The sequence below is a fragment of the Nocardioides szechwanensis genome (assembly GCF_900103935.1).
In the GTDB taxonomy this organism is placed as follows: Bacteria; Actinomycetota; Actinomycetes; order Propionibacteriales; family Nocardioidaceae; genus Nocardioides; species Nocardioides szechwanensis.
Window position 1 is genome coordinate 1 of record NZ_FNIC01000005.1, and the last position, 56,080, is coordinate 56,080.

Sequence of the window (56,080 nt, forward strand, 5' to 3'; positions counted from 1 at the left end):
GCGCCCGCGCACCCGCCCGGTTGCGGTGCTCGGCGACAAGGCCTACTCCTCCCGCGCGATCCGCACTGAACTGCGATCACGACGAGTCCGAGCGGTTATCCCGCAGCCCTCGGACCAGATCGCCCACCGCAAGCGTCGCGGATCGGCCGGCGGCCGACCGCCAGCATTCGACGCCGCGACCTACAAAGGGCGCAACGTGATCGAGCGATCCTTCAACGACCACAAGCAGTGGCGCGGTCTGGCTACCCGCTACGACAAACTCGCCGTGGTCTACCGCGGAGGCGTAGTCCTACGCGCCATCACCATCTGGCTTCGCGAATAGGGAGACACGCCCTAGCTGCCGACGACCAGGGCGGTCGCGATGGCGGCGATGCCCTCGCCGCGGCCGGTGAGGCCCAGCCCGTCGGTGGTGGTCGCGGAGACGGACACCGGCGCGCCCACGGCGGCTCCCAGGGCGGCCTCGGCCTCGGCGCGGCGGGGGCCCAGCCGGGGCCGGTTGCCGATCACCTGGACCGCGACGTTGCCGATCTCGAACCCCGCGTCGCGCACGCGCCGGGCGGTCTCGGCCAGCAGCGCCGCACCGGAGGCGCCGGCCCAGGCCGGGTCCGACGTACCGAAGTTGGAGCCGAGGTCGCCGAGCCCCGCCGCGGACAGCAGCGCGTCGCACGCGGCGTGCGCGGCGACGTCGGCGTCGGAGTGTCCCTCGAGCCCCTCCGGCTCGTCGGGCCAGGCGAGGCCGGCGAGGTGGAGGGGGACTCCGGGGACGAGGCGGTGGACGTCCGTGCCGATGCCGATCCGGGTGTGTTGCACATGTTGATGATGCCTGAGACACAATCGACGGTGTGAAGACGACTCGCGGGGCCTGGGCCCTCGCCGGCGTGCTGGCCGGCGCGGCGGGTCTGGCGACGAGCTACGTCACCGCCAACGTGCTCTCGATCCGACAGTCGCCGGTCGTCGCGATCGCCGAGGACATCATCCGGCTCACGCCGGGCGATGTGGCGGAGACGGCGATCGACGTCCTCGGCCACGCGGACAAGCCCGTCCTGATCGCCGGGATCATGGTCTTCCTGGTGCTGATGTTCGCAGTGGTCGGGCTGCTCGCCCGGCGCACCTGGTGGGCACCGACGCTGGTCTTCCTCGCGCTGGCGCTGGTCGGCGGCCTGGCCGTGCTGCTGCCGAAGGGGAGCGGCAACGCCACCGACGCACTTCCGGTCGCGGTCGGGTTCGTGACCTGGCTCATCGGCCTGTCCGTCCTGGTGGCGCCGCTGCGCAAGGCGGAGGACGCCGGGGCCGCGTCCGACGACCCGGCGTACGACGGTGACGACGCGACGCGGCGTGGGTTCCTGATCGGCGCGGGTGTCATGGCCGGCTCGATCGGCGTCCTGACGGTGGTGGGCCGGTTGGTCGGTGCCGGCCGCCGCGAGGTCGAGCGCCTGCGCAACTTGCTGCGGCTCACGGGCGTGACCCAGCCGGAGCTGCCCCCGGGCGCGCTGGTGGGCGTCGACGACGTCACGCCGTGGATGACCAAGGCCGACGACTTCTACCGGATCGACACGACCATCGCGACGCCGGTGATCGACCCGACCGAGTGGTCGCTGCGCATCCACGGGATGGTCGACCGCGAGGTCGTGATCACCTTCGACGAGCTCAACGAGCTCGAGAAGACTGAGGCCTGGGTGACCCTCAACTGTGTCTCCAACCCCGTCGGGGGCAACCTGATCGGCAACGCGTGGTGGAGCGGAGTGCGGGTGGCGACGCTGCTCGAGCGCGTCGGAGTGCAGGCGGGGGCCGAAGCCGTGCTGCAGACCTCCGACGACGGTTGGACCTGTGTCACCCCGCTCGAGGTGCTCACCGACGACCGCAACGCGATGCTCGCAGTCGCCATGAACGGCGATCCGCTGCCGATCGAGCACGGCTTCCCGGTGCGCACCCTGGTGCCGGGCCTCTACGGCTACGTGTCGGCCACCAAGTGGGTCGTCGACTTCGAGGTGACCCGCTTTGCCGACGCGCAGGGCTACTGGACGCCCAAGGGCTGGGGCGAGCGCGGACCGGTGAAGATGTCGTCCCGCATCGATGTGCCCGGCTCCGGTGACTCCGTCGACGCCGGCGAGGTCGTCTTCGCGGGCATCGCCTGGGCACAGCACACCGGCATCGCCACGGTCGAGGTCGCGATCGACGGCGGCGCCTGGCAGGAGGGCGTGGTCGCCCACCCCGGCACCGACGACACCTGGGTCCAGTGGCGGGCCGTGGCCGACGTCGAGCCCGGCGACCACGTCGTGCGGGTGCGCGCCACCGACAAGGACGGCCTCGTGCAGACCGGGACCGTGGCCGACGTGCTCCCCGACGGCGCGACCGGTTGGCACGGCATCGACTTCTCGGCGTCCTCGTGACTGCCGACTTCGCCGGCCGCCCCGGCGGGGCCCTGGTCGTCGGCGGCAGCGGCGGGCTCGGCCTGGCGATCGCGGCGATGCTCGCCGAGCGAGGCTCCGCGGTCGCGGTCACCTACCGCACCCGGCGGCCCGACGGCGACCACCCGGCGTACGAGCTGGACCTGGGTGACCATGCCGCGGGCGCCGGCGTCGTCGAGCGCGCCGTGGCCGACCTCGGTGGTCTCCACACGCTCGTCTACGCCGCCGGGCCGCACGTGCCGATGGTCCACCTGTCCGCGGTCGAACCGGCGGCGATGGCCACCCAGCTGGCGGCCGACGCGGCGGGCTTCTTCTCCGTCGTGCAACCGGCCCTGCCCCACCTGCGCGCCACGTCCGGTTCCGTGGTCGCGGTGACCACGGCGGCGACCAGCCGCTTCCCGGTGCGCGACGGGCTCTCGTCCGCGCCCAAGGCCGCCGTCGAGGCGCTCGCGCGGGGGCTGGCCGTGGAGGAGGGCCGTTTCGGCGTGCGCGTGAACTGTGTCGGTCCCGGCATGCTCACCGACGGGATGGCCGAGCGGCTGATCTCCTCCGGTGAGCTCTCCGACGAGGCGCTCGCCATCACCCGGCGCAACATCCCGCTGCGCCGTTTCGGGACCGCGGCCGACATCGCCGAGGCCGTCTGCTTCCTCGCCTCCGACCGCGCCGGCTTCGTCAGCGGCCAGAAGCTCGACGTCGACGGCGGCTACTCGGTCTAGCCGAACGACCCAGCACTCACCGGGTCACGCCGCCATCGCGGTGACGGGAGACACCCCGAAGGGTGGGTTGGTGGCGCCGCCTGGGGGTACCCGTAGTCATAGTCACCGCGTCTGCGGTGAATCGTGCTTTATGGGGGGAACAATGAAAATCGTCCTGGCTACAGCCATGTCCATCGTCGCTCTGGCGATGACCTGGATCGGCGCATCGCCGGCCAGTGCCCACACGCCGACCTTCCGCGCGGACTGCGCGGGCGTCCAGGTCCAGGCCACGTCGTACGACGCCGGCCAGGCGAACAAGTGGACCGTCACCATCGACGGAGTGACGCAGAGCGGCACCTTCGGGTCGTCGTTCAGCCAGACCTTCCCGGTGCCGCAGAACGGCGCCACCACCTCGTGGTCGGCCTCCGTCGTCGGCTTCGACGGCAACTACCAGGGCCAGGACTCCGGCACCGTCGGCCCGTGCGGCACCGTGACGCCGCCGCCGCCGACCGACGTCTGCGTGGACCTGCCCGGTGACCAGCCGACCGGTACGTCCTGCACCCCGCCGCCGGACGTGGTCCGTGCGGACAGCAAGAACCTTGAGGGCTGCGACGTCGTGCTCGACGGCACCACCTACGGCGCCGGCTCGCTCACCTACGACGAGCAGTACACCGACACGTTCGTCTTCAACACCACCACGAACACGTGGGACGTCGTGACCGACACCACCGCCACGATCACCAACACCGAGTTCACCCCGTGGTCGGTCCAGGAGCAGGTGGCCAACGGCTGCACCGAGCCGTCCACCCAGCCGCCGGCGATCCAGACCTCGGAGTCGACGAACGACGTCGTGTGTGGTCAGGACGTGGTCGTGACGACCACCGTCGCGACCACGACGCCGTACGTCTACGACGCCCAGACCAACGAGTGGGTGCTCGGCGAGCCGCAGGTGAACACCACGACCTCCGAGTCGCCGGTGACGCCTGAGCAGTGCGAGACCGACACCGGTGTCTCTCCCGAGACCGAGGAGAACACCGTGGTCGTCACCAACGTCGTCACGAACGGTGTGCCGACGAAGACCACGACCCCGCAGGTCCCGAGCTTCGTCGACGCCGGCCTCACCGGCTCGGACACCGCGACCCCGGTGCTGAGCGCCTCGGCCGCGACGGTCGCTGCCGCGCCTTCCGGCAACAGCAGCCCGATGTCGGGCCTGCTGCTGCTGACGGGTGCCGCCCTGGTCCTCGTCGGTGGCCTCAACCCCCGTCGGAGCTGACCCACCCGCACCACCCACCACTGCCGGTCGTTCCCCTCGGGGGGACGGCCGGCAGTGCTGTTACCGAAGCGGACCGGTCACCAGTTGGGGTGGGAGGTGTCCGGGACGGGGTGGGCGGGGTCGGTGATGACGTAGACGGTGCCGCCGGTGGTGGGGAGCCAGGCGTTCTCGAGCTCGCCGCGGTCATAGGTACGGCGGACGCCGGAGCGCTGGGCGGCGGCGGGGTCGTTGACGACCACGTCGCCGGACTCGGTGAAGCCGACGATCACCAGCAGGTGGCCGTCGGACGAGGAGATCGGGGCGCCGGTCAGCTCGCCTCGACCGAAGGCGATCGACGCCACGAGCGGGATGCCGGCGGCGATGAAGAGCTCTGCCTCCTTCAGCGAGCGCAGCCGCGTCACGAACGCGGAGCCGGCCAGGGGAGCGGCGTAGGCGGTGTTGAACGGCCAGTTGCCGGTGCCGTCGTACGACGAGTCGTAGGTCATCCGCGCGGCGTGATCGACCCACGGGTCCGGGTGGCCGGCCGGGACGTAGGAGTACGTGGACGGCTCGGGGAGCGCGTCGTAGTAGGCCAGCACCATCGACGCCGAGGTCGGCGAGCACCAGGCCTCGCCGCCGGCGCCCCACTGCGGATAGTGGCCCTCGTGGATCATCTGGGAGTAGCGCGGCACGTCGAGGACGGTCCCGAGCGCGACGCCGGGGGCCGACGCGGTGACGCCGCCGGTCGGCAGGCGTGAGGCCACCGCACCGACGGTGTCGAGGGTCGGGGTCGGCTTGCCGGGCCGGCGCATCAGGGAGACCCGCAGCTGCCACGACGTGAGACCGGCCGTGCCGTTGCTTCGCCAGGTGTCGACCGCGACCTTGGCAAGGTCGTCCTCCTGGCCGGACACGGTCTGGCGGCGGGTGTACCGGTCGCCCGAGGTCCAGCGCCCGAGCACGTCGTACGACGAGGTCGTGCCGGCGGCGGTGCGCCCGCGGACCTCGACCTCCACCCAGCTGTCTCCCGGGGTGGTCGCCTCCCACGACGCGACCAGCTCGGTGAGCCCGAAGCCGGGCTCGGTCCACGGAGAGACCCAGCGGCCGACCTCGTAGCTGCGGCCCGCGTAGGTGCGGCGACCCTTCGGCGCCTGCACGATGCCGAGCCGTCCCTTGACCACCCGGGTGCCGGACAGGGTGCCGGTGAGGAACTGCGGGCCGGTGTCCCACTGGGAGTAGGCGATCCGGCGCGGGGAGGCCGCCTTCTCGGCTGCCTTCTCGGTGGCCGTGGAGGCCGCTGAGACCGGGGAGACCGGCGCGAGAGCGACCGCCGCGAGGGCGGCGGTGAGCAGAGAGGCAAGCAACCGGGGCATCGCTCCACGATAGGTCACACCAGTAACATCAGTCACACGCTCGCTCGATGCGAGCCGAAACCGCCTCCCCTCCTAGACTTGGCAGGTGACGTTCAGGCTCTATGACACCGCGACCCGCGAGGTCCGTGACTTCGCCCCCCTCGAGGAGGGGAAGGCGGGTCTCTACCTGTGTGGGCTCACCGTGCAGTCCGAGCCGCACGTCGGGCACGTCCGCTCCGGGGTCAACTTCGACGTCCTCCAGCGCTGGCTGCGCCACCTCGGCTACGACGTCACGTTCATCCGCAACGTCACCGACATCGACGACAAGATCCTCACCAAGGCCGCCGGTCAGGGCCGCCCCTGGTACAACCTCGCCTACGAGATGCACCGCGAGCTCGACCGCGCCTACGACGCCCTCAACGTCGCGCCGCCGACCTACGAGCCGGCCGCGACCGGGCACATCCCCGAGATGGTCGAGCTGATCACCGAGCTGATCGCCCGTGACCACGCCTACGCCGCGGCCGACGGGTCGGGTGACGTCTACTTCGACGTGCAGTCCTGGCCGTCCTACGGCGAGCTGACCCGCCAGGGCATCGACGACATGGAGGCCGCGGAGGACGCCGACCCGCGCGGCAAGCGCGACCCCCGCGACTTCGCCTTGTGGAAGGGATGGAAGAAGGAGTCGGAGCCCGAGACCGCCGCCTGGCCCAGCCCATGGGGTAGAGGGCGTCCCGGGTGGCACATCGAGTGCTCGGCGATGGCCGGCAAGTACCTCGGCCCGGCCTTCGACATCCATGGCGGCGGCGTCGACCTGCGCTTCCCGCACCACGAGAACGAGCAGGCCCAGTCCCGCGCGGCCGGCCGACCGTTCGCGTCGTACTGGATGCACAACGCCTGGATCACCACCGCTGGCGAGAAGATGAGCAAGTCGCTCGGCAACTCGCTTACCATCCCTGCGGTGCTGAAGAACTACCGCGGCATCGAGCTGCGCTTCTACCTGCTGATGGCCCACTACCGCTCCCACGTCGAGTTCAGCTTCGAGGCGCTCGACGAGGCAGCGGTGGGGCTGCGGCGGATCGAGCACTTCCTCGACCGGGCGCCGGCGGCCGAAACCGGCGACCTGCCGGCCGACTTCGTCGCGGCGATGAACGACGACCTCGGCACCCCCGCCGCGATCGCGGTCCTGTACGACGCCGTCCGCGAGGGCAACCGGCTGCTCGCCGCCGGTGAGGACGCCACGCCCCACGTGGCCCGGGTGCTGGCGATGCTCGACGTGCTCGGGCTGCACCCCGACGACAGTGCGTGGGCGACCGGTGGCGGCGACGACGCCAAGCTGACGGCGGCCGTGGACGCGCTCGTCGCCGGGCTGCTCGAACAACGGGCCCAGGCCCGGGCTGACAAGGACTTCGCGCGCGCGGACGCCATCCGCGACCAGATCAAGACGGCGGGGATCGAGATCGAAGACACCCCCTCCGGGGCAAGGTGGACCCTCTGATGGCAGGCAATTCGCAACGCAAGGGCGCGATCCGCAAGACGAGCAAGAAGCCGGCCGCCGGCTCCGGCGGGAGGGTCAAGCGCGGTCTCGAGGGCAAGGGCCCGACCCCGAAGGCGGTCGAGCGGCCCTACCACAGGGCCTACAAAACCGATCAGAAGCCGAAGTCACAGCGCTCCGGCGGCGCCCGCCCGCGCCGCAAGGGCACCGACGTCGAATGGATCGCCGGGCGCAACTCCGTGGTCGAGGCGCTGCGTGAGGGCGTCCCGATCACGGGCCTCTACGTCGCCGAGGGCGCCGAGCGCGACGGCCGGCTGCGCGAGGCGTTCAAGCTCGCCGCCGACAAGGGCCTCAACATCTCCGAGGTCAGCAAGGGCGAGCTCGACCGGCACACCTCCGGCGCGGTCCACCAGGGCCTCGCCGCCCGGATCCCGCCCTACGAGTACGCCCACCCGGACGACCTGCTCGACATCGCCGCGGCCAACGTCGAGAAGCCGCTGATCGTGGCTCTCGACTCCGTCACCGACCCGCGCAACCTCGGCGCGGTCATCCGCAGCGCGGCCGGCTTCGGCGCGCACGGCGTGGTCATCCCCGAGCGTCGCGCGGCCGGCATGACCGCCTCGGCGTGGAAGAGCAGCGCCGGCGCCGCGGCCCGGATCCCGGTCGCCCAGACCGTCAACCTGGTCCGCCAGCTCAAGTCCTTCCAGGACGCCGGCTGCATGGTGGTCGGCTTGGCCGCCGACGGTGACGTCGCGCTGCCCGACCTCGACCTGGCCGACGGGCCCCTGGTCCTGGTCGTCGGGTCCGAGGGCGACGGGCTCTCGCGCCTGGTCGCCGAGACCTGCGACCAGCTGGTGTCGATCCCGATGGCCAACAACGTCGAGTCGCTCAACGCCGGTGTCGCCGCGTCGGTGGCCCTCTACTCCATCGCGCAGGCGCGGGCCTGAGCGTGCCCCCCGAGGCCGTCGAGGACCAGGCCGTGCCCGGCCCGCCTCGGCGGTCCTGGCGGCCGGTGACGCGTGGGGCGATCGGCCTGGCCCACTTCGGCGCCTGGCTGACGCTGACCCTGTTCGTCGCGGCGCTGCTGTTCGTGCAGAGCAGCCGCACGACCACGTTGGCCAGCCACGACGCGGTCATCCGGCCCGACCTCAGCGGGCGGGTGGTTCTGCACACCGGCCCCGTGCTCCCGGACTTCCGGGTGGAGTCCGGGACCTGGATCGGTGCCGACATCCGCCTCGGCAAGACCGACGTGGCCTCCACCGAGGCGCTGGTCGAGCGCTACGCCTACATCGCCAGCCAACCCGACGGGCAGATCCAGAAGGTGCGGGACGCCCTGGTCTCGATGGCGGTCGACGCGTTGGTACGGGGCGCGATCCTCGCCCTGGTCCCGGTGTTGGTCTGGGCGCTGGTCGGTGCGACCCGGCGTCGTCAGCTGCTGCGCAACGCCCGCAGCCGGCAGGGCGTGCTGGCGTTCCTGATCGTGCTGCTGATGGTCATCGGGCTCTGGGAGCCCTGGGCGCCCGAGGAGGAGCGGGTCGAGGACGCCACCGACTGGATGGCCCTGGCGGAGTTCCTGGGGCCACAAGTAGCGCTGCCCGAAGCACTGGAGAGGGTCGAGGTGCGCGGCGACGCCACCACTGTCGAGACCCGCCGGATCATCGAGAGCGCGGTCGGCTCCTACGCGAAGAGCGAGGAGTTCTACGCGGAGGCGGCCACCGCGGCCGCCGAGCTCGGGCTGCGCGAGCCCGAGGGGGGCGAGACGGTCGTCGTGCTCGTCTCCGACCGCCACGACAACATCGGCATGGACGCCGTGGCCCGCGCGATCGCGGACCGGGGCGGCGCCACCGAGGTCTTCGACGCCGGCGACGACACCTCCAGCGGCAAGACCTGGGAGGCGTTCTCCCTCGACTCGCTGACCGCCGCCTTCGACGACTTCGACGGCCGCTGGGTCGCCACCGGCAACCACGACCACGGCGACTTCGTCGGCAGCTACCTCGACGAGCGGGGGTGGACGGTCCTGGACGGCGAGATCGTCGACGGGCCTGACGGCAGCCGGCTGCTCGGGGCGCGCGACCCGCGCACCAGCGGCCTGGGCGCGTGGCGCGACGAGGTGGGACTGAGCTTCGAGGAGGTCCGCCAGCGCCTGGCTGACGAGGCGTGCGCGGCCGATGCCGACGGCGAACGGGTCGCGACCGTTCTGGTCCACGACGCCGACCTCGGCACGGAGGCACTGCGCCGCGGCTGCGTCGACCTGGTGCTCGGCGGCCACCTTCACCTCCAGGAGGGCCCCACACCGGTGACCGGCGTCAACGGCGAGACCGGCTACGTCTTCACCACCGGGACGACCGGCGGGGCGGCGTACGCCATCGCGATCGGCAGCAAGGTCAGGCGCCCGGCCCAGGTCACCCTCGTGACGTACGCCGACGGACGGCCGGTCGGGGTGCAGGGGGTCGTGCTGCTCTCCAACGGCACGTTTGAGGTTGCCGACTTCCTCACCCTGGATTACGGCTCCTGAAGGGCCTCCGGGGTATTAGTGTTACCGCATGGAAACCACCCCGCAGCGCCTCATCGAGGCGGCAACGCAGGGCTTCGCCGAACACGGCATCTCGACCGCGTCCCTGGTCGAGATCACGCGTCAGGCAGGCCAGCGCAACCGGGGGGCCGTCCACTACCACTTCGGTGGCCGTGAGGGACTCCTCGTCGCCGTGCTCGCGCAGCATGCCGGCTTTCTCGGCCAACGCGAGCGCGAGCTGCTCGCGATCGCCCAGCAGCGACCGGATGACGACCTCGCCTCGGTGGTCGAGGCGATCGTGCGCCCGACCGTCGAGCTGGTCGAGCAGAGCACCAGCGGCAGCAACTACCTGGTGATCCTGGCCGAGCTCTTCGAGCGGGACCCGTCGTCCTACTCCCCGGAGATCGAGGCCGTGCTGGCCCGCACCGGCGGCTACGAGGTCTACGCGCTGCTCCGCGAGCGGATGCCGGCGATGGACGACGAGCTGCGCGCCGAACGGTTCGCGCTGATGACTTTCTTCGTCCTGGGCTCGGTGGCCCGCCGGGTCCGCACCGCGGGCAGTGACGGACGCGCCCAGCTGGGGACGGCCTGCTTCGTGGACAACCTCGTGGCGATGGCCTCCGCGATGCTGACCGCGCCGACCGTCCGCGCGTAGCCCCGGTCCTCCGGTCATAGGGTGGGCGGCGTGCCGACCACCGTTGACCGACTGCTGCCCGACGAGGATGCCGAGGCGCTGCTCGAGCTGACCCGTGACATCGCCACCCGCGAGCTCGCCCCGAGCGTGGACGCGATGGAGGAGCGGGCGGAGTTCCCGGCCGACGCCTACCGGCTGCTGGGCCGCTCCGGGCTGCTGAGCCTGCCGTTCGCCGAGGAGCACGGCGGCGGCGCCCAGCCCTACGAGGTCTACCTCCAGGTGATCGAGGAGATCGCCACCGCCTGGCCCAGTGTCGGGGTGGGCGCGAGTGTCCACTCGCTGACCGCCACCGTGGTGGCCAACAACGCCTCCGACGAGCAGTGCGCGACCTGGCTGCCGCGGATGCTGGCCGGCGACTGGCTCGGCGCCTACTGCCTCTCCGAGCCGCAGGCCGGCTCCGACGTCAGCGCCATCGCCACCAAGGCCGTGCTCGACCCGGGCACCGACGAGTACGTCGTGACCGGGACCAAGCAGTGGATCAGCAACGGCTCGTGCGCCGACTACTACATCCTGTTCGCCCGCACCGGCGAGGACCCCAAGCGCGGCCTGTCCGCGTTCATCGTCCCCGCCGACACCGCGGGCATGTCGTTCGGCGCACCCGAGAAGAAGCTGGGCCTGCACTGCGACGTGACCACGCAGGTCATCTTCGACGGCGCCCGGATCCCCGCCGCCCACCGGATCGGGGCGGAGGGGGCCGGGATGAAGGTGGCGCTCTCGGCGCTCGACGCCGGCCGGCTCGGCATCGCCGCGGTGGCGACCGGGATCGCCCAGGCCGCGCTCGCGCACGCAGTGGCCTACGCGTCCGAGCGGCGCCAGTTCGGCCGCACGATCGGGGAGTTCCAGGGGATGCAGTTCCTCCTGGCCGACATGGCCGCCGACACCGAGCGCGCACGTGCGTCGTACCTCCACGCCGCCCGGCTCAAGGACGCCGGCCGGCCCTACTCGCGGCAGGCGAGCATCGCCAAGCTGACCGCCAGCGACGCCGCGATGCGGGTGACCACCGACGCGATCCAGGTCTTCGGTGGCAACGGCTACACGCGTGACTACCCGGTCGAGCGGCTCTTCCGCGACGCCAAGGTGACCCAGATCTTCGAGGGCACCAACCAGATCCAGCGCATGGTCATCGGGCGCGACCTTCTGCGCTGAGCCTGGTTCGGCCGCCGCATCTCAGTCGGTGGTCAGAGTCTCACTCGGCGGTACGGCCACTTTGTGGCTGGCGTCACCTTTGGGGCACGGTCTCGTTACGAAACTGATACCGGTTCTAGTTCTACCCCCCATTGGAGCGTCACCGTGCCCCCAGTCCGGCGTACCCCCCTCGCCATCGCAGCAGGCGTCCTCGCCATCACCATGCTCCTCGCGGCCTGCGGATCGCAGCTCGAGCCCAGCTCGATGACCGACGCCAACGGGCAGCCACTCGCCGAAGGTGAGGTGCCCGGCCAGGTCGTCGACCCCGGCGGCACAACCGGTGGCACGACCGGTGGCACGACCGGCGGGACCACGGGTGGCACGACCGGCGGTACGACGGGTGGCACGACCGGCGGGACCACCGGAGCCGAGCAGCCCCCCACCGGTGGAGAGACCGCGCCCCCGGTCCCGGAGGGCCAGAAGGGCTCCTGCGACGGGTTCAAGAACACCACCGGCGTCACCGACGACACGATCACGATCGGCAACGCCTCCGACGTCTCCGGGCCGGTCCCGGGCCTGTTCGAGTCCAGCCAGGACGCCACCAAGGCGTTCGTCGCCTACTTCAACGCGTCCGTCCCGGACGGCATCTGCGGGCGCAAGCTGGTCCTCAAGACCTACGACAGCCGCACCGACGCCTCTGCCGACCAGCAGGCCTACACCGCCGCGTGTGACGAGGTGTTCGCGATGGTCGGCTCCATGTCTGCCTTCGACTCCGGCGGCGCGCCCACCGCACAGGACTGCGGGCTGCCCGACCTGCGCTCGGCCGCGGTCACCAACGAGCGCAACGCCTGCTCGACCTGCTTCGGGGCACAGTCGACGCTGACCGGCCAGGTCCAGAACGCTGTGGCCGACTTCGTGCTGAAGAACTACGGCGAGGCCGGGCAGCACGCCGGGTTCCTCTACATCAACGCCGGCGCCGCCGCGCAGAACGCGGTCAAGCAGGCCTCTGCGTGGGAGAAGCGCGGCATGAACTTCGACTACGTCAAGGGGATCGACATCTCGGAGTTCAACTACGCGCCCTACGTCCAATCGCTGAAGGACGAAGGCATCGAGGTCGTCTTCTGGACCGGCGCCTACCAGCAGTCGGTCCGCCTGCGGCAGGCGATGGACCAGCAGGGCTACGAGCCCAAGCTCTACCTGCGTGACCCCACCGACTACACGCCCGAGTACGTCGAGTCCGGCGGCGACGCCGTCGACGGCACCGTCATCTTCACCAACTTCGTCCCCTTCGAGGAGGCGAGCTCCAACCCCGAGATGACCAACTACCTGGCCTACCTCAACCAGGTGAAGCCCGGTGCGGACCCCGGCTTCTTCGGCGTCTTCTCCTGGTCGGCGGCCCGGCTCTTCGTCGAGCTCGCCACCCAGCTCGGGGGCAAGCTGTCGCGGGCCACCCTGATCGACGCGATCAAGAAGACCGACAACTGGACCTCCGAGGGGATGCACGCGCCCCAGCACGTGGGGCCGAAGCAGACCGGTGAGTGCTGGCGCTTCATCCAGCTCAACGACGGCCGCTGGAGCCCGGTGGACGGTCAGAAGAAGTACCTGTGCTCGGGGCTCACCAACGGGTGACCAGACCACTCGTGGGCGGGTGGGTGACGACCGTCACCTCGGGTGCCCACAGTCGTTGATCTGCTACGCGTTCTAGTTCAGTGGAGGAAGCAATGGTTCGGCTGAGACGAGGCCCCGTCGCCGGGGTTGCCGGGGCTCGCGCCCTGGCCGCGTTCGCCCTCGTGGCGACGCTGGCGGCGTGCGGCTCCCAGCTCGATCCCGAGCAGGTCTCCGCGGTCGACGGGGGTGTCGCCCCCGGCGCCGCCGCTCCTGGGGCCGACGGGAGCGTCCCTGGCGGGACCGTCCCGGGCACCGACTCCGGCGTCCCGGGCACCGACTCCGGCGTACCGGGCACCGGCACCGACACCGGGTCCGGGTCCGACACCGGCGCCGCGCCCGGCGCCCCGGGTGCGGAGGGGACCGGCACCGAGGAGAACGCGCCCGACGGCGGTGCCCCGGCCGCCAGCTGCGACGGGTTCAAGAACGCCACCGGCATCACCGACGACAAGATCACCCTCGCCAACGTCTCCGACATCTCCGGCCCGGTGCCCGGGATCTTCGAGTCCGCCCAGCAGGCGACCCGCGCGTTCGCGGCGTACTTCAACTCGACCGAGACCATCTGCGGCCGCACGCTCGACGTGCTGCTCCTCGACAGTCGCGCCGACGCGGGTGCCGACCAGCAGGCCTACAACCGGGCCTGTGACGAGTCGTTCGCCGCCGTCGGCTCCCAGTCGGCCTTCGACTACGGCGGTGCCGCGGCCGCGCAGGACTGCGGGCTGCCCGACCTGCGTGCCTACTCCCTGTCGACCGAGCGAACCAACTGCACGACCTGCTACGCCGCCTACGGCGTACGCCCGGGCCAGGTGCCCAACGCGATGCCGCAGTTCTGGCTGAAGAAGGAGCCGGAGGCCGTCAAGCACGTCGGCATGCTCTACGTGAACGCCGGTGCCGCCCCCGAGAACGCCGAGGCGTTCCAGAAGGCCTGGACGGCCAACGGCTGGAACATCGACTACTTCAAGAGCATCGACGTCTCGGAGTTCAACTTCGCGCCCTACGTCCAGCAGATGAAGGACGCCGGCATCCAGTTCGTCAATTACACCGGGCCCTACCAGTTCACGGTCAAGCTCCAGCAGGCCATGGCCCAGCAGGGCTTCGAGCCCAAGGTGTTCCTCCAGGACGCCACGATCTACGACGAGCGCTACGTCGAGGAGGCCGGCGACGTCGGCGAGGGCTCGTACGTCTACTCGCAGACCAACCTCTTCGACGACTTCTCCATCGCGGAGATGAAGCTCTACCGCGCCTGGCTCGACCAGGTCGCCCCCGGCGCCACCCCCAACATCTACGGCGTCTACGCCTGGTCGGCCACCCGCCTCTTCGTCGAGGAGGCGGTCAAGCTCGGCGGCAAGCTCGACCGCAAGACGCTGCTGGCGGCGCTTGCGAAGGTCCGTGACTGGACCGCCAACGGCATGCACGTCCCTCAGGACGTCGGTGCCAAGACGACCGCCAACTGCGCGTCGATCATCCAGCTCAACGGTGGGAAGTGGTCCAAGGTGTCTTCTGGCGAGTTCCTGTGCGGCTCCATGTCGAACGTGGGGGGCTGACATGAGCTCCTTCGTCTCGTTCACGATCTTCGGCCTGGTCTCCGGCGCCGCCTACGCCATCGCGGCGAGCGGCCTGGTCCTGACCTACACGACCACGCGCGTCTTCAACATCGCGCACGGCGCGTTCGGCATGGTGATGGCGTTCGTCTACTGGGACTTCGTCACCCGGCAGGGCTTTCCCACGTGGGTGTCGTTGGCGCTGGTGCTCCTGGTGGTGGCCCCGGCGACGGGGTGGCTCGTGGCTCGGTTCGTCACCAAGGGTCTCGGTGAGGGGCCCGTGTCGGTCGCGCTGGTCGTGACGGTGGGTCTGTTCGTCGGGCTGATCGGCCTGGCTCAGCAGCTGTGGCCGCCGGCCGCGCGCTACGTCGCGCCCTTCTGGCCGGAGAAGAGCTTCCAGATCGGCGAGACCTTCATCACCGGCCACCAGGTCATCACGATCCTGTGCTCGGTCGTGGTCGCGGTGCTGCTCTACCTGCTGCTCAACCGCACCCGGATCGGGACGGCGATGCGGGCCAGCGTCGACAACCCCGAGCTGCTCAAGCTGTTCGGCGGCCGCCCCGAGCGGGTCGCCTCCCTCTCGTGGGCGATCGGCATCTCGCTGGCCGCGCTGGCCGGCGTGCTCCTGGTCTCCGTCGTCGGTCTCGACTACTACGCGCTCACGCTGCTGGTCATCAACGCCTACGCCGCCGCCATGCTCGGTCGCCTCAAGAGCCTGCCGCTGACGTTCGCCGGCGCCATGGCCCTGGGACTGCTGACGTCGTACGCCTCGGCGTACCTGCCGACCGAGGGGCTGCTCAACAGCGTCCGCAACGTCGTGCCCGCGCTGTTCCTCTTCGCCGTGATCGTCCTGATGCCCCAGGCCCAGCTGCGGATCGGGCAGGTCAAGGGCATCGTGTCCGCGCCGCTGCCGTCGCTGACCAAGTGCCTCGGCTGGGCCGGCGCGCTGCTGGCGTTCGTGGCCCTGCTCGCCGGGTGGCGCAGCGAGGCCGACCTGCTGCTGGTCGGGACCGCCGCGACGTACGCGATCGTGATGCTCTCGCTGGTGCTGCTCACCGGCTACGGCGGGCATGTGTCCTTGGCGCAGCTCACCTTCGCCGGGGTCGGCGCGCTGGCCTACGCCAAGCTCGAGCAGCCCAACCTCTACGGCCTGCTGCTGTCCGCGCTGATCGCCGCCGGAGTGGGTGCCCTGGTGGCGCTGCCAGTGCTGCGGCTGACCGGGCTCTACCTCGCCCTCTCGACGCTCGCCTTCGCCTCGATCATGGACAAGATGATCTTCCAGGCCGACTTCGCGTTCGGCTTCAACGGCACTCTGCCGGCGGGGCGCCTGGGCATCCTGGGCCTGTCGATCGAGTCCACCGGGGCCTACGTCTTCACGATGGCCGTGTTCCTGGTGCTGGTGGCCTTCGGGCTGCTGCTGCTGCGCCGTGGGGTGATCGGGCGGATGTTGATCGCGATGCGCGACAGCCCGGCCGCGTGCGGCACGCTCGGCCTGGACATCCGGTGGTTCCGGGTTGGCCTGTTCGGGATGTCAGCCGGTATCGCCGGTCTCGCGGGCGCGCTGTTCGCCGGGCTCCGGGGCACCATCGGCAGCGCCGACTTCCAGTCCTTCAACAGCCTGCCGCTGCTGCTGCTCGCGGTCGTCTTCGGTGTCACCTCGGTGACCGGGGCGGTCCTCGGCGGCACCGGCCTGATGTTGCTGCCCGTGCTCTCGAGCGGCGACCCGCAGCTCGGCGGGCTCCTCTTCGCGATCATCGGGTTCGGAGCCGTCTTCGCCGGCCGCGACCCCAACGGCCTGGCCAACCTGCTCTTCCGGCTCGGCCGGATGGGCGAGAGCCGGCTGGGCTCGCAGATCCGGGCCAAGCTGCCGGTCCTGCCGGGCCGCGGCGAGCCGGACCCAGATCAAGGACCGGTCGACGACGGGTCGGTCGAGGTCGCGCTGTTGGACAACGGCTCAGCCGTTGGGCCAGTCGATGGGCCGGTCGAGCCCGTGAGGGAGGTGGGTGCGCATGTCGCTACTCGAGGTTGACGACGTCGTGGTGCAGTTCGGTGGAGTCACCGCTGTCAACCACGCGAGCTTCACCGCCGAGGCGGGCCGGATCACCGGTCTGATCGGACCCAACGGTGCCGGAAAGACCACCTGCTTCAACGTCATCAGCGGCCTGCAGAAGCCCACCGAGGGCAAGGTCCGCTTCGACGGCAAGACGGTCAACTCCACGCCGGTCCACCGCCGCTCCAAGCGCGGCATGGCCCGGACGTTCCAGCGGCTCGAGGCCTTCGGGTCGCTGACCGTGCGCGACAACGTGCGCGTCGCCCTCGACATCCACCGCGGCCTGGCGGGCCTCGTCAAGCCCGGCAGGGCCGACATCGACGCCCTGCTCGAGCGGGTCGGCATCGCCGGCTACGCCCAGGAGCGTGCCGACTCGATCCCCACGGGCACGGCCCGGCTGCTCGAGCTGGCCCGGTGCCTGGCCGGCGACCCCAAGCTGCTGCTGCTCGACGAGCCGTCGTCCGGGCTTGACGAGACCGAGACCGACAGCTTCGGCGACCTCCTCAAGGACCTCGCCGCGGAGGGGCGCGGCGTGCTCATGGTCGAGCACGACATGGACCTCGTGATGGCGGTCTGCGATGTCATCCACGTCCTCGACTTCGGCCAGGTGATCGCCTCGGGCCTGCCCACCGCGATCCGCTCCGACCCGTTGGTGCAGAAGGCTTACCTCGGCTACTCCGACGTGGAGGAAAGTGAAATGTCCGACGAGACGCGTCATGACCTGCCCGCGGTCGACGTCACCACAGAGATCCCGGTCGTCGCCGGGGCAGTAGGCACGAGGGAGGCCGGACGATGAGTGTTCCGATCCTCGAGGTCGTCGACCTCCACGCGGCCTACGGCCGGATCGAGGTCCTGCGTGGCGTCGACCTCGCCGTACCCAAGGGCGCGGTGATGGCCCTGCTGGGCCCCAACGGCGCCGGCAAGTCGACCCTGGTCAAGGTGATCAGCGGCCAGAAGAAGGCGACCGACGGCGACATCCACCTCGGTGGCGTCAACGTGCGCAACGCCGCCCCCGAGGAGCTCGCCCGGATCGGGCTGTGCACGGTGCCCGAGGGCCGCTCGGTGTTCCCCAACCTCACGGTCCAGGAGAACCTCACCCTCATGTCGTACGCCGGCGTGCCGGCCGAGGCGGTCCTGGAGACGGCCTTCACCTACTTCCCGCGCCTGCTCGAGCGTCGCTCGCAGCTGGCCGGGACGATGTCGGGCGGCGAGCAGCAGATGCTCGCCATGTCGCGGGCGCTCGCCTCCGACCCGGCGCTGCTCCTGCTCGACGAGCTCTCGATGGGGCTCGCCCCGCTGATCGTGGACGAGCTCTACGACACCGTCGCCCAGATCGCGTCGAGCGGTGTCTCGATCCTGTGCATCGAACAGTTCGCCCGCACCGCCCTCCGTGTGTCCGACTACGCAGCCGTCATGTCCGGCGGACGCGTGGTGGCCTCCGGGGAGCCCGACGAAATCATGGAAACCATGTCCGACGTCATCCTCGGAGGTGCCGCATGAAGCGGCGTTCGCTCACTCTCGCCCTGCCCCTCGTCTCCGCCGCGCTGGTCGGGGCGACGCTGCCCCTCGGTGGCGGCAGCGCCGCCGCTGCATCCGCCGAGGACCCCGCGTTCAGCGGGTTCGCCGCCGAGGTGTGGGGATCCCCGATCGAGATCGAGCTCTACGAGCCGACCATCCCGATCCCGTCGACCCCGCAGGCGGAGTTCCTGCTGGGCTACAGCCACGTCGAGGCCGACTCCGGCAGCGCGAGCGGCCGGTCCAGCTGGATCTGGCCGGGCGACTCGCTGGGCGAGGGCGCGAAGACGGTCTTCGAGAACCTCGGCCTGCCGGCCGAGATCTCCGGCCCGATCGCGGCCCAGGGCTACCCGATCCAGGTCAACTCCAACTACCCGTCCGGCCCCGAGACGGAGATGGACGAGCCGTTCCCCGGCACGATCCAGCGCACCGGCGCCGACGAGGGCAAGGTCTACGCCACCACGGCGTACTCCACCGACTGCGAGACCCAGGGCGACGACGCCGAGGGCGGCGGCGGCGAGGGCGGCGGCACTCCCGGCCTCCCCGAGCTCCCGGTGCCGCTGCTCGGGTCGCTGACGTCGAGCCTGACCGGCACCTCGTCCACCTCCTCCGAGCCCGCCGCGGCGGCGGGGACCGAGGAGCAGGCCGCAGCCGAGGAGGAGACTCCCTGCCCGATCCCGGCCGCGCTGGCCGCGGTCGTCGACATCGGCGGCTACAGCTCCAACAGCAGCATCGTCAACACCGACTCCCTCGTCGAGGGCGTCAACCGCGCCGCGGTCAGCGAGGTCAGCCTGCTCGGCGGCATCGTCAAGATCGGCAACGTGCGGGCCGAGGCCGTGGCCCGGAGCAACGGCAAGAAGGGCAGCGCCGAGGGGGTCGCCGACTACGGCGTGGTCACCATCGCCGGCCAGAAGTTCCGCTTCGGTCCCGACGGGTTCGAGGGTGGCGGCCAGAACGCCGAGATCCCCGGCCTGCCCGACGAGCCGAAGGCCGCGCTCGCAGAGCTCGGCATCACCTTCTCGACACCCAAACCGGTCTACGAGTTCGAGGGCGACAGCGCTCACAGCCGTGTGGTCGGCCTGACGGTCGAGATCGACCTCAAGACCGTCAACAAGGTCCTCACCCAGCTGCCGCTCAACGACATCTTCATCGAGCTGCCCGACGACCTCGGCCCCCTCAAGAGCGCCCTGCTGTCGGCCGCCAACCTGTCCTCGCGGGTCAAGGTCAACCTGGCGGTCGCCGACGGCACCGTCGACACGGTCCAGGGCATCGACGTACCGACCCCGACCACCGAGCCGGAGCCGGAGCCCGAGGGCGAGGGCGGCGCCGCCGGCGGCAACACCGGTGGCAGCACGGGCGGCGTCTCCGCCCCGCCGGCCTCCAGCACCCCGACCGTGCCGGGCGCCGACAGCGCGCCGGTCGCCGGTGAGCTGCCGGTCGACGCGGCCCTCACCTCCGGACTGCCCAAGCTGTTCTCCATCCCGGGGCTGCTCCTGATGGCCGGCCTCGCCGGTGCTGTCCTCGCCGGCAGCTACATGCGTCGCATCGGCGCGCTCGCCCTCGGCGGCGGCGGTGCCTGTTCCCACGGCCTCGACAGCGGCCTGCCCGACCTCCGAAAGGCATGACCACCATGAGCACCACGACCACCCCCGCCAGCGGCGCCCGCACGGGCAGCCTCAACGCCGGAGCGCTCCCGCGCGCCGGGACCCGCAGTGGCTCGGGCGCCGCCCCCCTGAAGAACAACTACTCCCAGCTGCTCCAGCTGGTGCTGTTCTGGATGGGCGCGATCCTGATGCCCACGGGCATCATCGTGATCCTGCTCGGCTACTACGGAGTGGCCAACGCGGTCTTCGACTTCGACCGTGAGGCCTACGCCTACTCCGGTGGTTTCCTCGGTCTGGCGCTGACGTTCTGCGGCGGGTTCCTGTACTTCGGGGCCTGGCTGGCGCGGATCGCCGACGACAACCGGGCGGCGTCCAAGCGCCTCGCCGACACCCTGCTGGTCCTCGCCGACGTGACCTCGCGCTCGGCGGCGCTCAGCGAGAAGGGCGTCGACACCTCGGCGCTGCCCGTCGTCGCCGGCAACGGCACCACCATCCACCGCCGCGACTGCGCCCTGATCGCCCACCGCGAGGACCTGGCCCCCGCCGGCGACAACCCCAACCTCACCGCCTGCCGCGTCTGCAAGCCGTGAGCTGACTTCGTCAACGGTGATTTTGGTCAGTTTCGGGCGGGTCAACTCGGAGGAGTGGTGAGGGCCTCGTCGGGGCGGCTGGGGAGGACGTTGGCGATGTAGTCGCGGGCGGTGTCGAAGATGTTGACCTCGTGGCCGGCACGCTCGGAGAGGTACCACCGGTGCACCAGCACCTCGTGGAAGAACTCCGCGGGCGGGAGCTTGCCCCGCTGGTCGGCCGGGATCATCGCGACCAGCGGCTCCCAGATCCGGGTGAGCCAGCGGTTGGCGACCAGGGTCTTGTCCTCGCGGCCGAGGTCGTAGTGGGCGGTGAACGACGCGATGTCGTTGAGCAGTCGCCGGGCCTGGCCGTCCTCGGCGTTGATCCCCGTGAGCGCCTGGAGCTCGCGGCAGTGGTGGCCGAGCTCGACCACCTTGGGCTGGATCCGGACCTGGTCGCCGCCGAGGTCGGTGACGATGTCGAGCTCGTCGACGTCGAAGCCGAGCTCGTTGAGGCGCTCGATGCGCTGCTCGATGCGCCACATCTCCTCGGCCGAGAACTCCTCGACGTCGGTCAGCTCGGCCCAGAGGGCGTCGTACCGCTCGCTGATCGAGCGGGCGATCTCCAGGGCGTGGGCGTGCTCGTCGAGCGACCCGCTGGCCTGGAGGTCGAGCAGCTCGGCGAAGACGTTCTCGGTGGCGATCGTGAGGTCGTACTCGCGCATCTGCGGTGACAGGCTGCTGCGCAGCTCGCCGGTCTCGGCGTCGACGAGGTAGGCAGCGAAGCCGCCGGCGTTGCGGCGGAACAGCACGTTGGAGAGCGAGACGTCGCCCCAGAAGAAGTTCTCCAGGTGCAGCCGCACCAGCAGGACCACCAGGGCGTCGATCAGCGACGGCACGTTGTCGGCGTCGAGACCGTGGGCGAAGAGGCTGCGGTAGGGCAGCGAGAACTGCAGGTGCTCGGTCAGCAGCGCCGCAGGGAGCTCCTCTCCCGCGGCGTCGACCCGGCCGGTGACCACCCCCTGGGACACGACGGCGGGGAGCCCTAGCCGCTGGAGGTCGCGGAGCAGGCGGTACTCACGGAACGCGATCTCGTCGACGGTCTCCTTGACGGCGTAGGTGCGCGGGCCGAGGCGCACGATCCGTACGACGTGCCGGGACAGGCCGCGCGGCAGCGGCACGACGTAGTCGTCGGTCCAGTCCTCGAGCGGGGTCGACCACGGCAGGCTCAGCAGCGCGGGGTCGGGCCGGTTGGCCACGAAGTGGAGCGCCATCGGGCCAACCTAGACCCGATAGATGGTCAGACCGAGGTGTCCGGCCGCCTGCGGGCCGACCGGATCGGCCTCGGTGGAGACGACCACCTCGCCGAGCTCGACCGGCAGGTCGATGGCCGGACCGGGGGCGCGCCGCGCGCAGACGAGCACCGACCCGTCGGGGTGCTCGCGCAGGAACACCATCGTGTCGTCGTCGACATGGGCCCAGCGCAGGCCGCCGCGGCGCAGCGCGACGTGCTCGGCGCGCGCCCGCGCGAGTGCGCCGTACGTCGCGAGCGTGGTGTGGTCCCAGGTGTCGGGGTGGTGCCAGGGCATCGGGCGGCGGGAGTCCTCGCCGGCCACGCCCTGGAGCCCGATCTCGTCGCCGGCGAAGATCATCGGCACGCCCGGCAGCGTGAACTGCAGGCCGACCGCCAGCCGGTGGGTCGCGGGGTCGCCGACGACGGTGCGGATGCGGGCGCTGTCGTGGGAGCCGAGCACGTTCCAGGACGTGGTGCTGGCGCGCCAGCCGTAGCGAGCCAGCCACTCGCGGAGCGAGCGCTGCACCTGCGGCCCGGGACGGCGCGGCACGGGCACGGGCCGGCCGAACGGCCGGGCGGGGGAGTCGGGGTCGCGCAGCCACGACCAGACCGGCCAGGCGAAGCCGGAGTAGTTCATGGTCCCGTGCCACCCGTCGCCGTCGAGGTCACCCGACGCGTCGTGGTTGTGCTCGCCGATCACCAGCCCGTCGGGGCGCTCGGCGGCGACCGTGCGGCGTACGTCCTGGGCGACGGCGCGGTTGACGTCGACGGCGCCGAGCCGGCCGGTCATGTTGGCGACGTCGATGCGCCACCCGTCGACGGCGTACGGCGGCCGGAGCCAGCGGGCGACGACGCTGTCGGGCCCGCTCACCATCGCCCGGCGCGCGCCGGGCTCGTCGAGGTTGAGCTTGGGCAGGCTGCGCCAGCCCATCCAGCACTCGTAGCTGCCGTCGGCGGCGAAGTGGTACCAGGTACGTCGGTCCGACGCCGGGTCGGCGGCGTCGAGGAACCACTCGTGGGTGTCGCCCGTGTGGTTGGTGGTGAGGTCGCCGAGGATCCGCCAGCCGCGGTCGTGGACGGCGGTGCTGAGCCGGGCGTAGGCCTCGTCGCCGCCGAGCACGGGGTCGACACCCTCGAAGGTGGAGGCGTTGTAGCGGTGGTTGCTCTCGCCGGGGAAGACGGGCGTCGTGTAGAGCACCGTGGCGCCGACCGCGGCCACGTGGTCGAGGTGCTCGACGACGCCGTCGAGGTCGCCGCCGTAGAGCTGGGTCGCGGTGCGCGGGTCGTCGAGCTCGAACACGACCTCGTCGTCCCACGTCGCAGCAACCGCCCACGTCGGAGTCGGCCGCTCGTCGGCGCGCGCGGAGCGGGCGAAGCGGTCGGGGAAGACCTGGTAGACGACTGCGTCGCGTCCCCAGTCGGGCGGCGGGTCGTGGGAGGAGACCGTGAAGTCGAACGTGTCCGGGGGGTCGTGGTCGACCACCCCGGCCGCGGTGAGCCAGCGCTGGCCGCCGGGCCCGGACAGCAGGAAGCGGTAGTGGGTGACGGGGTTGTGTGCCAGCACCTCGCCGGACCACCAGACCGTGTCGTCCGCGGTCTCCTCGACCGCGCACTCGTGGAAGACCGGTTCGGCGTCGTACGTCGTGCGCACCCAGACCCGCTCGACCGGGTCGTCGGAGGAGGTGCGCAGTCGTAGCCGGACGCGGCCGCCGGGCGCCGGGTGGTCGTCGCTCACGTAGAGGGGGGAGCCGTCGTGGTGCGGCTCGTGCAGGAGGCTCACCGTCGTCACGGCTCCAGGAGGACGGCGCCGGTGCCGCGCCCGGCGGCCTCGTCGCCGGGGTTGTTGAGGGCGCACGAGCGCAGGCTCAGGCAGCCGCAGCCGATGCACCCGTCGAGGCGCTCGCGCAGCAGCTCGATCCGCCGGATCTGCTCGTCGAGCCGGGGGCGCCAGGCCAGGCTGATGCGGTGCCAGTCGGACTTCGTCGGCACCCGGCCGTCGGGCAGGGTGGCGAGCGCGTCGGAGATCTCGTCGAGGGTCAGCCCGACCCGCTGCGCGGTCCGGATGAACGCCACCCGCCGCAGCTCCGCCTGCGCGTAGCGTCGCTGGTTGCCCGTCGTACGCCGGGAGTGCACCAGCCCCCGAGACTCGTAGAACCGGATCGCGCTCGGCGCCACCCCGGACCTCTCCGCGAGTTGTCCCACCGTCAGCTCCGCCACCCGCCCCACCCTGCCCGGACCTCAACTCGACTTCAACTCGGCGGATATCTAGAACGTGTTCTAGTTCGCTGGTAGGGTCCGCGGCATGAGTGAGACTCCCGCCCCGAGCCAGCGTGTCGTCGTCATCACGGGAGCGGCGTCGGGCATCGGCTTCGCCACCGCGGAGCTGTTCCGCGACGCTGGCGACCTCGTGTTCGGGCTCGACATCCAGCCGACCGTGCCCGACGACGTCACCTACGTCGAGTGCAACGTCGGCGACCGCGCCTCGGTCGACGCGGCGATCGCGGTCTGCGCCGCGCACGGACGCATCGACGTGCTCGCCAACGTGGCCGGCATCGTGCAGTTCGGGCGGTTCGAGCAGATCAGCGACGCTGAGTGGGACCGCGTGCACGCGGTCGACCTCAAGGGCCCGTTCATGATGATGCAGGCGGCCATGCCCTACCTGAAGGCGTGCCGCGGCAACATCGTCAACGTCTCGTCGGTGGCCGGCAACGTCGCCCAGCCCTACGCCACGGCGTACGCCGCCGCCAAGGGCGGGCTGACCATGCTCACCAAGGCGCTCGCGCTCGAGCTCTCGCCGGACAACATCCGGGTCAACGCGATCTGCCCCGGCACCGTCGACACCCCGATCGTGTCGCACGTGGCGAGCATCTTCCCCGACGACCTGGACCCGCGGGTGGCCGACCGGCTGATGATGATGCTGCCCGGCCGGGCCATCGCCCCCGCCGAGATCGGCTCCGCGATCGTCTACCTCGCTTCGAAGGACGCCCGGATGATCACCGGCGCGATCCTCGCCTTCGACGGCGGCATGAGCTAGCTCGCCTCGCGAGCGGCGAGCTGGTCCTCGAGGTACGCCGGGCGGGCCACCGCGAGCCCGACGACCAGCAGCGGCACCGTGAGCGCGGCCATCGCGAGCAGCGGCAGGTCCCAGCCGCCCGACAGGTCGTGGAGCAGGCCGAACCCGAACGGCCCGACGGCCGCCAGCAGGTAGCCCGTCGACTGGGTGAAGCCGGACAGCGCCGCGGTGCCGGCCGGGGTGCGGGTCCGGAGGTTGATCTGGGTGAGCACCAGCGGGAACGCGCAGGTGCCGATTCCCAGCAGCACCGCCCAGAGCACAGCGGCGTCCTCGGGTGCGGCGATCATCCCGGCGTAGCCCAGCGGGTAGCAGCCGATCACCGCCCAGACCAACGGGCGCTGGTCGTGCATCCGGGAGGCCAGCGACGGGACCACGAACGACAGCGGGATGCTCACGCCGGTCACCACGCCGAGCAGGGCGCCGGCCTCACCCGGCGAGAAGCCCGAGTCGCGGAAGATCGCCGCGAACCAGCCGAAGATCGCGTAGGCCTGCATCGACTGGAGCCCGAAGAACAGCGCCATCAGTACGCCGATCCGCGTGCGCGCCACCGCACGCAGCGAGATGGGGGCATGTCCCTCGCGGTCGGGGTCGGCGTGCGGCCGGTCGTGCCGGAGGAGGGCCAGCCACGGGAGAGCGGCGATCGCCGCGGTGATCGCCCAGACGGCCAGGCCGTCCCGCCAGTCGCCGAGCGCGTCGCTGATCGGCACGGTGGTCACCGAGGCCGCGGTCAGGCCGATCGCCAGCGCGGTGGAGTAGAGCGCGGTGAGCAGACCGATCCGGTCCGGGAAGTGCGCCTTGACCAGCGAGGGCAGCAGGACGTTGGCGGTCGCCATCCCGGCCAGCGCCAGCAGTGACAGCGCCAGGAACGGCACCACCGAGTCGACCCGGCTGCGGCCGTAGAGGCCGACCACCACGCCGACCAGCGCGAGCAGGGTGAGGCGGTGCGAACCGACCAGGGCGGCGATCCGCGGGGACAGTGCGCCGAAGACCGCGAACGCCACGACCGGCAGGGCCGTCAGGACGCCCGCCTCGGTGCCGGTCATGCCCAGTCCGTCGCGGATCTCGGCGAGCACCGGCCCCACGCTGACCGCGGCGGGTCGCAGGTTGAACGCCAGCACCACGATGCCGACCAGGACCAGGATCCGCGCGGCCCGGCTCTCGTCCGGGGCGTCGGCAGCGGGTGCGTCGGTCACCGGCCGAGTGTGCCAAAGGGTCCGGCGGCCGCGACGACAGGGTCGTGTGCCCCAGAGTGCGCCCGAGCGCTCCCTCGGGCACACGACCCGTACGGGGGCAACTAGCATGTGCGGGCACCTCTGCGGGTGCGTGCCGCGTTAGCTCAGATGGCAGAGCGTCGCTCTTGTAAAGCGAATGTCGAGAGTTCGATTCTCTCACGCGGCTCTGCGGGTGCCCGGTCAGCGCAGCGTGCGCACCTCGAACCGCTCCGGCGGCTCGGCGATCGCGTCCTGGGCGGCGACCAGCTGGATCTCGCGGGTGCCCGCGGCCAGGGTGGCCTCGAGGATCGCAAAGACCGACGACGTGGTGCGGCCCAGGGCGACCGCCGGCGAGCCGGTGGTGCGCAGGTGGGCGAGGTAGAGCGCGGCGGTGACGTCGCCGCAGCCGTTGGGCGTGATCGGCAGCAGCGGGGTGGTGACCGCCCACGCGCCCTCGTCGGAGACGGCGACCACGTCGAGGGTGTCGGGCGCGGAGCCGGTGTGCAGCACGCTGGTCACGAGTACGTCGCGTGGTCCCTGCGCGCGCACGGCGTCCACCGCGGCCAGCACCTCGTCGAGGGTGCCCGTGGTGACGGTGGTCGTGCCGGCGAGGAAGTCGAGCTCGAAGTGGTTGGGCGTGATGATGTCGGCGGCCGGGACGACCGTGTCGCGCAGGAACTCCGGGATGCCGGGGCGCACGAACATCCCGCGGCCGATGTCGCCCATGACCGGGTCGCAGCAGTAGACCGCGTCGGGGTTGGCCGCCTTGACGGTCGCGACCGCGTCGAGGATCACGGCGCCCATCGCGGGGTCGCCCTGGTAGCCGGACAGCACCGCGTCGACCTGGCCGAGCACGCCCCGGTCGCCGATCCCGGCGATCACCTCGGCCACGTCGTCCGGCGCGAGCAGCGGGCCGCGCCACGCGCCGTACCCGGTGTGGTTGGAGAAGTGCACGGTGATCACCGGCCACACCTCGTGGCCCAGCCGCTGGAGGGGGAAGACGGCGGCGGAGTTGCCGACGTGCCCGTAGGCCACGGAGGACTGGATCGAGAGGATCTGCACGAGGTGATCCTCCTGTGGGAGGCCTGTACGGGGCAAACTAGAACGCGTTACAGTTATGACCGGCATCACCCCGACCAGACGAGGAACTCTGAACTATGGCCAAGGCTGCCCCCCAACTGAACGAAGCCGACTACGTGGTCGTCGGATCTGGCAGCTCCGGCGCCGCCATCGCCGGTCGCCTGGCCCAGTCAGGGGCCAGCGTGATCGTGCTCGAGGCGGGCAAGAGCGACGAGCAGTACCTCGTGAAGAAGCCGGGGATGATCGGCCCGATGCACTCCGTGCCGCAGATCAAGGCGCGCGTCGACTGGGGCTTCTACTCCACGCCGCAGAAGCACCTGCTCGACCGCAAGATGCCGGTCCCGCGCGGCAAGGTCGTCGGCGGCTCCAGCTCCATCAACGGCATGGTCTACGTGCGCGGCAACCGCGCCAACTACGACTCCTGGGCCGCCGAGGGCAACACCGGCTGGTCGGCCGACGAGGTCAACGAGTCCTACAAGCGCATGGAGGACTTCGAGGGCGGCGCCAACCAGTACCGCGGCTCCGGCGGGCCGATCAAGATCACCCGCAACAAGGCCCCGCAGGAGGGCTCGCTCCAGTTCATCCAGGCCACCGCCGACACCCTCGGCGTGAAGATCCTCGACGACTACAACGCGGAGTCGCAGGAGGGCGTCAGCCGGATGCAGCAGAACGCCGCTGACGGCCTGCGCTACAGCGCCTCGCGCGGCTACATCCACCACCTCGACGTGCCGACGCTGCAGCTGCAGTCCGAGGTGCTCGTCACCAAGGTCAACATCGAGAACGGCCGGGCGACCGGCGTCGAGGTCACCGACAAGGACGGCTCCCGGCGCACCGTGCGCGCCGGCAAGGAGGTCATCCTCTCCGCGGGCTTCGTCGGCTCGGCCCAGCTCCTGATGCTGTCGGGCGTCGGCCACGCGCAGCACCTCAACGACCACGGCATCAAGGTCCTCGCCGACCTGCCGGTGGGCGACAACCTGCACGACCACATGTTCCACGCGCTGACCTTCCACACTACGACGTCGAAGATGCGCGGCAACGCGTTCTTCTTCGCCAAGGGCGTGGCCAAGGAGGCGCTGCGGCCCGGCAAGACGTTCCTGGCCAACTCGGTGTTCGAGGCGGTCGCGTTCCTGCGTACGTCGCAGGCGACCGACGTACCCGACCTCCAGCTGCACCTGCTCCCGTGGTCCTACGTCTCGCCCAACCAGGACGAGCCGATCCAGCACAAGGTCGACCCGCGTACGTCGATCACGTTGCTGTCGACGCTGATCTACCCCAAGAGCCGCGGCACGCTGCGCCTCGCGTCGTCCGACCCGAAGGCCGCGCCGCTGATCGACTTCCAGTACCTCGCGGACCCGTCCGACCTCGAGGTGCTCGCCGAGGGCTCCGAGATGGTCCGCGAGATCATGGGCGGGGCCGCCTTCGGCGGTGCCGTGAAGGAGGAGCTGCACCCCGGCAAGAACCTCCAGGGGCAGGCGCTGCGCGACGCGATCCTCAACCGCGCCACGTCGGTCTACCACGGCGTCGGCACCTGCCGGATGGGCGTCGACGACCTCGCGGTCGTCGGCCCGGACCTCAAGGTCCGCGGCATCGAGGGGCTGCGCGTGTGTGACGCCTCGATCATGCCGTCGATCACCGGCGGCAACACCAACGCGCCCGCGATCATGATCGGCGAGCGCGGCGCCGACATCGTCCTCGGCCACACTCTCTAAGGGATATCGACTCATGACCCTCCAGCGGCCCGCGTCGATCACCGACGCCTTCCTCCAGAAGCTCGTCTCCCGGGTGCCCTCGACCAGCGGTGGCACGTGGAAGCTGACCGAGGTCTACTCCGGCGAGGTGCTCGTCGAGCTGCCGCAGTCGACCCCGGCCGACATCGAGCAGGCCTTCGCCTCGGCACGCAAGGCGCAGCACGAGTGGGCGAAGTGGCCGCTGTCCAAGCGGCTGGCGGTGTTCAAGCGCGCGCACAAGCTCTTCCTCGACAACGCGGTCACCACGACCGACCTGATCCAGGTCGAGAGCGGCAAGAACCGGCGGATGGCGATCGAGGAGAGCTGCGACCCGCCCATGGTGATGAGCCACTACATCAAGCGGGCGCCCAAGCTGCTGGCGTCGACCAAGCGCGGCGGGCCGGTCCCGTTCCTGACGACCTCCACCGAGATCCGCCAGCCCAAGGGCGTCGTCGGCGTGATCGCGCCGTGGAACTTCCCCTTCGCCACCGGCATGTCCGACGCGATCACCGCGCTGATCGCCGGCAACGGCGTCGTGCTCAAGCCCGACAACAAGACCGCGCTGTCGCCCCTCTACGGCATCTCGATGCTCGAGGAGGCGGGGCTGCCCAAGGGCCTCTTCCAGGTCGTCTGCGGCGAGGGCCCGGACGTCGGCCCGACCCTGATCGACAACGCCAACTACGTGATGTTCACCGGCTCCACGGCCACCGGTCGGGTGATCGGCGAGCGCGCCGGCCGCAACCTGATCGGCTGCTGCCTCGAGCTCGGCGGCAAGAACCCGATGATCGTCCTCGACGACGCCAACATGGACGAGACCGTCCAGGGCGCCGTGTTCGGGGTCTTCGGCAACACCGGCCAGATCTGCATGCACATCGAGCGGATCTACCTGCCCGAGTCGCGCTACGACGAGTTCAAGACCAAGTTCGTCGCCGCCGCCGAGGCGCTCAAGGTCGGGGCGTCGTACGACTTCGGCCCCGAGATGGGCTCGCTGGTCTCGCCCGACCACAAGGACCGCGTGCAGTCGCACGTCGAGGACGCCGTTGCCAAGGGCGCCACGGTCGTCACCGGCGGCAAGGCCCGCCCGGACCTCGGCCCGGCGTTCTTCGAGCCGACCATCCTCGAGGGCGTCACCAAGGACATGCTCGCCGGCGCGACCGAGACCTTCGGTCCCGTCGTCGCGCTGCACCGCTACTCCACCGTCGACGAGGCGGTCGCCCTGGCCAACGACACGGAGTACGGCCTCAACGCCTCGGTGTGGGGCGCCGACCTCAGCCGGGCGGAGTCCGTGGCGCGGCGCATCGAGTCGGGCAACGTCAACATCAACGACATCCTGGCCACGGCGTTCGCGTCGAAGGGCACGCCGTCCGGTGGCGTCAAGCAGTCCGGCGTCGGCGCGCGGCACGGCGACCAGGGCCTGACCAAGTACACCGACGTGCAGAACCTCGCCGTGCTCAAGAAGCAGGTCATGGGTGCCCGGCCCGGCCAGGACTACGACGCCTATGTGAAGGGGATGCTCTCGGGGCTGCGGATGATGCGCAAGACGCGCATCCGCTGACGCCGTACGGCGTGGCCCTGTCGCCGGCGCTCGATTGCGGGTACCTGTAGGGCATGAAGCTCACTCGGGTCGCCGCCCTCGGCGCTGCCGCGCTCGGCGCGGTGGCCGCACACGACCTCACCCAGCGCAAGCACGCCATCCTGCGCACCTTCCCGGTCATCGGGCACCTGCGCTTCCAGCTGGAGCGCTTCGGGCCCGAGCTGCGCCAGTACATCGTCACCTCGAACGACGAGGAGCGGCCGTTCAGCCGGGACCAGCGGCGCTGGGTCTACGCCTCCTCGAAGCTGGAGAACTCCTACTTCGGGTTCGGCACCGACAACGACGTCGAGAACGTCGTCGGCTACCCGATCATCAAGCACCGGACCTTCACCGGCCCCGGCGCCGCCACCGGTCGGCACGCCGACGAGGGGGTGCCGCTGCCCGCGGCCAAGGTGGTCGGCGCCGCGCGCGGCCGGGCCCAGGCGTTCCGGCCGCCGTCGGCGGTCAACATCTCCGGCATGAGCTTCGGGGCGCTGTCGGCCAACGCGATCGAGGCGCTCAACCGGGGCGCCGGGCTGGCCGGCTGCCTGCAGAACACCGGTGAGGGCGGGCTCTCGTCGTACCACCGCAGCGGTGGGGACCTGGTGTTCCAGATCGGTACGTCGTACTTCGGCTGCCGCGACGACCAGGGCCGGTTCGACCTCGCGCGGCTCAAGGACCTGGTGGCGGGTGCGCCCGTGCGGGCGTTGGAGATCAAGCTGTCCCAGGGAGCGAAGCCGGGGCTCGGCGGCATGCTCCCCGCGGCCAAGGTGAGCGAGGAGATCGCCGAGATCCGCGGGATCAAGGCCGGCGTCGACTGCGCCTCGCCCAGCCGTCACCAGGTCTTCGACGGCGTCGACTCGATGCTCGACTTCGTCGAGCTGCTCGCCGCCGAGACCGGGCTGCCGGTCGGCATCAAGTCCGCGGTCGGCAACCTGGACTTCTGGGACCACCTGGTCGAGCAGATGGTCGGGGGCCAGCGCGGCGTGGACTTCGTCAACATCGACGGCGGCGAAGGTGGCACGGGTGCGGCCCCCATGGTGTTCGCCGACTCGGTGGCCTACCCGTTCCGGGTGGCGTTCAGCGAGGTCTACCGCCGCTTCGCCGCGGCCGGCCTGACCGACGACGTGACGTTCGTCGGCGGCGGCAAGCTCGGGCTCCCGGAGAGCGCCACCGTCGCGTTCGCGCTCGGCGCCGACCTGATCCAGGTCGGGCGCGAGGCGATGCTCGCGATCGGCTGCATCCAGGCCCAGAAGTGCCACACCGACCACTGCCCGACCGGCGTGGCCACGCAGAACGCGTGGCTGCAGCGTGGCCTCGACCCGACGCTCAAGTCGGTGCGCACCGCCAACTACGTCACCTCGCTGCGGCGCGACCTGATCAAGGTGAGCGAGGCCGTGGGGGTCGTCCACCCCGGGCTGATCGGCCCCGAGGACGTCGACCTGCTCGACGGCACCCGCTCGCGGGTGTCGCTGCGCGAGCTCTACGGCTACGAGCCGGGCTGGGGCGAGCTCGGGCCGCGGCTCCAGGACGACGTACGAGCGCTGATGACGGTGCCCGAAAATATGGGCGCTGGCAGCATGGGCGCATGAGCGAGATGGAGTACCGGGCGCTGGGCGACTCGGGCCTGATGGTCAGCACCGTGGGGATCGGCTGCAACGCGTTGAGCCGCCGGGTCGACGCCGCCGGCGTGAGCGAGATCCTCGCCGCCGCCCGCGACGTCGGCGTGACCCTGCTCGACACCGCCGACGCCTACGGCGACCCGCCGGGGGGCAGCGAGGCCCTGCTGGGCGAGGCGCTCGAGGGCCAGCGTGAGCACTTCGTGCTGGCCACCAAGTTCGGCATGGGCATGCGCGGTGAGTACGGCGACGACCACGGCGTACGCGCGTCCCGGCGCTACGTACGCCGTGCCGTCGAGGGGTCGCTGCGGCGGCTCCGGGTCGATCACATCGACCTCTACCAGCTCCACGTGCCGGACGACGTGACGCCGATCGAGGAGACCCTGTCGGTGCTGACCGACCTGGTCCACGAGGGCAAGATCGGCTACCTCGGCTGCTCCAACTTCGACGCCTGGCAGATCGCCGACGCCGACTGGACGGCCCGGACCGCCGGCCTCGAGCGGTTCGTGTCGGTGCAGAACCGCTACTCGCTGCTCGACCGGAGCATCGAGGAGGAGGTCGCGCCCGCGTGCGACCACTACGGGCTCGGCATCCTGCCGTTCTTCCCGCTGGAGTACGGCCTGCTCACCGGCAAGTACCGCCGCGGCGAGGCCGCTCCCGCCGGCTCCCGCGCGGCGCTCGACCCGTCGCGTGCGCAGTGGCTGGCCGGCGCCGACTGGGACCGGATCGAGGCGGTCGAGGCCTACGCCCGCGACCGCGACCTGTCGGTGCTCGACGTGGCGATCGCGGGCCTGGCCGCCCAGCCGTGCGTGTCGTCGGTGATCTCCGGCGCCACGTCAGGTGCACAGATGCGTGCCAACGCCCGCGCCCTGCGCTGGTCGCCCACCGAGGAGGACCTCGTCGAGCTGGATAAGGTCACCGGGGCCTGACGGCCTGACGGCTTGGCGGCTTGGCGGCTTGGCGGCGGATTTCAGCAGATGCTGAGATCGCCGTCGTTCCGGGCAGTTGCAACTCGCCAGAACGACGGCGAAAGGTCCGGATCCTCCGCTTAGGCCACTTGGAGGCTGCGCTTCGACAACCCCATCCAGAAGCCGTCGATCACTTGCAGCCCTGGCTCGTCGGGGGTGGTCGCGGCGCCGAGGGTGACGAACAGCGGCGTGTAGTGCTCGACAGTGGGGTGGGCGTACGGCATGCCGGGGGCCTCGGCGCGGTAGTTGGCCAGGGCGTCGACGTCACCGCGGGCCAGCGCCTCGCCGGCCCAGGCGTCGAAGTCCTTGGACCAGCCGGGAGCGGCCGCCTCGATCCGGAACTCCTTGAGGTACGGCAGCCCGTGGGTGAGGAAGCCGCTGCCGATGATCAGCACGCCCTCGTCACGCAGCGGGCGCAGCCGCTCGCCGAGCTTGAGCAGGCGGGCGGGGTCCGACGTGGGGAGCGACATCTGGAGCACGGGGATGTCGCCGTCGGGGTACATGATGCGAAGCGGCACCCAGGCGCCGTGGTCGAGCCCGCGCGAGGAGTGCTGGTGCACCGGCTCGGACGCCGGCATCATCGCGGCTACGCGCTGGGCGAGCGCCGTGGCGTCAGGGGTCTCGTAGGTCATCCGGTAGTACTTCGGGTCGAAGCCGCCGAAGTCGTAGACCAGGGGCGCGCCGTTGGCGCTGAGGCTCACGGGGGCCGACTCCCAGTGGGCGCTGACGATCAGGATCGCCTTGGGGCGTGGGAGGTCCTTCGCCCAGGCGGCGAGCTGGCCGGACCAGATGGGGTCGTCGAGGAGCGGGGGAGCGCCGTGGCCGATGTAGAGCGCCGGCATCCGTGAGTTGTCCATGTCCACCTCAATAGTTGTTGCTTCAACTTTATTCCAGTGGGAGGCTCCAGTCCAGCTCTTCCCCGCCCTGGTCGGTCAGCAGCCGGTTGACGCGGCTGAACGGGCGGGAGCCGAAGAAGCCCCGGCTCGCCGAGAGCGGCGACGGGTGCACCGACTCCACCCACGGCACGGGGGTCAGCAGCGGCTTGAGCGACTGCGCGTCCCGGCCCCAGAGGATCGCCGCGCACGGGCCGCCGCGCCGCGCCAGCGCCCGGATCGCGCACTCGGTGACCTCCTCCCAGCCGCGGCCGCGGTGCGATGCGGACTCGCCGGGGCGCACGGTGAGCACCCGGTTGAGCAGCATCACCCCGCGGTCCGACCAGGCGGTGAGGTCGCCGTGTGCGGGCGCGACGACGCCGACGTCGGTGGCGAGCTCGCGGTAGATGTTGGCCAGGCTGCGCGGCACCGGTCGCACGTGACCCTCCACGGCGAAGCTCAGCCCGATCGGGTGGCCCGGCGTGGGGTAGGGGTCCTGGCCCACGACCAGCACCCGCACGCTCGCGAGCGGCCTGGAAAAGGCGCGGAACACGTGCTCACCGGCCGGCAGGTAGTCGCGCCCGGCGGCCAGCTCCTCGCGCAAGAACGCGCCCATCCGAGCGATCCGCTCGTCGACCGGTGCCAGGGCCTCGGCCCAGTCCGGCGCCATCAGCCCCTTGTCGACCAGCCCCGCGAGCGCACTCATGGGGCCATTGTCGACGACGACGCGTCAGCGCAGGGGGAACGTCGCCTTCTTGGGCAGGTACGGCGGCCGTCCCCGCTCGCCGACCTCGACCGCTAGGACCGCCTGGTGGCTGGCGTCGCCCTGGACCGCTGACTGGTTGGCGACGAGCACCTTGGTGCCGCTGAAGGTGGCGCTGCACGGGGTGTCGAACGGGATCGGGGAGCCGTTCTCGCCGGTGAACGGCGTGTCCGGGAAGCGGTCGAGCTCGGTGCCGGTCGCGGACAGCTCGACCAGCTGGGCGGTGAGTCCCGCCATCGCGATGTAGACGTGGCCGGACCGGCCGATCCCGAAGCCGTCGGGTAGCTCGCCTGGGCCCGAGGTCCACAGCGTCGACAGGGCGCCCGCGCGGCCGCCCTCGCGGGTGGTCAGCCGGAAGAGGTGCCCGTTGCTGGGCAGCGAGCCTCCGGAGGCAGAGGTCTGCTGGCTGATCAGGAAGTCGCGGCGGCCCGGGCGGTAGACGATGCCGGTGGTGCCGAACTCCACGCCGTCGAGGGCGGTGGAGTCGAACCAGCGGGTGACCTTGCCGCGCCGCGAGATCTTCCAGATCACGCCGTCGGAGTAGTCGGTCACGTAGAGCGCGTTCTGCGGGCCCCAGGTGGCGTAGTTGGGCACCCCGCCGCCGGGGATCTTCGCGATCCGGCGGAACTTGCCGGTCTTCGGGTTGAGGGTCATCACCGACGAGCGCGAGGTCTCGAGCAGGATCAGCCGCCCGTCGCGGGTCTGGTTGGCGACCTGCACGCCGTGGTCGGCCGCGAGGTCCTGGTGCGGCACCGGCCACGAGCGCAGGAGCATCCCGCCGGCGGTCCATTCGAAGACGCGCGAGGCCTGCGTGCTGTCCTTGGCGATGTAGGTGCCGGCGTAGACCCGGCCGTTGCGTTGCTTGTGCACGTAGGCGGGGTAGCCGGGGGAGGGCACCTTCGCGAAGACCGTGGTCTTCCACTTGGGGGGCGCGCCCTCGGCCACCGGCGCGGGCCCAGCCAGGAGGCCGGCGCCGAGCACGCCGCAGGACAGTGCGGTCAGGAGGCGCCTCACATCTTCTCCAGGACCTCGGTCGCGGCACGCTTGCCGGAGCGGACGGCGCCGTCCATGTAGCCCGACCAGTACGTCGACGTCTCGGTGCCGGCCCAGTGGACCCGCCCGAACGGCTTGCGGATGGCCGAGCCGAACTGCAGCAGCGTGCCGGGCGCGTGGATGGCCGTGGGGCCGCCGCCGGTCCAGCGCTCGCGGGTCCAGTCGTGCTCGACGTAGTCGATCGGCCGCAGCGCCTGGGGGCCGAACATCTCGGCGAAGCCCTCGAGGACGTGCTTGCGGCGCGCGGCCTTCGACATGACGCCGTACTTGCGCCAGGTCGAGCCGCCGACGAATGCGAGCAGCACTCCGGGCCCGCCGGACTTGGGGGTGTTGTCGAACACGGCGCGGGCCGCGCCCGCGTCGTTGAGGCCGAAGCCGTTGAGGCCGTCGGCGCGCCAGAACGGCGTGCGGTAGATGGCGTCGCACTTCATCAGCTGGCCCATGTCCAGGTGGCGCAGCAGCTGCAGCCGTCGGGTGGGCAGCTTGGGGAACCAGTCGATGCCGAGCACCATCGGCGGCGGTGCCGCGACGATCACGCGGCGGGCGACGACCTTGCCGCGCCCGGTGTGTACGACGACGCGGTGGTCGCGCTGCTCGATCCGGTCGACCGGCGCGGCCAGGGCCACGATGTCGCCCAGCCTGCGGGCGAGCCGCAGCGGGATCAGCTGCGAGCCGCCGACGAAGCGCCGCTCCTGGGCGCCGTTGGCGGTGTCGGAGTTGCGGGCGAAGGTGCCGACGTTGCGCTCGTTGCCGGAGCACGCGACGTACCAGAGCACGTAGAGGAAGGAGAGCTCGTCGGGGTCGGCCCCGAAGCCCGGCTGGGTCCAGCTCTTGATCAGGTTGGTGACGCCGGCGGCGTTGGCTGCGTTGCGCCGGATGAACTCGCCGAGCGTCATCGCGTCCCACTCGGCCGCGCTGGGGTGGGCCCAGGGGGCGTCGACGTTGATCTCGGCGGCGTACTGGTCGATGCGCGCCAGCAGCACCGCGGCGTCCGGGAGGATCGTCGGGTCGGGCGGGACGGTGCCGGTGTACTCCATGCGCCCGGTGGTGGAGGAGATGTAGACGCTGTTGCCGGTGTTGTACTCCAGGAACGTCGGCACCTTGAGCTCGCGGGCCAGGGCGAGGATGTGGTCCTGGGTGGGGCCGACGAACGCGCCGCCGGACTCGATCGTCTCGCCGCCGTCGAGCCGGTGGTTGAGCACCCGCCCGCCGACGCGGTGCCGGGCCTCGACCAGCAGCACCGACCTGCCCGCCCGGGCGACCTTGCGCGCCGCCACCAGGCCGGCGATGCCGGCACCCACGACGACGACGTCGACCTGACGGGGGAGGTCACCCTGCAGACCCTGCGGCCCACCGGTCCCGGGTGCGGCCAGCGCGGTCTCGGTGAGGCCGGCGAAGGCGCCGGTGCCCAGCGCGGCACCGCCCAGCGCGGTGCCGCCAAGCACGCCGCGGCGGGTGAGCGAGAGGTCGTTCATCTGGGCTCCTCGAGGTGGACAGCAGGGGTCGAGATGGGTCAAACCTGAACATGTGTCATCTTCGGTTTCTTACCCTACACTCCTCAGCATGGCATCGGAACGGGCTGAGGCGGCCGTCACTGCACGGCGCCGCATCCCCACCCAGGCACGCTCGCGACGCAAGGTCGAGCACATCCTCGACACCGCCGCCCGGCTGGTCGTCGAGCGCGGCGTCGAGTCGCTGACCACGCGCGACATCGCCCTGGCGTCCGGCGTGCCCGTCGCCTCGCTCTACCAGTACTTCGCCGACAAGGAGGGCGTGCTCCTCGCCCTCGCCGAGCGGGATATGGCCGAGATGGACGCCCAGGTCGTCACCGACCTCGGCTCGCTGCGCGTGCTCACGCTCGAGGGCCTGGTGCGCACCACCATGGAGGCGTTCGTGTCCGTCTACCACCGCCGCCGTGCGTTCGTGGAGATCTACCTGCGCGGTCGCAGCAACGCCGCCGTGCACCAGTTCGGCCGCGAGCACAACGCGCGGGTGGCCCAGATGCTGCGCGACTTCGCGATCGAGCAGGGCCTCGCCCAGCCGACGATGCCGCAGGCCAGCGCGACGCTCGCCGTCGAGATCGGCGACCGCGTCTTCCAGCTGGCCTACGAGCACGACGACGACGGCGACCGTGAGCTGGTCGAGGAGGGGATCACCCTGGTGACGGCCTACCTCGAGCGCTACGCCACGCCCGAGGGGATCGCGGGGATCGCCCGATGAGCTCCCAGGACCTGGCGCTGCGCGAGCAGGTCGCGGCCGCGTCCCGGCGCCTGGCCGAGGCCGGCCTGCTGGTCGGTACGGCGGGCAACGTCAGCGCCCGCGCCGGCGACCGGGTCGCCGTGACCGCCACCGGCGTCGTGCTCGGCGACTGCGGCCCGGCCGACGTCACGGTCGTCTCGCTGTCGGGCGAGGTGCTCGAGGGCGAGCTGCTGCCCACCTCCGAGATCGACCTCCACCTCGGCCTCTACGCTGCGGGCACCGATGGCGGCACCGCTGCCGTCGTACACACGCATGCGCCGTACTCCACCGCGGTGGCCTGCGTGCTGGACGAGCTCCCGGTGCTGCACTACCAGCAGCTGGCGCTGGGCGGAGCGGTGCGCGTTGCACCGTACGCGACCTTCGGCAGCCCGGAGCTGGCCGCCCAGGTCGGCGCCGCGCTCGAGGGACGACAGGCGGCGCTGATGGCCAACCACGGCTCGGTCGCGGTCGGCTCGACCCTCGACCAGGCCGTCGAGCACGCGCTGCTGCTCGAGTGGCTCGCGACGCTCCACCACCGCGCGAGCGCCCTCGGCACGCCGCGCGTCCTCACCGACGACGAGCAGCTCGCCGTGATCACCGCGGCCATCGCCCGCAGCTACGGCACCACGCAACCGTCCGGCCAACCCGTCCAGCCAGGAGAACAGCCATGAAGATCGCCACCGTCGGCGTCCACGTCCTCGACACCCACGTGATCGGCATCGAGTCGATCCCCGCGAGCTCCGACGGGCAGCTCGTCGAGACAATCCGCTTCTCGCCGGCAGGTACGGCGGGCGGCACGGCGGTGGTCCTCTCGCGGCTCGGCGCCGAGGTGCTCAGCTTCGGCGCGGTCGGGACTGACCCGGTCGGCGACTCGCTGCTCGCGCTGCTCGCGCGCGAGGGGGTCGACACCTCGGGACTGGTGCGCAAGCCCGACCACCAGACCTCGTCGTCGGTGATCCCCGTGCGACCCAACGGCGACCGGCCCGCGTGGCACTGCATCGGCGCCAACGGTGCCTTCACCCTCGACGACCTCGACCTGGCGACGCTGGAGGGGATCACCCACCTGCACCTCGGCGGACCGGAGTTCCTCGGGGGCGAGGCCGCCGGACAGCTGCTCGCCCACGCGCGCTCGATCGGTGCGACCACGTCGCTCGACATCCTTGCCCCGGGCGACCCGGACATGCTCGCGTGGATCGCCGACGCCCTGCCCCACACCGACTACCTGCTGCCCAACGACGAGCAGGTGCTCGGCTTCACCGGCGCGACCGACCTGGCCGAGGGTGCCCGCGCCCTGGTCGCGGCTGGTGCCGGCTGCGTCGCCGTGACCCAGGGCGCCAAGGGTGCGCTCGTGGTGACCGCCGACGCGGTGGCCGAGGTGGCGGCGTACCCGATCGACCCGGACAAGCTCGTCGACACCACCGGCTGCGGCGACGCGTTCTCGGCCGGCTTCCTGCGGGGGCTGTCGCTGGGCCGCGACACCACCGAGGCGGCGCGGCTCGGCTGCGCGACCGCGGCCCAGGTGGCCCAGGGCCTCGGCACCGACGCGGGCAGCTACTCGCTCGAGTCGGTGGAGGCGTTCGCGGCCGGCTGACCTGGGTACCGTCGGGCCATGGCCACTACCGAAGTCACCGACAACACCGAGCTCCACCGCTTCGAGATCACCGCGGACGGCGAGCCCGCCGGCTACGCGGAGTACGTCCTGACCGACGGGCGGATCGAGTTCACCCACACCGTGGTCGACGACGCCTTCGAAGGCAAGGGCATCGGCGGCACGCTGGTGAAGGAGGCCCTCCACCAGGCGCGCGAGCGCGGGCTGAAGGTCACGCCGACGTGTGAGTTCGTGAAGTCCTACATCGAGCGGCACCCCGACTACGCCGACCTGCTCGGCTGATCAGACGCGCACCGGCCGGAACAGCCGGTCGAGATAGGCCACCAGCAGCGCCTCGCGCAGGGCCGGGCCGGACGCGTTCAGCAGCACGTTGATCTGCGCCATCCGCTTGGGCAGGGTCGCCACGCCGGTGTCGCCGGCCAGCCCCGCGGCCTGGAGCAGCGCATCGAAGTCCGCGTCGGTGAGCTTCTCGGGCCGCAGCGAGCGCAGGATCTTGAGGATGTTGCGGTCGACCTCGACCGGGCCCACTTCCTGGGCCGCGGCGACCGACTCGCCGAGGGCCTCCAGGCACTCGTCGACCAGCGGCAGGGTGGCCGCCGAGACCGAGAGGTGCAGCGTCGGGGGGTGCCCGTGCCAGGTCATCTGGGGCTGCACGTACCACCCCCGCTCGGCCATCTCGTCTGCGATCGTGAAGACGTCGCAGGTGTCGTCGGCCACCAGCGCGACCAGGCTCGAGTCGGGGCGTACGGCGAGGTCGACGCCCTCGATCTTGTCCACCCCCGCCACGATCAGGTCCACGGCCCCGAGGCAGGACCGGGCGAGGTCGAGGTAGCCCTCGTGGCCGATCGACTGGACCGTCAACCAGGCCCCGGCGAGCGGTCCGCCCGGCTTGGTGGACTGCATGGTCGTGTTGACCATCGTGTAGCCGGGCCAGGCGGCCGAGGCGAAGTAGGTCGGCTTGCGGTCCGCGGGCGTGCGGTGGAGCAGGATCGACGCACCCTTGGGCGTGTAGCCGTACTTGTGCAGGTCGACCGAGATCGACGTGACCCCCGGGACCGAGAAGTTCCAGGCCGGCTTCACCCGACCGATCCGCTCGGCGTACGCCAGGATCCAGCCGCCGATGCAGGCGTCCACGTGCAGCGGGACCCCCTTGGCCAGTGCGGCGGCCCCGAGCCAGGCGATGGGGTCGACGACGCCGTGTGCGTACGACGGCGCGGAGGCCACCGCGAGCACGGTGTCTGCGCTCATCGCGTGCGCCATCGCGCCGACCTCGGCGCGGAACTCCTGGTCGACGGGCACGAGGACCGGCTCGACGCCGAAGTAGGCGGCGGCCTTGAGGAAGGACGCGTGGGCGGTCGCGGGCAGCACCATCGTCGGCTTGCGGATGTGGGGCCGCGCGTCGCGGGCACCCTGCACGGCCAGCATGATCGACTCCGTGCCGCCGGAGGTCACGGTGCCGACCGCCGTCGGCGGCGCCTCCACGAGGTCGCACGCGAAGCCGACCAGCTCGTTCTCCATGATGAGCATGCTGGGGAACGCGGAGGGGTCGAGACCGTTGGTGCCGGCGTACATCGCCACCGCCTCGGCGGCCAGCCGGTCGACCTCCTCGAGGCCGGAGTCGAAGACGTAGGCGAGCGTGCGGCCGCCGTGGGTCGGCCGGTCCTGCGCCTGCAGCTCCTGCAGTCGTGAGAGTGCGCCGCTCATCCGCCCTCTCCCCGTCCTGGCTACCCGGTCCCCTCCGGCGAGGCTTCAGTGTAAGCAGCCTCGACCCGCCGGGGGCCGTCTCTTCGGGCAGGACGCCTAGTCCGTACGGGCTACCCGCCGGCGGCGCTCCTGCGAGCTGTTCAGCTGTAGCCGACCAGCACCGGGGTGGCCTCGACGACCTCGAGCGCGACTGCGTCGCCGGGGATCGTGACGGTGCCGGGCACTGGTCGCCACGCACCGCCGTTGACGCGGAACTCGGCGGAGTAGGTCGTGTCCACCGCCGGCCCGACCTGCCCCTTGGCGGTGTAGTTGTGGGTGATCTCGAGGTCGGGGTACGGCGACCCGGCCGACTCGGTGGCAGTGCTCGCTCCGTCGCCGAAGTGCCACTCGTAGCTGCTGGGCCAGATCCTCAGGTCGACCTGTTGGCCGAACAAGCGGATGGTGCGGTCGAGGGGTGCTGTCTCGGTGTAGAAGTTCGTGTCGAAGTTGACCAGCGTGCGGCCGTTGGGAGGCTGCACGATCAGCTCGGAGGGCGGGAGGGGGGTTCGTCGAATGGCCGCCAAGATCATGCCCGGAGTGATCTCCGTTGGGGGTTGCTCCTCGTCACAGAACTCCGTGGGGTCGAGGCCCACCTGTATGGCGTAGCCGATACAGGCTGCCCCGCCCAACGGAGTATGGAACTCGGCAGGTTCTGCATCGTCTGGCCCTTGCTCGCTGGCGCCCGTGCAGACGAGCTGCATCTCGGTGACGACGTCACCGTTGATCGTTGAGGTGACGGTCACGAAGTCGCATCCTCGTGCCATCGCTGCTGGTGATGAGAGGAACGCGAGAGAGGTGGCAGCCAAGAGCGTGGCCATGAGCAGTCTCATCTTGCGAACCCGATCAATGCGATGCGCCACTGGTCGTTCGACCTCGTCAGCTCGAAGATTCCGATTCGCTTCTCTGAGGGGTAGACCACGGGATCCGCTGTCGGGGAGTGGAAGGTACGGCCGCCGCCCAGCTCTAGTCCGGCAACCACCTCGACTTTTGCGGCGTCCTCACTCGTCACCTTGGTGCGCACCACGCGCCACCCCTTGGTCTCGTAGTGGCCGCCCCTCTCGTACGTCTTCTCGATCGGATCGATCAGATCCGAGCACGACTGGCACTCCGGCGCGCTCAGCGCGCGCACCGGAGCAACATCTCCGTCCGACATCGCCAGGTTCCGTGCTTGAACCCAGGCCTTGACCGTCTCCACTGGGCCCAGCGGCGCGACCGTCGGCGTGGGGTCGGGAGTCGGACTGGTCGTCGTGGTGGTGCTCGTCGAGGGAGTGGGGTCGACGTGGGGTTCGCGGTCGTCGTCGGAGCAGCCGACAAGGACGAGGGTGAGGGCCGCGAGTAGTGCGGCGAACCGAACCTGGATCAACGCTGGTCCTTCCCGAGATGCTGCACGCCCAGACCGAGGCGATGAGGAGAAAGTACCCCTCCCCGGCCCGGACCGGAAGCCGGAAGAATCCGCCTGTGGAGACAGATTGAGGGGTAGACCCATCTCCATGTCAGCAGTATAATCGAAAACATGTTCGAGACGCTCACGACCCTCGCGACCCAGGAGACCCGGCCCGACCCGGCCGCGTTCTGGGTCGAGCTCGTCGGTGACATCGACGGCGCAGGCCTCGACGAGCAGGAGCTGGTCGACCAGCTCGAGGCGATGGAGCGCCTCACCTGCGCCGCGGCCGCGGCCAAGGCACGCCTGACCGCCGATCTGCACGCCCGTCGCCTCGTCCGTGAGGCCCGGGCCGGGGTGCCGGCGCAGCGTCGGGGTCGGGCGGTGGCCCACGAGGTCGCCCTGGCCCGCCACGAGTCACCCCACGAAGGACGCCAGCACACCGCCCTCGCGTTAGCGCTGGTCCACGACCTGCCCGAGACCCTGGCCGCGCTCGGCCGGGGCGAGATCAACGAGTACCGAGCGCAGATCCTGGCCCGCGAGTCCGCCGACCTGTGCCGCGCCGACCGAGGTCTCCTCGACGCGACCCTCGGACCCCGCCTGGGTGGGATGGGCAACCGTGAGGTCATGGTGTCCGCCCGCCGGCTGGCCTACCAGCTCGACACCGCCGCCGCCGAGCACCGCGCAGCACGGGCCCGGACCCGGCGTCGGGTCACCGCACGCGGCCTGCCGGACTCGATGGCCCGGATCAGCGCCGAGGTGCTCGCCGAGGACGCCGTGGTCGCGATGGACTGCCTCCGGGAGTACGCCGACCTGCGGCGCGCGATCGGCGACGACCGCACCCGCGACCAGATCATCGCCGACGAGCTCGTCGCCCGGCTCTGCCGCCCGGCCCTCGCCGGCACCCGCGGGGTCGAGGTCCAGCTCGTGATGAACGCCGACATGCTCCTCGACGACGACACCACCCCCGCCCACCTCGTGGGCCACGGCCCGATCCCCGCCGGGATCGCCAGGAAGCTCCTGGCCGACGCCGACGGCAAGGTGCTGATCCGGCGCCTGTACGCCCACCCCGACGACAACTCACTGGTCGCGATGGACTCCAAGGGCATTCTCTTCCCCCGCGCGTTGCGACGCCTGCTGTTCGCCCGCGACGGCAAGACCTGCCGTACGCCGTGGTGTGACGCCCCCGCCCGCCACGGCGACCACGTCACACCCCGCCACCGGGGCGGCCGTAGCACCCTCGATGGCGGCCAAGGGCTGTGCGAGGCCTGCAACTACGCCAAGGAAGCCCCCGGGTGGCGACATCACACCCAGAGCCAGTGGCCCCAGCGCCACACCGTGCAGATCACCACCCCCACCGGACACACCCACCAGTCCCAGGCACCACCCCTGCCCGTGCGCCCGAACACCCGGGTCCTGACCTGCGAGATCTACCGCCCGATGCCGCAGCTCGACCTCGCCAGCTAGCTCAACCACCCGCGGGCACGAACGGCACAAGGAAGTCGCGGTCGAGCTGCGCGCCCGAGGTGACGGGGTAGGTCCCGGTGACCGGGACGAAGAAGCCGTTGGGTCCGGCGTACGGCGTGCCCCGGTCTGCCCAGAACCCGACCAGCTCGCACCAGTACGTGCCGGTGTGGAGCTCGTCGACGACGATGTACCCGCCGTCCTCTATCCGCTCGCTGCCGCCGTCGTGGTCGCCGTTGCAGTCGAGGGTGTCGGCGATGACCCGCGTCCACGGCCAGGGCTGGCCGGTGGCCGGGTTGACGAGCTGCCCGCGGATCGACGCCTCGGGCGTCGGGGTGCTGAGGTCGACGGTGGTGTTGCCCTCGCCGACGAGCCTGGTGACGGTCTCGTCGGGCCGGTCGTCGTTCGGCGACAGGTAGACGCGGTAGCGGCCCGTGGGGAGGGCGCCGAACACGACCTTGCCGGACGCAGGGACGGTCTTGGTGCGCTCGGCGGCGGCGTACTCGCGCAGGCTCGAGCTAGCGTCGCCCGGGAACAGCGCGGTGGCGAAGACCTGCGCGCCGGGCGGGGCCGTGACGGTGACCTGGCCGGGTCCCTTGCGCGGGGAGAGCGTGACCTGTGCCGTGTGCCCCGCCCGGACCTGGACGTGCTTCCAGTCAGTCCGGTCGTTCCCGCTCGAGGTGACCCAGTGCATCGCGACGATGTAGGTCCCGGGGGCGAGCCCGGCAACGGCAGGCCGCTGCTGGCGGAGCGGGAGGTTTCCGACGAGCTCGCCCTGTGTGGTCAGCAGGGCGGCGCGCCGGTCGGTCGTGCCGTCCGGCTCCTGGCTGAAGGTCACGCGCACGGCGCCGCGCTGGCCGCTGGGGGTGATGAGGTTGACGGTCCTGGTCTGGCCGGCGGCGAGGCGGAACTCGGCCAGCCGGTGGGGGGTCCCCGTCACCAGGGTGTGGTTTCCGCCGGTGAGCAGGGCCGCGCCGATCCGCAGCCGCCAGGGGGTGGAGGAGAGGGGCAGCCCGGTGAAGGAGTAGCGCCCGTCGGTCCCGGTCCTGGTGGTGCGGACGACTCCGGTGGGGGAGGTGTCGTCGGCGCCCGTGAGGGTGACCGGGGCGTTGCGGACGGGCCGTCCGTTGACGACCACCCGGCCCGCGACCGCGGGCTGGCGCTTGGAGATCACGGTCCCGACCCTCTCTCCAGGGCCGACTGTGACGTACGTCCGCTGCCCGAACGCCTCGACCAGGTGCCTGCCCGGAGCCATCCCGCGGTAGACCAGCCGGCTCCGGGTGTAAGGCCGCATCACCGACGACACCGCGACCAGGCGCTGGTAGGAGAACTCGAGCCCGTTGGTCACCTTGACCACCACCACGCCCGGCTTGGTCAGCTGGATGTCACCCAGGGCCACCGCGGGCGCGGAGTCGTCGGTCTCGAAGTAGGTGGTCAGCGCGGGCAGGGAGGGCTCCCGGTCGTCCGGACCGACGTACAGCTTGACGAAGTGGAGGTTCTGCGGCGGGAAGAGGCAGGGGTCGTCGGCCAGGTCCTGGCAGATCTGGATCACGAACCTGGCGGGGCGTTGGGCGCCCGAGAACGAGAACGTGCCGTCGGGGGCCGAGGTCGTCGACACCTCCGTCGAGCCGGTGGACATGTCCATCAGTCGCACCAGACCGCCGGCCTGAGGGGACCCGTCGGGAGCGACCAGACGCCCGGACACTCCGCCGGGGTCCAGCGCGGATGCCAGCGCGTGGGCCGGGCCCGACAGCCCAGCGAGCAGGAGCACCCCCGTGAGGAGGGCGACAAGCCGTCGAATGGTCATACCCGTCCGACGTCGCATCGCGGGGATTAGTTCGCGGTCGGTCTGGAGAGCCGGTCGAGGAAGGCGACCATGACCGCCTCGCGCAGCGGCGGGGACGCGACGTCGAGCAGCGCGTTGACCTCGGCCATCCGGGTCGGCAGCGCCAGACCCCCGCCTTCGACAGCGTCGCCGCCGACGAGTCCCGCCGCGACGAGCAGCCCGTCGAAGTCGTCGTCGGAGATCGAGGCGGGGTCGAGGGCTGCGACGTACGCCGCGACCCCGGGGTCGACTTGCACCGGACCCGCCGCACGGGCCGCGCGCACCGAGTCGGCGAGTGCCTCGAGGAACTCGTCGACGTGCGGCAGCGTGGCGGCACTGACCGAGAGGTGCAGGTTGGCGGGCAGGCCTTGGTAGCTGAGCTGTGGCTGGACGTACCAGTCCCGCGTGCCCATCTCGTCGCACACCGTGAAGGGGTCGCAGGTGTCATCCGTCGTCAGCGCCACGAGCGTGGAGTCGGGCGTCGCCAGCAGGTGGAGGCCGTCGATGCCGGCGATGCCGCCGGCGATCCGCTCGGTGGCCTCGAACACCTCGAGCGCCAGCTTCTCGTAGCCCTCGTCGCCCAGCGTCTGCACGACCGCCCAGGCGCCGGCGGTGGGGCCGCCCGAGCGGGTGGACTGCATCGTGGAGTTGAGCATCGTGTAGCCCGGCCACGCGGCGGAGGCGAAGAACTGCGGCTTGCGCAGCGCCGGTGTGCGGTGCAGCAGCAGCGAGGAGCCCTTGGGTGCGTAGCCGTACTTGTGCAGGTCGACCGACACCGACGTGACGCCGTCGACCGCGAACGTCCACGGCGGCACCGCGCGGCCCAGCCGGGCGGCGTAGGGGAGCACCCAACCCCCGATGCAGGCGTCGACGTGACAGCGGACGCCCCGGGCGGCAGCAGCCGCGGCGATCTCCGTGACGGGGTCGACCACGCCGTGCGCGTACGACGGCGCGCTGGCCACGACGAGCACGGTGGTGTCGTCGATGGCGGCCGCCATCGCGGCCGGGTCGGCGCGGAGGTCGGGCCCGCACGGCACGACCACGGCGCGCACGCCGAAGTAGTGCGCGGCCTTGTGGAAGGCGGAGTGCGCGGACGAGGGGATCACCATCGTGGCCCCCCGACGGGAGAGCGTGATCTCCGGGTGGGCGTCCCGCGCGGTCTGGACGGCGAGCAGCACCGACTCGGTGCCGCCCGAGGTCACCGAGCCCACGACGGTGTCCGGCGCGTCGAGCAGCCGTGCGGCGAACGCGACCAGGTCGTTCTCCATCTGGAGCAGGCTCGGGAAGGCGGTCGGGTCGAGCCCGTTGGAGCCGGCGAACGCCGCGACCGCGTCGCGGCCGACCTGGTCGACCTCGGCGAGACCGGAGTCGTAGACGTAGGCCAGGGTGCGGCCGCCGTGCACGGGTACGTCGCCCTGGCGCATCACGGCGAGGCGGGCGAGGACGTCAGTGGCGCGGGTCATGCGTCGACCTCCGAGGCGTCGAGGGAGTAGCGGCTCAGCCACCACAGGCTGAGCAAGGTGAGGGCGGCCGGGAGCACGGAGAAGCCGAGCACGATGGCGGTGAGCGCGGAGTCCGGCTGCGCGATGTCGCCGTCGGTGCTCGACCGGTAGTCGCCGAGGGCGAGCACGAGCGCGAAGACGCCGGGGCCGAGCGCCAGGCCGAGCGTCTCCCCGGCCGTCCAGACCCCGGTGTAGACGCCGGCCCGGTTGGTCCCCGTACGTCGTGCGTCGACGGCCGCCGCGTCGGGGAGCATCGCCATCGGGAACACCTGGCAGCCGGCGTACCCGACCCCCACGAGGCCGGTGGCGAGGAAGACGACGGCCGAGGGCGCCGACTGGGCGACGACCGCGAGCGCGGCGCCGCCGGCGAGGAACAGCGAGGAGTAGACGTAGCCGCGCTTCTTGCCGATCCGCTCACCGATCGCCGACCAGGCCGGGGTCAGCAGCAGCGCCGGACCCACGAAACAGACGAACAGGATGGTCGCTGCGCCCTCGCTGTCGAGCACGTCCTCGGCCAGGTAGGCGACGCCGGCCAGCATGCAGCCGGTCGCGAGCGCCTGGATCACGAACGTCGTCAGCAGGTTCCGGAAGTCCTTCGCGGTGGCCACGATCCGCAGCTGGTCACGCAGCGAGCCGGGACCGGCCGCGACGGCACCCACCGGCGCGTGCCGGGTGCCGAGGTAGGAGCCGACGACCCCGGTGGCGATGATCAGCGCCATCACGACGCCCATCACGCGGTAGCCGTCACGGCCGCCGACCGCGTCGCGGATCACCGGCGCGGTCGCGCCCGCGAGCATGATCGTGAAGGCCAGGATCGCGACCCGCCACGTCATCAGCCGGGTGCGCTCGTCGTACGACGAGGTCATCTCGGCCGGCATCGCGACGTAGGGCACCTGGAAGAACGCGTAGGCCGTGGCGCAGGCCAGGAACGCCACCAGCACCCAGGCTGCCTCGGCCACCCTGGACCCCATCTCGGGCGCGGCGAAGATCAGCGCGAACGCCACCGACAGCGTGAGCCCGGCGCGTAGCAGCCAGGGCCGGCGCGGGCCGCGCTCGTCGACGGTCCGGTCGCTGATCCGGCCGGCGATCGGGTTGAGGATCACGTCCCAGGCCTTCGGCAGGAACACGATGAAGCCGGCCACGATCGCGGCGATCCCGAGGCTGTCGGTGAGGTAGGGCAGCAGCATCAGGCCGGGCACGGTGCCGAAGGCCCCGGTGGCGACCGATCCCGAGCCGTAGCCGATGCGGACGCTGCGGGGCAGGGCGGCGGTCGTTGCCACGGGTGCGGACATGACCCGCACCCTAAGCCTGAACCGCCGCCCCGGTGGTCGGATCAGGCGGTCAGATCCCGCAGGTGGGGGCGCTCCACGAGCGACCCGCGCGGATGTCGACGTGCACGTGGTCGTCGTGGTCGGGGTAGCCCGGCCCGTAGATGCCGCCGAAGCCCGCGTAGCGCGCGTTGCCGGCGATCGTGCACAGGCTGACCGACGAGCCGACCAGGTCGAGTGCGGTGCCGTAGGTGTGCTGCCCGGTCCCGCTGCCGCCGACCGACCGGTCGCACGCCTGCGAGCGGAAGCCCGAGGTGACGGTCAGCGGCTGGTCGCCCAGCCGGTGCCGCAGCGCCTCGGCCCGCCACATGGCGCGCAGCAGGTTCTGCTGGACGGTCGCCGCGCTCACCGAGCCGCCGCTGTAGCCGCCGGCTCCGCACCCACCGTCGACCTCGGCGTACGAGAAGTGGAGTGGCGTGCAGTCGGCGTCCTGGAGCTCATAGATCTTGGCGTAGGTCGCGGCGCCGGCGACGCCGTCGGCGCTCAGGCCGTACGCCGCCTGGAAGCCGCGCACCGCCTCGGCCGTCTGGGCGCCGTAGCTGCCGTCGATGGCGATGTTGACGCCGTACCCGGCCCAACCGGCCACACGGACCTGGAGCTGGGCGACGTCGTCGCCGGTGGCTCCGGAGCTGAGCGTCCGGGTCCACGAGTAGCACTCGTCGGCATGGGCGGGAGCGGTGGTGGCCGTGGTGAGTGCCACGAGGCTGGTCAGGGTGACCAGCGCCGCCACGAGAGAGGCACGCATCCGAGACATGGAGATTCCTTCCGTCGGAGACTGCTGACCCTCAGCCCCTGCCCCGAGCCCGGTGGACCAAACCCGGAGGGTTACTGCGACGGTGCTGTTGCGCCGGCTACTTGGAGAGGGCGCGCGACGCGGCGGACCCGTGCTTGCGGCGCTTGCGGGTGCCGATCGTGGGCAGTGTCGACGGCGGGGGCGGGGCGACGACCGGGTCGCTCGACCAACGGGTGATCCATTCGTCCAGCGCGCGCCAGGTGGTGGCGCGGGCGCCGCGGCCGGTGAGCATGCCGAGGTGGCCGCCCGGCACGATCTCGAACTGGACCTCGGCGGACCCGGTGAGCAGCGGGACCAGCGCCTTGACCGCCGGCACCGGTGCGATCCCGTCGGTGGCGCCGGCGAAGACCAGCACGGGTACGGTGATGTCGGCGACGGAGATGGTGCGGTCGTCGAGCTCGAGGGAGCCGCCGACGAGTGCGTTGCCCTTCACGAACCGGTGGTAGAGCTGGCCGAAGGTCCGGCCGGGGTAGGCGACCATGCCGGCGGTGAACCGGTCGACCGCCTCGAGCTGGGCCAGGAAGTCGGTGTCGTCGAGGTGGGCCGCGACGGCCAGCGGCTTGGTCACGAGCTTCTGGAACGACGAGAGCTGGAAGGCCCACCGCACCAGCGGCTGCGGCACGCCGCCGAGGGCCTGGTAGGCGCGGGTGACCAGCCCGCGGCCCTCGGAGAGGTTGAGCAGCGGGCGGATCGGCGCGACCAGCGGCACCAGGCTGACGTCGAACGGCGAGCCCACCACGCTCAGGGACGCGACCGGAAGGTCGGCGTCGGCGGCAGTGGCCAGCAGCGAGAAGATGCCGCCCAGGCTCCACCCGATGACGTGCACCGGACGCCCGCCGGCGTGCGCTGACACCTCACGGATCGCGGTCGGGACCACCTCGTCGATCCAGTGCTCCATGCCGAGGTTGCGGTCCTTGAACGACACCTGCCCGTACTCCACGAGGTACGTCGGTCGCCCCTCGCGCACGAAGTGCTCGACCAGCGAGCAGTCGCGGCGCAGGTCGTAGCAGGTGGCGGGCGCTGCGAGCGGCGTCACGAGGAGTACCGGGTCGCCCTGCTCGACCACCTTGGCCGCCGGCCGGTAGTGGTAGACCTCGCGCAGCATCCCCTCGTCGATCAGGGTCCGTGGCATCGGCCGGAGGTCGGCCAGCCCGCCGTAGAGCACCTTGTGGGCGACGTTGCTGGCGGCCGAGACGACCTGATCGGGTTTGGGGATCAGATCCATGAGATGAAACGTACCCCTCCGTTCAGGGGGCAGCCGTGCGGATCAGCCACCGGTGCTGGTCCGGCAGCGGCACGAAGCCGAAGGGGGCGTAGAGGGAGTGGGCGTCCTCGGTGGCCAGCAGCGTGCGCCGGACCCCGAAGTCGGTGAGTGCCGCGTCGACCGCGGCGACCAGCGCCTTGCCGACCCCCTGCCCGCGCGCCGTGGGATCGACGTACACGTCGCAGAGCCAGGCGAACAGCGCGCCGTCGGTGACCACGCGGGCGTAGCCGACCTGCCGGCCGTCGGCGTAGGCGCCGAAGTTGAGCGACGCGGCGATGGCGCGGTCCATCACGTCGCGGGGCCGGCCGAGGGCCCAGTAGGCGTCCTCGGAGAGCCAGCGGTGCACCAGCTCGGCGTCGAGACGGTCGACGTCGGTGGAGACCTCGACGGTCATGACGGCTTGGCGGGCCGGACGGGCTTGGCGTGGGTGTTGTCGACGTGCGACAGCTCGGTCATGAAGCTGTCGGCCCAGGCGGCCACGTCGTGCTGGCGGATCGTCTTGCGCATCGCCTTCATCCGGCGGGTGAGCTCGCGCGGGTCGGCGTGGTAGGCCTCGAGCATCGAGGCCTTCATGGCGTTGATGTCGTAGGGGTTGACCAGCCAGGCCTGGCGCAGCTCGTCGGCCGCGCCGGCGAACTCCGAGAGCACCAGGGCGCCGTCGTTCTCGAAGCGGCAGGCGACGTACTCCTTGGCGACGAGGTTCATGCCGTCGCGGTAGGGAGTGACGACCATGACGTCGGCGGCGCGGTAGAGCGCGGCCATCTCCTCGCGGGGGTAGGACGAGTGCAGGTAGCTGATCGCCGGGCGCCCGATCCGGCCGAGGTCGCCGTTGATCCGGCCGACCAGGCGGTCGATCTCGTCGCGCAGGATCTTGTACGCCTCGACCTCCTCGCGCGACGGCACCGCGACCTGCACGAAGACGGCGTCCTCGACGTCGAGGTGGCCGTCGGCGATCAGCTCGCTGAAGGCGCGCAGCCGCGCGTAGATGCCCTTGGTGTAGTCGAGCCGGTCGATGCCGAGGAAGATCCGGCGCGGGTTGCCGAGCGCCTCGCGGATCGTCTTGGACCGGGTGGCGACGGCGTCGGACTGGGCGAGCTCCTCGAAGCCCCGGGCGTCGATCGAGATCGGGAACGCCGCCGCGCGGACGGTGCGGCCGTCGGGGAGGTAGACGAGGTCGCGGTGCGTCTTGTGGCCGACCCGCTGGCGGACCAGGCGCACGAAGTTGGCCGCGCCGCCGGGCAGCTGGAAGCCGACCAGGTCCGCGCCGAGCAGGCCCTCGAGGAGCTGGCGGCGCCACGGCAGCTGCTGGAACAGCTCGGCCGGCGGGAACGGGATGTGGAGGTAGAAGCCGATCCGCAGGTCGGGCCGCAGCTCGCGCAGCATCTGCGGCACCAGCTGGAGCTGGTAGTCGTGCACCCACACCGTCGCGCCCTTGGCAGCGAGCCCGGCGGCCTTCTCGGCGAAGCGCTGGTTGACCGAGACGTAGGAGTCCCACCACTCGCGGTGGAACTCCGGCTTGGCCACGAGGTCGTGGTAGAGCGGCCAGACGGTGCCGTTGGCGAAGCCCTCGTAGAAGTTCTCGACCTCGTCGGCCGACATGGTCATCGGTACGAGGTTCATGCCGTCGAACTCGAACGGCTCCAGGTCGGTCTCGGTGCCGCCCGGCCAGCCGATCCAGGTGCCGGCATTGGCGCGCATGACCGGCTCGATCGCCGTCACCAGCCCGCCGGGGGAGCCGCGCCAGCCGGGCGTGCCGTCGCTCAGCTGCACACGGTCGACCGGGAGCCGGTTGGCGACGATCACGAGGTTGGCGGGCACAGGGCAACCCTAGTTACTCCCGGGCCGGACCGTATGGCCGGACCGTGTGGCTGGCCCGACCAGGAGTGTCGGGCTGGCAGGATCGTGCTGCCGGCCCTCGCCGCGCACCCTGGAGACATGACTGAGACCCCGCCCGCCGGCGTGCACCGGGTGCTGCTCGACAGCAGCTACGCGTCGACCGCGTTCGTGATCGCGCTGCCGGCGTTCGTCCTCGTCGTCGTGGTGCTCGCCGTGGGGCTCGGGCTGTCGGTGATCGTCGGGGGCGTGGTGCTGCTGACGCTCGGGACGCTCGTCGCCCGCGGCTTCGCGGGGCTCGAGCGGGTGCGGCTGCGGAGCCTGCAGGGGCGGGCGGCGCCCACGCCGGAGTACCTGCGCGCGCCCCACGACGCGGGCCTCTGGACCCGGATGGTCACGCCGCTGCGGGACCCGCAGTCCTGGCTCGACGTCCTCTGGGCCGTCGTCGGCCTGGTCACCGCGGTCCTCGCGTTCGCGCTCACGGTCGCGTGGTGGGGCGCCCTCCTGATCGGTCTGACGTACTGGTTCTGGCAGCGGTTCATCCCCTACGACCCCGACGACAACGTCACGGTCGCGTCCCTGATCGGGCTGGGCGAGGGCCGAGGGGCCGAGAGCGTGCTGATGCTCGGGATCGGGGTCTTCGCGCTGGTCACGCTCCCGTTCGCGATGCGGCTCGCCGCGGTCTGCCACGCGAGCCTGGCCGACGTGCTGCTCACGACGCGGGCCGAGCTCCAGGGGGAGGTGCGCCGCATGGCCGGCAGCCGCGAGGCCGCCCACCTGGCCGAGGCCGACTCGCTGCGGCGGCTGGAGCGCGACATCCACGACGGCCCCCAGCAGCGGCTGGTCCGGCTGACCATGGACCTCGGCCGGGCACGCAAGCAGCTCGCCGACGACCCCGAGCGCGCCGCCGAGACCATCGACGCCGCCCTCACCCAGGCCCGCGACACCGTCGACGAGCTCCGAGCGCTATCGCGCGGGATCGCCCCGCCGCTGCTGGTCGACCGCGGTCTCGCGGTGGCCCTCAGCGAGCTGCTCGCGCGCAGCGTGGTCCCGGTGGAGAGCGCGGTCGACATCCCGTACGCGTTCGCTCCCCAGGTCGAGACGGCCGTCTACTTCGTCGTCTCGGAGGCGCTCACCAACGTGGCCAAGCACAGCGGCGCCACCCGCGTCGACGTGACGGTGCGCGGCCTCGGCGACCACGTCGAGGTCCGGGTGCACGACGACGGCGTCGGCGGCGCCCACGCGGCCAAGGGCAACGGCCTGGCCGGCCTCGAGCAGCGCCTGGCCGGCGTGGAGGGCAGCTTCGAGGTCACCTCCCCGCCGGGTGGCCCGACCGAGGTGCGCGCGGACATCCCCACGGTGCGTGGATGATCGACCCGTGAGGCCCCTGCGGATCGTGATCGCCGACGACTCGGTGCTACTGCGCGAGGGTCTGCAGCTGCTCCTGGCCGAGGCCGGCCACGAGGTCGTCGCGTCGGTCGGGGACGGACCCTCCATGGTGGAGGCGGTGCTCGCCCACCGGCCCGACGTGGCCGTGGTCGACGTACGGATGCCGCCGAGCCACACCGACGAAGGGCTGCGCGCCGCCGTGGAGGTACGACGGGCCTGGCCGGGGGCGCGGCTCATGGTGCTGTCGCAGTACGTCGAGGTGTCCTACGCCGACGACCTGCTCACCACCGGAGACGGCGGGATCGGCTACCTGCTCAAGGACCGCGTCAGCGACATCGACGACTTCCTCGCCTCGCTGGCCTCGGTGGCGCAGGGGGGCACGGTGCTCGACCCGCAGGTCGTGCGGCAGCTGATGGGGCGCCGGCGCGACCCGGTCGACGTCCTGACCCCGCGCGAGCGCGAGGTCCTGGGACTGATGGCCGAGGGCCGCTCCAACGCCGCGATCGCCGGCGCGCTCACCGTCACGCTGGGCGCGGTCGAGAAGCACACCCAGCGGATCTTCGCCAAGCTCGGGCTGCTGCCCGACGACGCCGCGCACCGCCGGGTCCAGGCCGTGCTCCGCTACCTGCGGTCCTGACCCGGTCTGACTGGCGGGCCGGGGGTTGTGGGCTGGTCGGTTGGGAGGTTCTGGGGGTTTCGCCGCCGTTCTGGGGAGTCGCAACGCCCCGGAACGACGGGGATCTCAGCATCTGCTGAAATCCGTGGGGCTGCTGGGACGACCGCTACCCGTCGGCGGCGTAGCGCACGCCGATCTGGCGCCGCAGGTCGTCCATCTGGCGCATCAGCAGCAGCGTGTGGTCGAGGGGGACCAGGGGGCTCTCGCGGAGGCCGGCGTGCAGGCAGCGGGCGACCTCGAGGATCTCGTTGCCGTAGCCGAGCCCGACCACGGGCCCGTCGCCCTCGATCCGCTCGGGCTCGCCGCCGACCGGCGTGAAGAACGCGTGCGTGGGGTGGTGGAACTGCTGCGGCACGTGCACGCGGCCCAGGTCGGTCGCGATCGAGGCCTCCCGCGACGACCATGAGGTCATCGAGGCGACCATGGTCGCCAGCGCGCCGCCGGCGTACTTCCCCGTGATGGCGACGTCGAGGTCCACCCCGGCCTCGGAGAGGGTCGCGGCGGCGGTCAGCTCCTCGGCCGGGCCGAGCATCAGGTGCGCGAACGTGAGCGGGTAGATCCCCATGTCGAGCAGCGCTCCGCCGCCGAGGTCGGGGTTGAACATCCGGTCGTCCGGACCCGCGTCGACCCGGAAGCCGAGCTCGGCGTGGACCTGGCGGGGGACGCCGAAGCGGCCGGCCCGCACGTCCTCCGCGAGCCGCAGGATCACCGGGTTGCAGGCCATCCACATGGCCTCCATCAGGAAGCGGTCGTGCTGCCGGGCGAGCCGGACCATCTCCTCGGCCTCGGCGACGTTGAGCGCCAGCGGCTTCTCGCACAGCACGTGCTTGCCCGCCTCGAACGCCAGCCGGGCGTTGTCGAGGTGGAGGGCGTGGGGGGTAGCGACGTAGATGACGTCGACGTCCGGGTCGGCCACCAGCTCCTCGTACGAGCCGTACGCCGCGGCGGCGCCGTGGCGGTCCCCGAAGGCCTGCGCCGACTCGAGCCGGCGCGAGCCGACGGCGGCCAGCTCGTTGCCCGGCGTCACCGCCAGGTCCTCGGCGAAGGTGTGGGCGATCTTGCCGGTCGCGAGGATGCCCCAACGGGTCACGTCAGCCATGCCTCGGACCCTATTCCCAGCACTTGCGCGAGGCGAATGACATCGATGTGGTTCGTCACCTACAGTGGTGCCTGGAATCAGCACGTCGTCACGCACATATCGCACGGGAGACAGCGCATGGACGCCGCGAACGCCTTCAACGGCCACCCGGCCGGGGCCCCGCAGACCCTGAGCGACCGCGACCGCGAGATCCTCGAGTTCGAGCGGCAGTGGTGGAAGTTCGCCGGTGCCA

Annotated in this window: 51 protein-coding genes and 1 tRNA gene (1 of these 52 cut by a window edge); 30 read left to right on the forward strand and 22 right to left on the reverse strand. The window is 71.5% G+C overall.

The window, feature by feature from the left end; translation table 11 throughout:
* Window positions 1-322: transposase (locus tag BLR90_RS12625; RefSeq protein ID WP_143016180.1), on the forward strand; the 322-nt coding region annotated here is incomplete at its 5' end.
* A gap of 11 nt (window positions 323-333) precedes the next feature.
* Here BLR90_RS12625 and ispF read toward each other — a convergent pair.
* A complete protein-coding gene (gene ispF / locus BLR90_RS12630) occupies window positions 334-810 on the reverse strand; it encodes a 2-C-methyl-D-erythritol 2,4-cyclodiphosphate synthase (protein ID WP_218029504.1) in 477 nt (158 codons plus the stop codon).
* 32 nt (window positions 811-842) lie between these two features.
* Between ispF and BLR90_RS12635 the strand changes: the two genes are divergently transcribed.
* The 3 genes from BLR90_RS12635 to BLR90_RS12645 all read left to right on the forward strand — a co-directional run bounded on the left by BLR90_RS12635 (window position 843) and on the right by BLR90_RS12645 (window position 4,376).
* Entirely contained in the window at window positions 843-2,390 is a 1,548-nt protein-coding gene (locus BLR90_RS12635; RefSeq protein ID WP_245715293.1) for a molybdopterin-dependent oxidoreductase, read from the forward strand.
* Window positions 2,387-3,124, forward strand: coding sequence for an SDR family NAD(P)-dependent oxidoreductase (locus BLR90_RS12640; protein WP_091025590.1), 738 nt, complete (start codon window positions 2,387-2,389; stop codon window positions 3,122-3,124). The genes BLR90_RS12635 and BLR90_RS12640 overlap by 4 nt, the downstream gene beginning before the upstream one ends.
* A 166-nt stretch (window positions 3,125-3,290) precedes the next feature.
* Window positions 3,291-4,376: a hypothetical protein gene (locus tag BLR90_RS12645; RefSeq protein ID WP_091025591.1), complete on the forward strand. Its 1,086-nt coding sequence runs from the start codon at window positions 3,291-3,293 to the stop codon at window positions 4,374-4,376.
* 77 nt (window positions 4,377-4,453) lie between these two features.
* Here the strand turns inward: BLR90_RS12645 and BLR90_RS12650 are convergent, their stop codons facing one another.
* Window positions 4,454-5,725 carry a C39 family peptidase gene (locus BLR90_RS12650; protein ID WP_091025592.1) on the reverse strand — a complete coding sequence of 424 codons (1,272 nt, stop codon included), beginning with the start codon at window positions 5,723-5,725 and terminating at the stop codon, window positions 4,454-4,456.
* An 85-nt stretch (window positions 5,726-5,810) separates the two neighbouring features.
* Here BLR90_RS12650 and cysS point away from each other — a divergent pair, with 85 nt between their 5' ends.
* From cysS to BLR90_RS12710, 12 genes are all read left to right on the forward strand, one after another.
* Window positions 5,811-7,199: a cysteine--tRNA ligase gene (gene cysS, locus BLR90_RS12655; protein WP_091025593.1), complete on the forward strand. Its 1,389-nt coding sequence runs from the start codon at window positions 5,811-5,813 to the stop codon at window positions 7,197-7,199.
* A complete protein-coding gene (rlmB, locus tag BLR90_RS12660; protein ID WP_091025594.1) occupies window positions 7,199-8,143 on the forward strand; it encodes a 23S rRNA (guanosine(2251)-2'-O)-methyltransferase RlmB in 945 nt (314 codons plus the stop codon). Before cysS ends, rlmB begins: the two co-directional genes overlap by 1 nt.
* A 2-nt stretch (window positions 8,144-8,145) precedes the next feature.
* Entirely contained in the window at window positions 8,146-9,711 is a 1,566-nt protein-coding gene (locus BLR90_RS12665) for a metallophosphoesterase (protein WP_245715294.1), read from the forward strand.
* A gap of 28 nt (window positions 9,712-9,739) precedes the next feature.
* The gene (locus BLR90_RS12670; RefSeq protein ID WP_091025595.1) at window positions 9,740-10,363 is read left to right on the forward strand and encodes a TetR/AcrR family transcriptional regulator; all 624 of its coding nucleotides are present in this window, start codon (window positions 9,740-9,742) and stop codon (window positions 10,361-10,363) included.
* 30 nt (window positions 10,364-10,393) lie between these two features.
* On the forward strand, window positions 10,394-11,548 hold the full coding sequence (locus BLR90_RS12675; RefSeq protein WP_091025866.1) for an acyl-CoA dehydrogenase family protein: 1,155 nt from the start codon (window positions 10,394-10,396) through the stop codon (window positions 11,546-11,548).
* A gap of 144 nt (window positions 11,549-11,692) precedes the next feature.
* Entirely contained in the window at window positions 11,693-13,156 is a 1,464-nt protein-coding gene (locus BLR90_RS12680) for an ABC transporter substrate-binding protein (protein WP_091025596.1), read from the forward strand.
* A 92-nt stretch (window positions 13,157-13,248) separates the two neighbouring features.
* Window positions 13,249-14,736 (forward strand): ABC transporter substrate-binding protein, encoded by a 1,488-nt coding sequence (locus BLR90_RS12685; protein WP_091025597.1) that lies wholly within the window; start codon window positions 13,249-13,251, stop codon window positions 14,734-14,736.
* A gap of 1 nt (window position 14,737) precedes the next feature.
* Complete coding sequence (locus BLR90_RS12690; RefSeq protein WP_091025598.1) at window positions 14,738-16,762, forward strand: ABC transporter permease; 2,025 nt, start codon at window positions 14,738-14,740, stop codon at window positions 16,760-16,762.
* Entirely contained in the window at window positions 16,743-17,579 is an 837-nt protein-coding gene (locus BLR90_RS12695) for an ABC transporter ATP-binding protein (protein ID WP_091025599.1), read from the forward strand. The genes BLR90_RS12690 and BLR90_RS12695 overlap by 20 nt, the downstream gene beginning before the upstream one ends.
* Window positions 17,576-18,283, forward strand: coding sequence for an ABC transporter ATP-binding protein (locus BLR90_RS12700; RefSeq protein ID WP_091025600.1), 708 nt, complete (start codon window positions 17,576-17,578; stop codon window positions 18,281-18,283). Before BLR90_RS12695 ends, BLR90_RS12700 begins: the two co-directional genes overlap by 4 nt.
* Window positions 18,280-19,923 (forward strand): hypothetical protein, encoded by a 1,644-nt coding sequence (locus tag BLR90_RS12705; RefSeq protein WP_091025601.1) that lies wholly within the window; start codon window positions 18,280-18,282, stop codon window positions 19,921-19,923. Before BLR90_RS12700 ends, BLR90_RS12705 begins: the two co-directional genes overlap by 4 nt.
* Before the next feature lie 5 nt (window positions 19,924-19,928).
* On the forward strand, window positions 19,929-20,492 hold the full coding sequence (locus BLR90_RS12710; RefSeq protein ID WP_143016209.1) for a hypothetical protein: 564 nt from the start codon (window positions 19,929-19,931) through the stop codon (window positions 20,490-20,492).
* Window positions 20,493-20,533: 41 nt separating this feature from the next.
* Here the strand turns inward: BLR90_RS12710 and BLR90_RS12715 are convergent, their stop codons facing one another.
* Genes BLR90_RS12715 through soxR form a run of 3 tightly spaced genes read right to left on the reverse strand, consistent with a single transcriptional unit; the run spans window position 20,534 to window position 23,991 of the window.
* On the reverse strand, window positions 20,534-21,745 hold the full coding sequence (locus BLR90_RS12715) for a DUF4032 domain-containing protein (protein ID WP_091025603.1): 1,212 nt from the start codon (window positions 21,743-21,745) through the stop codon (window positions 20,534-20,536).
* Window positions 21,746-21,754: 9 nt separating this feature from the next.
* The gene (locus tag BLR90_RS12720; RefSeq protein ID WP_245715295.1) at window positions 21,755-23,554 is read right to left on the reverse strand and encodes an alpha-amylase family glycosyl hydrolase; all 1,800 of its coding nucleotides are present in this window, start codon (window positions 23,552-23,554) and stop codon (window positions 21,755-21,757) included.
* Window positions 23,551-23,991, reverse strand: coding sequence for a redox-sensitive transcriptional activator SoxR (gene soxR, locus BLR90_RS12725; protein ID WP_091025604.1), 441 nt, complete (start codon window positions 23,989-23,991; stop codon window positions 23,551-23,553). Before soxR ends, BLR90_RS12720 begins: the two co-directional genes overlap by 4 nt.
* Before the next feature lie 76 nt (window positions 23,992-24,067).
* Between soxR and BLR90_RS12730 the strand changes: the two genes are divergently transcribed.
* The gene (locus BLR90_RS12730; protein WP_091025605.1) at window positions 24,068-24,799 is read left to right on the forward strand and encodes an SDR family NAD(P)-dependent oxidoreductase; all 732 of its coding nucleotides are present in this window, start codon (window positions 24,068-24,070) and stop codon (window positions 24,797-24,799) included.
* On the opposite strand, the gene BLR90_RS12735 is transcribed toward BLR90_RS12730, so the two are convergent.
* The gene (locus BLR90_RS12735; RefSeq protein WP_245715297.1) at window positions 24,796-26,031 is read right to left on the reverse strand and encodes a CynX/NimT family MFS transporter; all 1,236 of its coding nucleotides are present in this window, start codon (window positions 26,029-26,031) and stop codon (window positions 24,796-24,798) included. The genes BLR90_RS12730 and BLR90_RS12735 overlap by 4 nt on opposite strands.
* A gap of 132 nt (window positions 26,032-26,163) precedes the next feature.
* Between BLR90_RS12735 and BLR90_RS12740 the strand changes: the two genes are divergently transcribed.
* Window positions 26,164-26,236 (forward strand) — tRNA-Thr (locus BLR90_RS12740).
* Window positions 26,237-26,250: 14 nt separating this feature from the next.
* Here BLR90_RS12740 and pdxY read toward each other — a convergent pair.
* Complete coding sequence (gene pdxY / locus BLR90_RS12745) at window positions 26,251-27,111, reverse strand: pyridoxal kinase PdxY (RefSeq protein WP_091025607.1); 861 nt, start codon at window positions 27,109-27,111, stop codon at window positions 26,251-26,253.
* Window positions 27,112-27,206: 95 nt separating this feature from the next.
* On the opposite strand from pdxY, the gene BLR90_RS12750 reads away from it, so the two are divergent.
* Genes BLR90_RS12750 through BLR90_RS12765 form a run of 4 tightly spaced genes read left to right on the forward strand, consistent with a single transcriptional unit; the run spans window position 27,207 to window position 32,977 of the window.
* Entirely contained in the window at window positions 27,207-28,838 is a 1,632-nt protein-coding gene (locus BLR90_RS12750) for a GMC family oxidoreductase (RefSeq protein WP_091025608.1), read from the forward strand.
* Between the two features lie 13 nt (window positions 28,839-28,851).
* Window positions 28,852-30,411 carry a succinic semialdehyde dehydrogenase gene (locus BLR90_RS12755; RefSeq protein WP_091025609.1) on the forward strand — a complete coding sequence of 520 codons (1,560 nt, stop codon included), beginning with the start codon at window positions 28,852-28,854 and terminating at the stop codon, window positions 30,409-30,411.
* A gap of 53 nt (window positions 30,412-30,464) precedes the next feature.
* The gene (locus tag BLR90_RS12760; RefSeq protein ID WP_091025610.1) at window positions 30,465-32,021 is read left to right on the forward strand and encodes an FMN-binding glutamate synthase family protein; all 1,557 of its coding nucleotides are present in this window, start codon (window positions 30,465-30,467) and stop codon (window positions 32,019-32,021) included.
* Window positions 32,018-32,977, forward strand: a complete 960-nt coding sequence (locus BLR90_RS12765) for an aldo/keto reductase (protein ID WP_218029502.1) — start codon at window positions 32,018-32,020, stop codon at window positions 32,975-32,977. Before BLR90_RS12760 ends, BLR90_RS12765 begins: the two co-directional genes overlap by 4 nt.
* A 119-nt stretch (window positions 32,978-33,096) precedes the next feature.
* Here the strand turns inward: BLR90_RS12765 and BLR90_RS12770 are convergent, their stop codons facing one another.
* From BLR90_RS12770 to BLR90_RS12785, 4 genes are read right to left on the reverse strand one after another with little or no spacing between them, the layout of a single operon-like run.
* Window positions 33,097-33,873 (reverse strand): dioxygenase family protein, encoded by a 777-nt coding sequence (locus BLR90_RS12770; protein WP_091025612.1) that lies wholly within the window; start codon window positions 33,871-33,873, stop codon window positions 33,097-33,099.
* Between the two features lie 28 nt (window positions 33,874-33,901).
* Window positions 33,902-34,594 (reverse strand): uracil-DNA glycosylase, encoded by a 693-nt coding sequence (locus tag BLR90_RS12775; protein ID WP_091025613.1) that lies wholly within the window; start codon window positions 34,592-34,594, stop codon window positions 33,902-33,904.
* 24 nt (window positions 34,595-34,618) lie between these two features.
* Window positions 34,619-35,665, reverse strand: coding sequence for an SMP-30/gluconolactonase/LRE family protein (locus BLR90_RS12780; RefSeq protein WP_091025614.1), 1,047 nt, complete (start codon window positions 35,663-35,665; stop codon window positions 34,619-34,621).
* Complete coding sequence (locus BLR90_RS12785) at window positions 35,662-37,179, reverse strand: flavin monoamine oxidase family protein (protein WP_091025615.1); 1,518 nt, start codon at window positions 37,177-37,179, stop codon at window positions 35,662-35,664. Before BLR90_RS12785 ends, BLR90_RS12780 begins: the two co-directional genes overlap by 4 nt.
* 88 nt (window positions 37,180-37,267) lie before the next feature.
* Between BLR90_RS12785 and BLR90_RS12790 the strand changes: the two genes are divergently transcribed.
* The 4 genes from BLR90_RS12790 to BLR90_RS12805 are packed head-to-tail and all read left to right on the forward strand — an operon-like array spanning window position 37,268 to window position 39,833.
* Window positions 37,268-37,924 (forward strand): TetR/AcrR family transcriptional regulator, encoded by a 657-nt coding sequence (locus BLR90_RS12790; RefSeq protein ID WP_091025616.1) that lies wholly within the window; start codon window positions 37,268-37,270, stop codon window positions 37,922-37,924.
* Window positions 37,921-38,613 (forward strand): class II aldolase/adducin family protein, encoded by a 693-nt coding sequence (locus BLR90_RS12795; protein ID WP_091025617.1) that lies wholly within the window; start codon window positions 37,921-37,923, stop codon window positions 38,611-38,613. The genes BLR90_RS12790 and BLR90_RS12795 overlap by 4 nt, the downstream gene beginning before the upstream one ends.
* Window positions 38,610-39,533 carry a carbohydrate kinase family protein gene (locus BLR90_RS12800; protein ID WP_091025618.1) on the forward strand — a complete coding sequence of 308 codons (924 nt, stop codon included), beginning with the start codon at window positions 38,610-38,612 and terminating at the stop codon, window positions 39,531-39,533. The genes BLR90_RS12795 and BLR90_RS12800 overlap by 4 nt, the downstream gene beginning before the upstream one ends.
* Before the next feature lie 18 nt (window positions 39,534-39,551).
* Window positions 39,552-39,833, forward strand: coding sequence for a GNAT family N-acetyltransferase (locus BLR90_RS12805; RefSeq protein ID WP_091025619.1), 282 nt, complete (start codon window positions 39,552-39,554; stop codon window positions 39,831-39,833).
* Here the strand turns inward: BLR90_RS12805 and BLR90_RS12810 are convergent, their stop codons facing one another.
* The 3 genes from BLR90_RS12810 to BLR90_RS12820 form a co-directional block, all read right to left on the reverse strand.
* The gene (locus BLR90_RS12810) at window positions 39,834-41,255 is read right to left on the reverse strand and encodes a pyridoxal phosphate-dependent decarboxylase family protein (RefSeq protein WP_091025620.1); all 1,422 of its coding nucleotides are present in this window, start codon (window positions 41,253-41,255) and stop codon (window positions 39,834-39,836) included. It lies immediately after the preceding gene.
* Between the two features lie 140 nt (window positions 41,256-41,395).
* Entirely contained in the window at window positions 41,396-41,773 is a 378-nt protein-coding gene (locus BLR90_RS12815; RefSeq protein ID WP_091023854.1) for a hypothetical protein, read from the reverse strand.
* A 347-nt stretch (window positions 41,774-42,120) separates the two neighbouring features.
* Window positions 42,121-42,657, reverse strand: a complete 537-nt coding sequence (locus BLR90_RS12820; protein ID WP_091025622.1) for a DUF6318 family protein — start codon at window positions 42,655-42,657, stop codon at window positions 42,121-42,123.
* 150 nt (window positions 42,658-42,807) lie between these two features.
* On the opposite strand from BLR90_RS12820, the gene BLR90_RS12825 reads away from it, so the two are divergent.
* Window positions 42,808-44,142 carry an HNH endonuclease gene (locus BLR90_RS12825; protein WP_091025623.1) on the forward strand — a complete coding sequence of 445 codons (1,335 nt, stop codon included), beginning with the start codon at window positions 42,808-42,810 and terminating at the stop codon, window positions 44,140-44,142.
* A gap of 1 nt (window position 44,143) precedes the next feature.
* Here BLR90_RS12825 and BLR90_RS12830 read toward each other — a convergent pair whose 3' ends face one another.
* The 7 genes from BLR90_RS12830 to BLR90_RS12860 all read right to left on the reverse strand — a co-directional run bounded on the left by BLR90_RS12830 (window position 44,144) and on the right by BLR90_RS12860 (window position 52,669).
* On the reverse strand, window positions 44,144-45,946 hold the full coding sequence (locus tag BLR90_RS12830; protein ID WP_170254400.1) for a carboxypeptidase-like regulatory domain-containing protein: 1,803 nt from the start codon (window positions 45,944-45,946) through the stop codon (window positions 44,144-44,146).
* A 26-nt stretch (window positions 45,947-45,972) separates the two neighbouring features.
* The gene (locus BLR90_RS12835) at window positions 45,973-47,427 is read right to left on the reverse strand and encodes a pyridoxal phosphate-dependent decarboxylase family protein (protein ID WP_091025625.1); all 1,455 of its coding nucleotides are present in this window, start codon (window positions 47,425-47,427) and stop codon (window positions 45,973-45,975) included.
* Window positions 47,424-48,758, reverse strand: coding sequence for an MFS transporter (locus BLR90_RS12840; protein ID WP_091025626.1), 1,335 nt, complete (start codon window positions 48,756-48,758; stop codon window positions 47,424-47,426). The genes BLR90_RS12835 and BLR90_RS12840 overlap by 4 nt, the downstream gene beginning before the upstream one ends.
* A gap of 49 nt (window positions 48,759-48,807) precedes the next feature.
* Entirely contained in the window at window positions 48,808-49,539 is a 732-nt protein-coding gene (locus BLR90_RS12845; protein WP_245715298.1) for a D-Ala-D-Ala carboxypeptidase family metallohydrolase, read from the reverse strand.
* A gap of 106 nt (window positions 49,540-49,645) precedes the next feature.
* Window positions 49,646-50,812 carry an alpha/beta fold hydrolase gene (locus tag BLR90_RS12850; RefSeq protein ID WP_091025628.1) on the reverse strand — a complete coding sequence of 389 codons (1,167 nt, stop codon included), beginning with the start codon at window positions 50,810-50,812 and terminating at the stop codon, window positions 49,646-49,648.
* Window positions 50,813-50,834: 22 nt separating this feature from the next.
* A complete protein-coding gene (locus BLR90_RS12855; protein WP_091025629.1) occupies window positions 50,835-51,245 on the reverse strand; it encodes a GNAT family N-acetyltransferase in 411 nt (136 codons plus the stop codon).
* Window positions 51,242-52,669: an alpha,alpha-trehalose-phosphate synthase (UDP-forming) gene (locus tag BLR90_RS12860; protein WP_091025630.1), complete on the reverse strand. Its 1,428-nt coding sequence runs from the start codon at window positions 52,667-52,669 to the stop codon at window positions 51,242-51,244. Before BLR90_RS12860 ends, BLR90_RS12855 begins: the two co-directional genes overlap by 4 nt.
* 117 nt (window positions 52,670-52,786) lie before the next feature.
* On the opposite strand from BLR90_RS12860, the gene BLR90_RS12865 reads away from it, so the two are divergent.
* Both BLR90_RS12865 and BLR90_RS12870 read left to right on the forward strand, forming a co-directional pair.
* Window positions 52,787-54,055, forward strand: coding sequence for a sensor histidine kinase (locus BLR90_RS12865; protein ID WP_170254399.1), 1,269 nt, complete (start codon window positions 52,787-52,789; stop codon window positions 54,053-54,055).
* 16 nt (window positions 54,056-54,071) lie between these two features.
* Window positions 54,072-54,710, forward strand: a complete 639-nt coding sequence (locus BLR90_RS12870; RefSeq protein ID WP_091025868.1) for a response regulator — start codon at window positions 54,072-54,074, stop codon at window positions 54,708-54,710.
* 145 nt (window positions 54,711-54,855) lie between these two features.
* Here BLR90_RS12870 and BLR90_RS12875 read toward each other — a convergent pair whose 3' ends face one another.
* On the reverse strand, window positions 54,856-55,848 hold the full coding sequence (locus BLR90_RS12875; protein WP_091025632.1) for a Gfo/Idh/MocA family protein: 993 nt from the start codon (window positions 55,846-55,848) through the stop codon (window positions 54,856-54,858).
* A gap of 117 nt (window positions 55,849-55,965) precedes the next feature.
* Here BLR90_RS12875 and BLR90_RS12880 point away from each other — a divergent pair, with 117 nt between their 5' ends.
* On the forward strand, window positions 55,966-56,080 hold the 5' portion of the coding sequence (locus tag BLR90_RS12880) for a DUF3263 domain-containing protein (protein WP_091025633.1). The gene runs 182 nt beyond the window's last position; the window shows 115 of its 297 coding nt (coding positions 1-115); the start codon lies at window positions 55,966-55,968; the stop codon falls past the right edge of the window.

What these genes read in the sequence shown, in the direction of transcription:
- BLR90_RS12715 (WP_091025603.1), bottom strand. Translation starts at nt 21,745, where the DNA reads ATGGCGCTCCACTTCGTGGCCAACCGGCCCGACCCCGCGCTGCTGAGC.
- BLR90_RS12805 (WP_091025619.1), top strand. Translation starts at nt 39,552, where the DNA reads ATGGCCACTACCGAAGTCACCGACAACACCGAGCTCCACCGCTTCGAG.
- BLR90_RS12825 (WP_091025623.1), top strand. Translation starts at nt 42,808, where the DNA reads ATGTTCGAGACGCTCACGACCCTCGCGACCCAGGAGACCCGGCCCGAC.
- BLR90_RS12645 (WP_091025591.1), top strand. Translation starts at nt 3,291, where the DNA reads ATGTCCATCGTCGCTCTGGCGATGACCTGGATCGGCGCATCGCCGGCC.
- BLR90_RS12685 (WP_091025597.1), top strand. Translation starts at nt 13,249, where the DNA reads ATGGTTCGGCTGAGACGAGGCCCCGTCGCCGGGGTTGCCGGGGCTCGC.
- BLR90_RS12650 (WP_091025592.1), bottom strand. Translation starts at nt 5,725, where the DNA reads ATGCCCCGGTTGCTTGCCTCTCTGCTCACCGCCGCCCTCGCGGCGGTC.
- BLR90_RS12875 (WP_091025632.1), bottom strand. Translation starts at nt 55,848, where the DNA reads ATGGCTGACGTGACCCGTTGGGGCATCCTCGCGACCGGCAAGATCGCC.
- BLR90_RS12695 (WP_091025599.1), top strand. Translation starts at nt 16,743, where the DNA reads ATGTCGCTACTCGAGGTTGACGACGTCGTGGTGCAGTTCGGTGGAGTC.
- BLR90_RS12865 (WP_170254399.1), top strand. Translation starts at nt 52,787, where the DNA reads ATGACTGAGACCCCGCCCGCCGGCGTGCACCGGGTGCTGCTCGACAGC.
- BLR90_RS12705 (WP_091025601.1), top strand. Translation starts at nt 18,280, where the DNA reads ATGAAGCGGCGTTCGCTCACTCTCGCCCTGCCCCTCGTCTCCGCCGCG.
- BLR90_RS12760 (WP_091025610.1), top strand. Translation starts at nt 30,465, where the DNA reads ATGAAGCTCACTCGGGTCGCCGCCCTCGGCGCTGCCGCGCTCGGCGCG.
- BLR90_RS12840 (WP_091025626.1), bottom strand. Translation starts at nt 48,758, where the DNA reads ATGTCCGCACCCGTGGCAACGACCGCCGCCCTGCCCCGCAGCGTCCGC.
- BLR90_RS12710 (WP_143016209.1), top strand. Translation starts at nt 19,929, where the DNA reads ATGAGCACCACGACCACCCCCGCCAGCGGCGCCCGCACGGGCAGCCTC.
- BLR90_RS12765 (WP_218029502.1), top strand. Translation starts at nt 32,018, where the DNA reads ATGAGCGAGATGGAGTACCGGGCGCTGGGCGACTCGGGCCTGATGGTC.
- BLR90_RS12755 (WP_091025609.1), top strand. Translation starts at nt 28,852, where the DNA reads ATGACCCTCCAGCGGCCCGCGTCGATCACCGACGCCTTCCTCCAGAAG.
- BLR90_RS12700 (WP_091025600.1), top strand. Translation starts at nt 17,576, where the DNA reads ATGAGTGTTCCGATCCTCGAGGTCGTCGACCTCCACGCGGCCTACGGC.
- BLR90_RS12845 (WP_245715298.1), bottom strand. Translation starts at nt 49,539, where the DNA reads ATGCGTGCCTCTCTCGTGGCGGCGCTGGTCACCCTGACCAGCCTCGTG.
- BLR90_RS12835 (WP_091025625.1), bottom strand. Translation starts at nt 47,427, where the DNA reads ATGACCCGCGCCACTGACGTCCTCGCCCGCCTCGCCGTGATGCGCCAG.
- BLR90_RS12855 (WP_091025629.1), bottom strand. Translation starts at nt 51,245, where the DNA reads ATGACCGTCGAGGTCTCCACCGACGTCGACCGTCTCGACGCCGAGCTG.
- BLR90_RS12770 (WP_091025612.1), bottom strand. Translation starts at nt 33,873, where the DNA reads ATGGACAACTCACGGATGCCGGCGCTCTACATCGGCCACGGCGCTCCC.
- BLR90_RS12790 (WP_091025616.1), top strand. Translation starts at nt 37,268, where the DNA reads ATGGCATCGGAACGGGCTGAGGCGGCCGTCACTGCACGGCGCCGCATC.
- BLR90_RS12800 (WP_091025618.1), top strand. Translation starts at nt 38,610, where the DNA reads ATGAAGATCGCCACCGTCGGCGTCCACGTCCTCGACACCCACGTGATC.
- BLR90_RS12810 (WP_091025620.1), bottom strand. Translation starts at nt 41,255, where the DNA reads ATGAGCGGCGCACTCTCACGACTGCAGGAGCTGCAGGCGCAGGACCGG.
- BLR90_RS12730 (WP_091025605.1), top strand. Translation starts at nt 24,068, where the DNA reads ATGAGTGAGACTCCCGCCCCGAGCCAGCGTGTCGTCGTCATCACGGGA.
- BLR90_RS12670 (WP_091025595.1), top strand. Translation starts at nt 9,740, where the DNA reads ATGGAAACCACCCCGCAGCGCCTCATCGAGGCGGCAACGCAGGGCTTC.
- BLR90_RS12750 (WP_091025608.1), top strand. Translation starts at nt 27,207, where the DNA reads ATGGCCAAGGCTGCCCCCCAACTGAACGAAGCCGACTACGTGGTCGTC.
- BLR90_RS12850 (WP_091025628.1), bottom strand. Translation starts at nt 50,812, where the DNA reads ATGGATCTGATCCCCAAACCCGATCAGGTCGTCTCGGCCGCCAGCAAC.
- rlmB (WP_091025594.1), top strand. Translation starts at nt 7,199, where the DNA reads ATGGCAGGCAATTCGCAACGCAAGGGCGCGATCCGCAAGACGAGCAAG.
- BLR90_RS12830 (WP_170254400.1), bottom strand. Translation starts at nt 45,946, where the DNA reads ATGACCATTCGACGGCTTGTCGCCCTCCTCACGGGGGTGCTCCTGCTC.
- BLR90_RS12690 (WP_091025598.1), top strand. Translation starts at nt 14,738, where the DNA reads ATGAGCTCCTTCGTCTCGTTCACGATCTTCGGCCTGGTCTCCGGCGCC.
- BLR90_RS12785 (WP_091025615.1), bottom strand. Translation starts at nt 37,179, where the DNA reads ATGAACGACCTCTCGCTCACCCGCCGCGGCGTGCTTGGCGGCACCGCG.
- BLR90_RS12795 (WP_091025617.1), top strand. Translation starts at nt 37,921, where the DNA reads ATGAGCTCCCAGGACCTGGCGCTGCGCGAGCAGGTCGCGGCCGCGTCC.
- BLR90_RS12775 (WP_091025613.1), bottom strand. Translation starts at nt 34,594, where the DNA reads ATGAGTGCGCTCGCGGGGCTGGTCGACAAGGGGCTGATGGCGCCGGAC.